Source organism: Micromonospora sp. NPDC049081, from assembly GCF_040648835.1.
GTDB lineage: Bacteria > Actinomycetota > Actinomycetes > Mycobacteriales > Micromonosporaceae > Micromonospora > Micromonospora antibiotica.
This window is the reverse complement of the sequence record NZ_JBEZEK010000008.1, coordinates 230687-274543: the sequence shown is the minus strand read 5'-3', so window position 1 is coordinate 274543 and position 43857 is coordinate 230687. Positions and strand designations below refer to the sequence as shown.

The following is a 43857-nucleotide window of genomic DNA, read 5'->3' as shown; positions in this document are numbered from 1 at the left end:
CGTCAACGCGCTGGGCGCTGCCGGGGTGACGCGGTACTGCGGGCAGGACAGCGGGGCGACCTCGGGCACCGGTTCGCAGCTGCGGTGGCGGCACCAGCGCCCGGTGCACCCGCGCGCACCCGGCGGGCCGGCCGGTCGTCAGCCGCCGAGCAGCACCGACACCGCCTCCACGGTGGCCGGATGGGCGAGCAGCAGCGTCGTCGCCGCCGACTCCGCCGTGGCGTCGACCGGCTGCGACCACTCGCCGTCGCAGCCGAGCAGCCCGGCGACCGCGTCCACCGCCGCCGGATGCCCGGCGAGCAGGGTGTGCACCTGCCCCACCGGCCCGGCCCGACGTGCCGTCCCCGTGGCCGCGGGTGCGGGCGTCGAGGTCAACCAGGGCGGCACCCAGGCGTCCAACTCCGGCAGGGTCCCCGGGAAGGTGCGCGCGGCCTCCCGGACCAGCACCGGCACCAGCTCCGGACCGTGCTCCCGCAGCGTGGTGATCAGGGTGGGCAGCCAGGGCAGCAGGACCGGATCGGGCAACCGGGCGAACGCGGTGGACATCGTCTCCACCACGAACGGCGCGAGCCCCGGCACCGGCTCCAACGCGTGCACGAAACCGGACAGGTACCTCGGGAACGCCGGCACCACCAGCGGGTTGTCCAACAGTTGCCGGCAGCGCTCCCGCAGCTCGGCCAGCGGCAACAGGCCGAGCTGGTGCCGGGCCGCCCAGAGCAGGGCGACCTTGGCCGGGCTCTCCGGATGCGACTGGGCCACCGCGAGTTCCAGCTGGGACCGGTCGCAGCCCAGGGAGAGCGCCAGGCTCTCCATGCTGAACAGGAAGCCCAGCATCGCCCCGACCTGCCGGACCCCGGTCTCCTCGTCGACGAACGCGGTCGGCAACAGGGTGCAGTAGTGCGCGTACCCGGTCGTCACGAACGCCTCGCACCAGGCCGGCAGGTCGGGTGCGGTGGCCCGGTGGTGGGCCAGCAACCGGCGGATGCGCCGCAGCACGTCCGGCGCGTCGTCCACCGTGCGCTCGGTGGACAGCAGCTCCACCGCGCGGGTGCCCAACTCGTCGACCAGCCGGGGACTGTCCAACAACCGGATGGCGTCCTCGACGGCCGCGAGCGCGCCCGCAGCGGTCGCGTCGGGGCCCCGGACCGCCCGCCGCAGGCGCTGCTCCAGCACCTGCTCGACGGTCACCCCCTCGTAGCCCAGCTCGATCAGCGCCCGCTGGTGGCGGCCCAGCGACAGGTCCCAGCTCTCCTGGATCGACCGATGCCCCAACCGGCGCTCACCCATGATCGGGCGGACGGCGTCGGCGGGGAGCAGGTGCCGCAGCATCCACAGCAGATCCGAGCAGCCGGAAAGCGCCGGGGTGGCGTGCAGGTCCAGCAGGGCCCGCTGGACGGTGCGCTTCTCCAGGTCCAGGCCGAGGGGTTGCAGCCGGTCGAGCACGTCGCGGGCCAGCGGTGGCAGGGCGTCGTAACCGACCTGCCCGATCCGGTCCCCGCCGAGCAGGATCTCGCACAACCGCCGCACGTCCCGCCGACCCGGCACGACGTCCTTCTCGATGCAGGTCACCGCCGCGTCGGCGAAATCGTACGGGGTGGGTCGGGCCCGGTTACGCAACCCGGCCAGCAGGATCGAGGTCTCGAACACCGCGATCGCGTCGGCCGTGCTGGCCAGGTACCCGTTGCGGCGGGCCAACCGGACGATGTCCACGCACCACCCGCGCAGCTCCGCCTCGTCCAGCCCGTCGAGCGCCGGTGGCGCGGCGAGGAAGCCGGTGAGCCGGTCGGCGACCGGACCGGCCGGCGTGGCGACCGGCGGGGTGGCCTTACGTTTGCCCCGGCCGCCCTTGACGCCCCGCTGACCGTCGAGCCGGTACGGGGCCAGGCCCGACCGGCCGACCGCCCGCGTCCAGTTGGCGGCGGCGATCGACACCGACCCCGGTGCCAGCCCGAACTGCGCCTCGATGGCCGAGTGGCTCGACGGGATCAACCCGTACCGCCAGCGGGTGCCGGTGCGGGGGGTGATCGGGAAGTCCGGGGCGGAGGAGTCCAGGCCGAACTGCTCGACCCGGCTGGCGGCGTGGAACGCGCCGCACACGTAGAGACAGTCCCCCGGGTCGGCCCCGGACGCGGCGAGGTGCTCCCGCATCCGGGTCCACATGTAGCGCTCCCGGTCCTCGTCCCGGTCGGTACGGTCCGACCCGGCCGGCCGCAGCCGGCGGAACAGGCTGCCGATCAGCACCATCACCTGCCGGTAGGTGTCGTGGTCGGCGTCGGCGAGGGGACGCTCGACGTACTGGTCCCACCACTCCGACCAGTGCCGCACCTTGCCGTGGTGCAGCAGGTACGCCTCCAGCTCGGCGAACCGGGGCCGCAGGTCGCCGATCTCCACGCCGACCGCGTCGCCGTGCAGGGCCGCCTGCTCCCCGGCCTCGCCGCCGGCCGCCTCCGGTGCGGTGTCGGCCGGCGCGTCGGTGGCCGCCGGGGCGTCGCCGCGCGGTGACCACTGGAAGACGTGGTCGGTGGAGCGGTCCACCAGCACCAGTTCCACCCCGGGTGTCTCCAACGCGTACGCGATCGCCTGGTACTCGGCGGACGCCTCGGTGACCGGGGCGACGACGCTCAGCGGCCCCCACTCGGCGGGGAAGCCGGCCAGCTCGGAGGCGAACGCCTGCACCGCCACCGGCAGCCGACAGTTGCGCAGCTCGCCCAGGAGCGGCTGGAGATCCTCGCACAGCTCCAGGTAGATCACCTTGGGCTGCTTGTGCCGCAGCCGACGTACCATCGCCAGCGCCGAGGCCGGCGAGTGGTGACAGACCGGGAAGATCTCCAACCGCTCGCCCAGCGCCCGGTCGACGTCGTCGACGATGCCGGCGAGGATGCCGGCCAGCGCGTCGGCGGAACCGGCGAACGTGGCCGCCGCGTCGGTGAGCTGCTCCCGCAACGCCCCGAACGGCCCGGCGGTCACCCCGCCGGTACCGGCGGTCGCGGTCACCCCGCCGGTGCCGGCGACGGCGGTCGCGGGCGGTGCGGCGGTGCCGGCGTCGGCGGTGGTCACGACAGCGAGGCGATCGCCTGGCGACCGCCGTCGAGGAAGCCGGCCCAGCCCTCGCCGTCCTTCTTGGCCCGGGGCTCCACCACGCCGTGCAGGTACTTGTTGAGGATCGCCAGGTCCTCCGGGCTGCGTCGGGCCAACGACCCCACCAGCGAGGAGGCCAGCGTCTCCACCCGCAGGGACCGGTCGCCGAAGAACTGGCTGTGCAGGATGGCATCCTCCAGCACGCCGATCTGCTCGGCGGTGGACAACGCCGACTCCAGCTTCTCGTCGTCGCTGGTCGCCGCGGCGGCGGCGGCCCGCAGGTCGGCGAAGCTCTGCAGCAGGATGTCCAGCAGGGTGGGCGGCACGTCCAGTTCGATGCGGTGCCGGCGCAGCAGCTCCTCGGTGCGGAACCGGACGATCTCCGCCTCGCTGCGCTTGTTGGTGACCACCGGGATGCGGACGAAGTTGAACCGGCGCTTCAACGCCGACGACAGGTCGTTGACGCCCCGGTCCCGGCTGTTCGCGGTGGCGATGATCGAGAAACCGGGCTGGGCGAAGACGATGTTGTCGTCGTTCAGCTCGGGGATGGAGACGTACTTCTCCGACAGGATGGAGATCAACGCGTCCTGCACGTCGCTGGTGGAGCGGGTCAGCTCCTCGAAGCGGCCCACCACGCCCTGCTCCATCGCCGTCATGATCGGCGACGGGATCATCGACTCCCGGGACTGCCCCTTGGCGATGACCATCGAGACGTTCCACGAGTACTTGATGTGGTCCTCGGTGGTGCCGGCGGTGCCCTGCACCACCAGCGTCGAGTTGCGGCAGATCGCGGCGGACAGCAGCTCGGCGAGCCAGCTCTTGCCGGTGCCGGGGTCGCCGATGAGCAGCAGGCCCCGGTCCGACGCCAGGGTAACGATGCTGCGTTCGACGAAGCTGCGGTCACCGAACCACTTCTGCGGGATCTCCCGCTCCAGACCGTCGGCCCGTTCCGAGCCGAGGACGAACAGCCGCACCATGCGCGGGCTCAACCGCCACGAGAACGGCTTCGGGCCGGTGTCGACCGACTCCAGGTAGTCGAGTTCGTCGGCGTACTTGACCTCGGCGGGGGCACGCAACATCTCGGACATGAGGGGTGATTCTCCTAGGTGAGGAAGCTCTTGAGCTCGAAGACGAGTTTGCGGATGTGACCGGAGAGCACCGGGGTGCCCAGGTCCTTGAGGCGCTGCCGGAACCACGGGTTGACGCTCTGCTGGCCGGAGCTGCTGACCGAGCCGACCGGGATGAACCGCACCCCGGAACGGTGCACCGCCTCGATGCCGTCGAACAGCGGCTGGGAGCGGTCGAACTCGTAGAAGTCCGAGATCCACACCATGACCGTGTTGCGCGGCTCGACGATCTTCGGGCGGGCCATCGCCATCGCCACCGGCCCGTCGTTGCCGCCGCCGAGTTTGGTGCGCAGCAGCACCTCGAACGGGTCGTGCACCCACGGGGTCAGGTCCAATGCCCGGGTGTCGTACGCGATCAGGTGCACGTCCACCTTGGGCAGCCCGGCGAAGATCGAGGCCAGGATGGTGCAGTTGACCATCGAGTCGACCATCGACCCGGACTGGTCCACCACCACGATCAGCCGCGACGGGGTGGTCTTGCGGGCGGTCTGCCGGTAATAGAGCCGGTCGACGTAGAGGCGCTCGTCCTCCGGGCTCCAGTTGGTGAGGTTCTGCCAGATGGTGCGGTCGAGGTCGAGGTTGCGGTAGACCCGCTTCGGCGGCACCGACCGGTCGATCGTGCCGACGCTGGTCTGCTCGACCTGGGTACGCAGCACCTCGGCGACCTCGTCGACGTACCGCCGGATCAGCGACTTGGCGTTGGCCAGCGCCACCCCGGACAGGTTGGACTTGTCCCGCAGCAGTTGCTCGATCAGCGACATGCTGGGGGTGAGCTGGGCGGCCAGCTTCGGGTCGGCCAGCACCTCCCGCAGGTGCATCCGGCGGACCAGGTCGCCCTCCAGCCCGGCGAGGGTGCCGCCCAGTCCGGTGCCGCCCTGCCGACGTAGTTCCCCCGGCGGGCAGCCGAGCGCCTGCTCGAACCAGCCGGCGTCGGCCTGCCACCGGGCCAACTGGCCGGCGCTGACCGGCCCGGACCCGGTGCCGAAGACGTTGAGCAGCAGCTTCGACACCAGCGCCGCCCGGCGTACCTCGGCCTCGCCGGGCCGGTGCGGGCCGCCGTCGCCGGCCGCCGGGTGACCGCCGTCGGTCGTGGCGTCCCCCTCGGCGGTGACACCGGCCGCCTCCGTCGTCGCCCCGTCGGGCTCCGTCGCCCCGTCGGCCGGCGGGCCCTCGCCGTCGCCACCGGTGGCACGGCCGTCGGCGTCGTCGGCGCTCGCGGCGGGCTCGGCAACGAGCAGGCCGCGCAGTTCATCGGCGAGCACGGGGAAGCGCTGCAGGACGGTGTCCACCGACACTGTCGGGTCCAGCAGCGCGGCGGGCAGACCGAGGTCGTCGACCACGGCCACGCTCGCCGACTCCAGCGTGGGCTGCTCGTCGGGGTCGAAGAGCCGACCCAGCAGCCGCCAGTAGAGCACCTGTCGACGGTTGGCGGCGGCGAGGTCGCCCGGCTGCACGGCGTCACCCGCCGGTACGGTGTCGCTCATCGCTGTGGGCTCGGTCATCGCTGTGGGCTCGGTCATCGGCGCAGCAACCGTCCCGCGCGTTCGCGCAGTACGGCCACGGCGTCGCCCGCCCGGGACTCGGCCTTGGCCACCTTGGGATCGGTCACCCCGTCGGCCCAGTCGCCGTTGTGCGCCTCGACCGGCCGGCGTTTGACGGTGGCCTGCACCGCCAGCGGCTGTAGCAGCCACCGGCCGTCGTCCCAGCGGATCAGGCCCAGGCAGGTCGACGACGCGGCGACCAGTGCGGGAGTGAGCGGCCCGCCGGCCGGCAGCCGGTCGAGGGCGACCGCGAGGCGGTGCCCGTCGAGGTCGATCGCTGCTGCGTCGTCGTGCACGGTGTAGCCCTCCAGCAGCACCGGCTCGGCGATCGCCACCGGGTGCCGGTCCAGCGGCGGGAGCGCCGTCGCCGTCGCCGCGCCCAGCAGGACCCGGGCGGTGGCGAACGGGTCGGCGGGCTCGCCCACCTGCGCCTGCCCGTCGACCCAGTGCAGGTCGCCGTCCTGCGCCGGCAGGTCGGTCACGGTCAGCGCCCGGCGCTGCGCGATCGCGGTGAGCAGCGCCGGGTACGCCGACAGCAGCCGCCACACCGCCGGCCCACCGATCGTGGCGACCTTGGCCGCGCCCACCGTCACCCGGGCCAGCCGGGGCGGCGTGCCGTCGTCCGGTTCGAGGATCGCGTGCAGTTGCGCCTGGACGGCGGTCTCGTGCTCGTGGACGTCGACCCCGAACGGCAGCAGCCGACCGGTGACCCGTCCGATGGCGGGCACCGGGGCGGGCCCGTCCTGGGCGAGCAGCACGGCCCGGGACCACAGGTCCGCCCAGCGGCGTACCGGCACCTGCGCCATGGTCGCCACCGGCAGCCCGGCCCGCAGCTCGGCGGCGAACCCGTCGAGCAGCACCGCCAGCCGGCGCGACTGCGGTTCGGCCAGCGCCGCCTCGACAGGCGTGCCGACGGCGGAGAGCAACTCGTGGTCGATGCCCCGCCAGCCGGCCAGGGCGGTCTCGTGCAGCCAGGACCGGGCTGCGGCGCGGGCGGGGGAGGGGTCACCCGCTGCGCCGGTCGGGGTCCACGGGGCCCGGTGCCGCCCCAGGGCGGTGTCGAGCTGGTCGAGCAGGGCGTCGTGGGCCGCGCCGAGCAGGGCCGACCGCGCCCCGGCCAGCGCGGCCAGGTGTTCCTGCCCGACCGACCCGGCGGTCACCTTGCCGACCGCCTCGGCCACCCGTTCGCCCAGCGGGGTGCCCGCCACCGCGTCGGCCAGGGCGGTCAACGCGGCGGCGTCCTGCTCGCCGACCCGGGCGAAGCCCCGCAGCAGGGCGTCGTCGAATCCGGCGACCACGTCGTCGGCGTCGGTCAGCCCGGTGGGGGTGCCGTCGCGCAGCTGCGCCAGTTGCGTGCCGAGCATCAGCGACCCGCCCCGGTGGACGGGAACCAGTGCAGCTCGGGCAGCACGGTCGTGCTGGCCGGGAGCTCCAGGTAGGCCAGGTGGCGCAGGAAGCGGCTGAACACCACCGCGGCCGAGGTCGGCTCGTGCCGGGCGTCGAGCCGGGACAGCAGCTCGACGCCGGTCTGCGTGCCCTCACCCGCGTCGACCCGCAGGTAGCGGGCCACCCGGTCGACGCCGTACTGGAGCACGGCCTCGTCGGCGAGGGACTCCAGGTGCTTGCAGGGTGCGCCGCGCAGCCCGCCGCAGGGTCGGTTGTTGTTGGTGCTGCAGTGGTAGGCGTGGCTGCCGGCGGTCACCGAGGAGACGTAGACCCGCTCGATGTCGGATCCGCTGGACACCACCCCCTGCAACCGCCCGTCGGCCAGCTCGACGAAGGGCACCTTGGCCAGTTTGCGGGGCCGGGCCGGCGGCACCACCGCCAGCACGCTCCGCCGCCGCGCGGCCCCGTCAGTGTCCGTCACCGCACGTCCTCCCACCCGCCGCAACACGGCGTCGACCATGGTTGATGGCGTGCGCCGGCCGGGCCGGCGTCGCCGTGACCACAAGATCATGGGTCACGGGTACGACAGTTCCCGGGGTTCCGACCACCCGGCGCGAAGCGGCATCCGACCCTCCCGGCCGAGCCCGGGCCGGTGGCCGGCATCCGGGCCGGCCGGCGGCGCCACCGGCGTGCACCCGCGTCGCGCACCCCCATCGCCACGGGCGTATCTGGAATGCTGCTCCCATGCCTGCCTTCCCGCCCACCTTCGCCGACCAGGTGGTCGCCCAGCCGCTCCGGGCCCAGTTCGAGGCGTTCCTCGACGAGCACCGCGGCGCGCTCGACAGGTGCCTGGACGGGTTGACCGAGGAGCAGGCGCGGCGGTCGTTGGTGGCCTCCCCGACCACGCTGCTGGGTCTGGTGAAGCACGCGACATTCGTGGAGAGGGTCTGGTTCGACGAGGCCGTCACGGGCCGGTCGCGCGCCGAACTCGGCATCCCCGCGACGTCGGATGAGTCGTTCGTCCTCGCCGACGACGACACGATCGCCACCGTGCGGCAGGCCCACCGGGCGGCCTGCGCCGCGTCGCGGCGGGCGACGGCCACGCTGGGTCTGGACGACATCCTGTCCGGGCACCGGCGGGGCCCGTTCCCCCTGCGGTGGGTGTACCTGCACGTGCTGCGGGAGTTGGCCCAGCACTGCGGGCACGCGGACATCCTGCGCGAGCAGCTCCTCGACGGCTAGCCCACGGGGTCGGTCCGCCCTCGGGCACCCGCGCCGACCGGAGCGGGATGCGACGCCACCTGACCGTGGGACGGTGCTAGCGGTCCCGGTTGCGGGGGTGCCGCTTGGCCGCGCGCTCGTTGCCGTGCTTGTAGTTGCCGGTGAGGCGGGCCATCAGCTCCTGCGGATCGTCGCTGTCCACGTCGACCAGGAACCGGGCTGCGGCGGCGCCGCGGAGCACCGAGGCGGGGCGGCCGTGGTGCAGCACTTCCACGTCCCCGTTCTTGCGGAGACGGTAGGTGAATCCCTCAGGGGTGCCGGACATCGCCCCATCGTCCTCGCGGACCGGGTCCGTACGCGACCGGATTAGTCGTTCCGACGAGTCGTGGTGCCGCTCGCCGGTCCACCTGCCACCGGGGTCGACGGCCGGACCCGGTGCGGCTCCCCGAAACTCCGGCGTGGCGCTAGACCTCCAGTCGCAGCCCGGCCCACCGGCCGCGCCACCCCTTGGCCGTCACGCGCTCGCGTACCTTCGCGTGGCCTGCGGGGTGGTCGAAGGCCGGTGAGGGGCGGACCACCATGCCGACCAGGTCGGCCACGCCGTGGCAGCACACCAGGTGGACCGAGTCACCCCGCAGGGTGACCGCGACGCAGGTGGCCGTCTCGGGCCAGCGCGAAATCGCGTCCAGAGTGCCGAGGTAGGGACCGTCGCCGGTGCGCAGGTGCATCCGTGCCTGGTTGCGGATCTCCCACGGCACCCCGGGCAGGAGCGTCGCGGCCCGGGCCTCGGCGCGGGCGTCCGCGCGGGGGTCCCGCTCCTGCGGGTCGAAGTAGGCGACGTCCACGTCGCGCGGCGGCAGGGCCGGCAGCTCGCTGATCGCGTCCCAGACCCGGTTGCGGACGAAGCCGGCACCGATCCACCAGTCCGGCAGGCCGAGGCCGGCCGTGGCCCGGAGGACTCTCATCGCCTCCGGGTCGGACTCGATGAGCCCCACCACGTCCTGTGCGCATGACCATCCCGGGGAGCCTAGGGCAGCGCCCACCCGGCCGGGGTCACCGCGGGTCATCGCCGAAGGCCGCCGCGAGCGCCGTCGTGATCAGGTCGGCCAGGTCGGTGCGCCCGTCGTCCTGTGCCCACCGCACCAACGCGGTGTGCATGACGGCCAGGCAGGCACTGGCCGCCGCCGTGGCGCGGAAGGCCGCATCGGGATCGGTGGCCTCGTCCCCGAGCCCGTCCACGATGGCCTGTTGCAGCAGGTGATGGTTGTCCAGGTGTCGGGCGCGCAGGGCGGGCGTCGAGATCATCAGCCGGAGGCGGGCCAGCAGGAACCGGTCGTCACCGGCGGTGAGCGTACGTGCCGACTCGACGAGCGCGGTGCCGATGCGGCGTACGAGGGGCTGCCCGGCCGGTGTCGCGGCGATGCGTTCGGCGACCAGTGGCCCGTTCTGGTCGGCCAGCACGAGATCCTCCTTGGTCGGGAAGTGCCGGTAGACCGTCATCGGCGACACCCCCGCCGCCGCGGCGACGTCGTTCACCGTCGTGCCGTCGTAGCCGTGCCGGACGAACAACCGCACCGCGTGCGCCTGGATCATGCGCTGCGTCTCGGCCCGTCGCTGGTCCCGCAGGGTGGAGTGCCGCTCATTCACGTGGTAGACACTACCGCAGCGATAGTGACTACCAAGTGGGGAGTGGCTCACACATGAGTGACCTGAGCGGCAGGACGGCGCTGGTGACCGGGGCGTCGCGGGGCATCGGACAGGCGATCGCGGTCCGGCTGGCCGCGCGGGGAGCGGCCGTCATCGCGCACTTCGGCACGGACGAGGGCGGCGCGAGGGCGACGGTCGACCAGATCGGGCGGGCCGGCGGCACGGCGTACGCCGTCGGCGCGGAGCTGGGTGTGGACGGAGATGTCGAGACGCTGTTCGCCGGGGTGGAGGCGGGCCTGGCCGGGCGACCACTGGACATCGTGGTCAACAACGCCGCAGCGCCACCCGCCGGCCCGCTCGGCGTCACCACCCGGGCCGCCTTCGACCGGCTGTTCGCGGTGAACGTCCGCGCGCCGTACTTCATCATCGAACGGGCGTTGCCACTGCTGCGTGACGGCGGTCGGATCATCACGATCTCGTCCGTGGCGACCCGGATGGCCAACCCCGGGCAGACGTCGTTCGCCATGACCAAGGGGGCGGTGGAGACGATGACCCTGGCCCTGGCCAACCAGCTCGGGGCCCGGGGCGTCACGGTGAACGCGGTCGCGCCGGGTGCCACCCGGACCGCGACCAACGCACCGGCCTTCGCCGCCCCGGGCCTGACCGAGCTGATCACCTCGATGACGGCCCTCGACCGGTTGGGTGCGCCCGGTGACGTGGCCGACGTGGTCGCGTTCCTCGCCTCCGACGCCGCGCGCTGGGTCACCGGGCAGGTCATCGACGCCAGCGGCGGCCTCTTCCTGGGCCCGCGCGTCTGACCACCGCGCGGTCCCGGTGCGCCCGCATCCCCGACCCACCGCGCGACCACGATGCGCCCGCGTTCCTGACCACGGTGGCGGTCGCGGCATTGCCCGTGTGCCTCACCACCGTGCGGTCGGGGCCCGCCCGCCAGCCGGTTCAGGCCGGGACGGGATGGTCCGCCTCGAACCGCTCCCGGGTGAGGAACGCCAGTTGGGCCCGCTTGTCGGGCATGTCGATCTCGTCGGCGAAAGTGAACCCCTCCCGTTGCAGCCGCAGCAGCGCGAACCGGTTGCGCACGTCGGGCTCGACCACGATCCGCAGTAGGCCCGGGTCGCGGAACAGGAACCGGGCCAGCGCCGGGCCGATCGCGGTGGTGAGCCCGCGCGGCGGTCGGCGTCCCGGGGCGAGCAGCAGGTGCATCCCGATGTCGCCGGGGCGGACCCGGTAGCGCTCCCCGACCGGGTCGGCCTCCGGCTGGTAGGTCTGGAACAGCCCCACCGGCGTGCCGTCCAACCCGATCAGGTACGCGTGGTGGGTGCTCAGGCCGTCGACGTACGTGTAGACCTCGCGTACCTCCTCGACGGTGTACGACCCCATCCCCCAGAACGTCGCGCGGGGCTCGGTCACCCAGCCGTGCAGCAGCGTGGCGTGGGCGGCCGGGTCGACCACGGTGAGGCTCAACTCACCGAAGCCGGGAATCTGCTCCTGGTAGGTCACGGGGTCCTCGTCTCGGGGTGCGGGGGTGAGGGTGAGGGTGTGCCAGTCGGTGCCGACGGGGATCAGCCCACCGGTGGCCCACAGCGGCAACTGGTCGGCGAAGTGCGGGTCGTCGGGGCGGCCCGAGACACCGAAGGGGACGATCCAGCGGCTCGCCGCCCGGTCGGTGAGGTCCCACACGTACCGGGCGACCGGCCCGCGCCAGCACGCGTCGGAGACCCCCGGCACGCTGGAGGTGGACAGCACGCAGTTGGTGTCGCCACCGAGCGCGGTGCCGTCACGCATCGCGACCACCCGGTCGGCGACCACCTCGGACACCCCGAGGTGCAGCGGGTGCAGCAGGTGCCGCCGCCCCCAGGGGCCGGGTGGGTCGCCGGCCGCGACCTCCTCCAGCGCGGCGACGACGAGCGGTTCGACCGCCCCGCCGAGGCGGGGCAGCCCGGCGACGACCCCTTCCACGGCGTGCCCGATCCGGGCCAGCGGGTCGGTCCACGGGGCGAAGAGCGGGTCGTAGCCGCCGGGGGAGTGCAACGGGGCCAGGGCGGGGTGCGCGGACAGGTGCCGGACCAGCGCGGCCCGCCAGGCGGCGAACGCCCCGGCGTCGGTGCTGTCGGCGGCCATCCGACCGTCCCAGCCGGTAAGCCGGTCGCGCAGCCGTCGGGCCGGCCCACTGAGTGGCCCCGGGTCGAGCCGGGCGAGCAGGCCCCGCAGCACCGTCGACCCGAGCAGCGTGTCGGTGTGGACGGTGGGCGCGGCGACGCCGTCGGCGAGCAGTTCGCGGATCCGGTGGGCCCGGTGCGGCGGGGCGAAGTCGACGCCGAGGTGGGCGGTGTCGTCGCGGCGGTCGTTGGCGCAGACCGTCGGCCCGCCGACCTCGACGGGCTTGGCCGTGGCGTGGTCGCCGCGCCACCGGTAGCGGGGCTCCCAGCCGGGCACCGGTTCCCGTCGGCACCGGTCGTCGCGCTGCGGCACCAGGCCGGCGACGAGTTGGAGCACCGTGCCGTGCCGGTCGGCGACGAGCACGCTGTTGACCGGTTCGACCCAGCCACGCAGTGCGTCGGCGACGTCGTCGGCGGTGCGGGCCCGCAGCAGCGGCAGCAGCGCGTCGAAGCCGAGGCTCTCCGTCACCCGGGCCGGGGTGCGCAGGCTGAGCGCCTCCCCGGTGTGCCGGTCGTGGTCGACCACCGGCCCGCGCGGGGTCTCGATCACCTCGACGGTCTCGGTCGCGCCGCCGCGTACCTCGATCCGCTCGACGTGCCGGTGGGCCGGCACCCAGCCGTCGGCGTCGCGGACCACCACCCGGTCGCCGTCGCGGCGCAGCTGTTCGCGGTAGAGGTCCTGGTAGTCGGCCATCGCGTTGGTGACCGCCCAGGCGACGTCACCGGCGTGGCCGAAGTGCGGCAGCCCCGGCACGCCGGGGAAGGCCAGCCCGACCACGTCGAACTCGGGGCAGGCCAGCCGGATCTGCTGGTAGATGCCGGGCAGTTCGAGCAGCCGGTGCGGATCACCGGCGATGACCGGCCCGCGACCGGTCGTCGGGTCGGCGGGCAGCGCCCAGGCGTTGCTGCCGGAGCCGCCGGGCCCCTCGATGGCGAACAGCTCGCGGGCGTGCGGGCCGAGGGTGGCGGCGACGTGGGCGTGCCACAGCTTCTGCGGGAAGGTGCCGAACAGGATGTGCTGGACCAGGAAGACGCCCAGCGGCGTCCAGGGTCGCCACCGGCCGGGGGTACCGCCGGTGGCGGCGAACTCCGGGGCCGCCGCCGCGCCGGCCGGCAACGCGTCGTTGACCCCGTCGGCGTACGCGGTGACCCAGCGCCGGGTGGCCGGGGTGAGCCGGTCGAAGCAGCGTCGGGCGGTGTCGTCGAGGCGGGCCCGCCGGGCGAACCGGTCCCAGTCGAGTTCGGTGGGGCCGACGTGGGCGGCGAGTCGGCCCTCGGCCCGCCAGCGTTCGACCTCGAGCTGCCAGGCCCGGTCGGTGGCGGCCACCCGGCCCTGCCATCGGGCCAGCTCGTCGGCGGTGTCGGCCCACAGGTGCGGTACGCCCCACCGGTCGCGGTGCACGCCGCTGGTCGGACGGTCGCCCGGCGGCTTGCCGGTCCCACTCTCCACAGGACTCCTCGTTTAAGTTACCCTCGCCTAACTTAGGCGGACCTTACCTGGAGGGCGTGTGAAACGGAACTGGGAGGCCCTGGTGCTCAAGGCCATGGGCGGCCGGGACTTCCGGCTGACCGTGCGGGGCACCGAGTCGGTCGGCGGGCACTACCAGCGTCTGCTGATGGACGACGGCGGTCTGCTGGCGGCGGGCAAGGTGCACCCCACCATGTGGATCCGGCTCTGGTTCGACGACGCCGGCCGGGCGCACCAGCGGGCGTACACGCTGGTCGACCCGGAGCCCGAGGCCGGCCGGTTCACCCTGGAGTTCGCCCTGCACGACGGGTGCGCGGCCCGGTGGGCGAGCACCGCGCAGGTCGGTGACACCATCGTCGCCACCCTCCAGGGCAGCGCCTTCGCCCTGCCCGACCCGGCACCCGCCCACCTCTACCTGGTCGGTGACGCCGCTTCGCTGCCGGCGGTGAACAGCCTGCTCGACGCCGCGCCCGACACCCCCGCCACGATCTGGTTGGAGTACGCCCACGACGGGGAGCGGGCGCTGGCCCTGCGTACCCGTGAACAGCACCGGGTCACCTGGGTGCCGCGCGGCGACGACGGGCAGCAACTCGTCGACACCGTCCGCGACGCGCTCCCGGCCGCGCCGGACGCCCACTACTGGGTGGCCTGCGAGGCGGCCACCACCCGTGCCCTCACCAAGCACGTGCGGCGCACCCTCGGGGTGGGCAAGCAGCAGCTGACCTCGCTGGGCTACTGGAGCGCCCGGTGAAGGGACGGCTCGGCACGCTCACCGCGCTCTACGTCACGCAGTACCTCGGCATCGGGTTCATCACCGTCGGACTGACCGCCATCCTGCGCGACGGCGGCACCTCGCTGGACACCCTGGCGTTGCTGCAGTTCGTCGGCCTGGTCTGGCCGTTGAAGTTCCTCTGGGCCCCGCTGCTCGACAGGTACGGTTCCCGCCGGCACGGGCACTACCGGTCCTGGCTGCTGCCGTTGCAGGCGGGTCTGGTGCTGAGCCTGCTGGCGCTGCTGCCGTTCGCCGATCCGACCCGGCAGCTCGGCCCGGTGGTGGCGATCTGCGCGGCCTACGTCTTCCTCTCCGCCACCCAGGACATCGCCGTCGACGCGGTCGCCGTCCGGGTGCTGTCCGAGGGGACCCGGGGGGCCGGCAACGGCATCCAGGTCGCCGCGAGTTACCTGGGCAACCTGCTCGGCGGGGGCGCGTGCGTGCTGGTCTACGACCGGTACGGCTGGGTGCCGGCGATCGGGCTGCTGGCCGCGCTGACCGCCGTCGGGCTGGTGGTGGTGTGGCGGCTGCGGGAACCGGAGCGGGTCGCCCGGGTGGCCGGTGCCGGGCAGGCGTACCGGGCGTTGCTGTCGGTGTTCGGGCAGCCCGGCTGCCGCTGGTGGACCTTCGGCGTGGTGCCGCTGGTCTACACCGGAGCCGGCGCGGCCTATGCCCTGGTCACCCCGGCGCTGGTCGACGCGGGCTGGTCGCTGGCCCGCATCGGCGTGGTCACCGGCGTGGTGATCAGCGCCCCGGCGATCGTGGCGGGCCTGCTCGCCGGGGTCGGTGTCGACCGGTTCGGCCGGGGTCGGCTGCTCGTCGTCGGGGGGGCGGCCCTCGCGGTCTCCACGGCGCTGCTGCTGCCCCTGATGAACGGGCGGGCCCCGCTGGGGACGACGGTCGCCGCGCTGTGCTGCTTCATGGCGGCGTACACCGTGGCCAACGTGGTGCTCTACGTGGTCAACATGGACTACTCGCGGCCGGAGACCGGGGGGACCGACTTCACCGTCCTGTCGTCGTTCGGGTTGGTCTGTTCGTTCGTCGCGGCCTCGATCGGCCTCGCCGCGGCCGACCGGGTCGGCTATCCCGCCGTGGCGGTCGCCTCGGTCGTGCTGGTCGCCCTCGGCGTGGTGGTGGGGTTGGGTCACCAGCGTCGGTTCCGGGTCGCGCCGACCCGGACGGCCGAGCCGGCGGCGCAGTCGGTCGGGGTGCCCGGCTGACCCTCCACCCGGCTGCCCCCCGTCGCCTGCCGGCCGCTCCGCCCTCCGCCCTCCGGCGGGTGTCGGCGTTGACAAGAGGTTAGGTTAGGGTAGCCTAACTCGCGAGATCAACTGGGCCGCCGGGACGACCTGCCCCCGCCCCACCGTCCCTGCCAGTGCGCCCGTCACCGACCGTCGAGGACTGCCCATGAGCCTGCCCGGATCCACCGTCGAGGCCCCCGTGACCGGGACGCACCCCCTCCCGCCCCGCGCCCACCTGCTCAACGCCGGCACCGTCGCGGACTACCGACGGGCCGTCACCCAGGGCATCGAACGGGTGGCCGCCCGGGTGACCGAGGTGGACCGACCCGCCACCGGCGTCACCCCCGACGAGTTGGCCCCCCGGATCGCCGGCATCGACCTGGACCGGCCGCTCGGCGACACCACCGCCGCCCTCGACGAACTGCACGACGTCTACCTGCGTGACGCCGTCTACTTCCACCACCCCCGCTACCTGGCCCACCTCAACTGCCCGGTGGTCATCCCCGCCCTGCTCGGCGAGGCGGTGCTCAGCGCGGTCAACTCGTCCCTGGACACCTGGGACCAGAGCGCCGGCGGCACCCTGATCGAACGCCGGCTGATCGACTGGACCGCCGAGCGGATCGGCCTCGGCCCGGCCGCCGACGGCGTCTTCACCAGCGGCGGCACCCAGTCCAACCTGCACGCGTTGCTGCTCGCCCGGGAGGAGGCGTACACCCGGATCGTCGGCGGCGGCACCGACCGGCCCAGCCGGCCCGAGGTGCTGTCCCGGCTGCGGATCATCACCTCCACCGCCGGGCACTTCAGTGTCCAGAAGGCCGCCAAGCTGCTCGGGCTCGGCGCCGACGCGGTGCTCACCGTCGCCACCGACGCCGGCCGACGGATGCGCACCGACGAACTCGCCGAGACCCTCGACCGGTGCCGCCGCGACGGCCAGACCGTGCTGGCCGTGGTCGCCACCGCCGGCACCACCGACTTCGGCACCATCGACCCGCTGGACCGGATCGCCGAGATCTGCACCGCCGCCGGGGTCTGGCTGCACGTCGACGCCGCGTACGGCTGCGGGCTGCTGGTCTCGCCCACCCGGCGGCACCTGCTCGCCGGCATCGAACGGGCCGACTCGGTCACCGTGGACTACCACAAGTCGTTCTTCCAGCCGGTCAGCTCCAGCGCCCTGCTCGTGCGCGACCGGCGGGTGCTGCGCCACGCCACCTGGCACGCCGACTACCTCAACCCGGCCCGGATGGCCGAGCGGCGCATCCCCAACCAGGTCGACAAGAGCCTGCAGACCACCCGCCGCTTCGACGCCCTCAAGCTCTGGCTCACCCTGCGCATCATGGGCGCGGACGCGGTCGGCGCGCTCTTCGACGAGGTGGTCGACCTCGCCGCCGCCGCCTGGCGGCTGCTCGCCGACGACCCCCGCTTCGAGGTGGTCACCCGCTCACAACTGAGCACTGTGGTGTTCCGCTACCTGCCGCCGGGCGCCGGCCGCGACGTCGTCGACGACGCCAACCTGTACGCCCGCGAGGCGCTGGCCGCCTCCGGCACGGCCCTCGTCGCCGGCACCAAGGTCGACGGCGCCCACCACCTCAAAATCACCCTGCTCAACCCCGAGACCACCCTCGACGACATCGCCCACGTGCTCGACCTGATCGCCGAACACGCCGGCTGGTACGCCCGCACCCGGGCCACCGCCGAGCTGTCCAGCCCCGTCGGCTGACCACCCGCCCTGGAGAAAACCCCTGTGTCGACCCACGACTTCATCGCCATCGGGCTGGGCCCGTACAACCTCGGGCTGGCCTGCCTGACCGCGCCGCTCGACGACCTCGACGGCCTGTTCCTCGAAGCCCGCGACGAGTTCGACTGGCACCCCGGCATGCTGCTGGACGCCACCCGGTTGCAGACGCCGTTCATCGCCGACCTGGTCACCCTGGCCGACCCGACCTCGCCGTACTCCTTCCTCAACTACCTGAAGGAATCCGGGCGGCTCTACCCGTTCTACATCCGGGAGAGTTTCTTCCCGCTGCGCCACGAGTACAACGACTACTGCCGGTGGGCCGCCGCGAAACTGCCCTCGGTGCGTTTCGGTCACCGGGTCACCTCGGTGGAGTACAACCCCGCCGACGACCGGTACGTGGTGCACGCCGTGGTCGACGGCGAACGGGTCACCCACCGGGCCCGGCACCTGGTGCTCGGCACCGGCACCCCGCCGCACGTCCCGGACGCCTGCCGGGGCCTCGGCGGCGACGTCATCCACAACTCCCGCTACCGGGAACACCGGGCGGCGTTGCGTACCAAGCGCAGCATCACCGTCGTCGGCAGCGGGCAGAGCGCCGCCGAGATCTACCACGACCTGCTCACCGACCTCGGCACCCACGGCTACCAGCTCAACTGGGTCACCCGGTCGCCGCGCTTCTTCCCCCTCGAATACACCAAGCTCACCCTGGAGATGACCTCCCCGGACTACGTGGACTACTTCCACGCCCTGCCCGAGGAGACCCGCTACCGGCTGGAGGGCACCCAGAAGAACCTGTTCAAGGGGATCAACGCCGACCTGATCAACGACATCTTCGACCTGCTCTACGCCCACCGGGTGCACGGGCCGGTGCCGACCCGGCTGCTGACCAACACCGAACTCACCAGCGCCCGGTACGACGAGACCACCGGGACCTACACCCTCGGGCTGCGCAACATCGAACAGGAGCACGACCTGACCCTCGACACCGAGGGGCTGGTGCTGGCCACCGGCTACCACTACCGGCTGCCGGAGTTCCTCGCCCCGATCCACGACCGGCTGCGCTGGGACTCCCACGGTCGGTTCGACGTGGCCCGTAACTACAGCATCGACCACACCGGCCGGAGGGTGTTCCTCCAGAACGCCGGCACCCACACCCACAGCATCACCTCACCCGACCTGGGCATGGGCCCGTACCGCAACTCCTGGATCATCCGGGAGCTGACCGGGCGCGAGCACTACCCGATCGAGGAGCGGATCGCCTTCCAGGAGTTCGGCGTCCCGGCGGGCGGCGCCTCGTGACCCCCGTCGTCCACCACCGGCACGACCCTGCGCTCGGTGGGTTCGCGTTGCGCACCCTCGACCCGGAGGGCGACGCCGCGCTGCTGCACGGTTGGGTGACCCACCCGAAATCGGCGTTCTGGCTGATGCAGGACGCCGACGTCGACCGGGTCGCCCGGGAGTACCGGGGCATCGCCGACCACCCGCACCACGACGCGTACCTCGGGCTGTGGCGCGGCGAACCGGCGTTCCTCGCCGAACGCTACGACCCGGCCCGGGTCGAACTGGTCGGCCTCCATCCCGCGCAGCCCGGCGACGTCGGCATGCACTTCCTCTGCGCCCCCACCGACCGGCCGGTGCACGGCTTCACCCGGGCCGTCATCACCACCGTCCTGGACTGGCTCTTCGCCGACCCGGCCACCCGACGGGTCGTCGTCGAACCCGACGTGCGCAACACCGCCGTGCACGCCCTCAACGCCGCCGTCGGGTTCACCGTCGTCGGTCCGATCCGCAAACCGGAGAAGGACGCCCTGCTCAGCGTCTGCACCCGCGACCAGTTCCTGGCCGCCACCCGAGGAGACCTGCCCGCGTGAACCCCGCCGCCGCCGTGGCCCACCTGACCCCCGCCACCTGGGCCCGCGCCAACCGGCTGCTGGTCGCCAAGGCGCTTGCCGAGTTCACCCACGAACGCCTGATCGAGCCCGCCGCCACCGGGGACGGCCGGTGGGCCGTCCGCACCGACGACGGCACGGTCGAGTACCGCTTCACCGCCCGCCGCTTCGCCCTCGACCACTGGCAGGTCGACCCGGACAGCATCACCCGGCGACGCGGCGACGAGGACCTGCCGCCCGACGCCGTCGACCTCTGCCTCGAACTGCGCGGCGCGCTCGGCCTCACCGACCAGGTGCTCCCCGTCTACCTGGAGGAGATCACCTCCACCCTGGCCGGCACCGCGTTCAAGCTGGACCGGCCGGCGGTGGGCGCGGCCGAACTGGCCCGCGCCGACTTCCAGGCCATCGAGACCGGGATGACCGAGGGCCACCCGTGCTTCGTGGCCAACAACGGCCGGATCGGCTTCGGCGTGCACGAATACCACGCGTACGCCCCGGAGACCGGCCGGCCGGTGCGGTTGGTCTGGGTCGCCGCGCACCGCGACCACGCCACCTTCAGCAGCGCCGCCGACCTCGACTACCCGACCCTGCTGCGCACCGAACTCGGCCCGGACACCCTGGCCCGGTTCACCACCACCCTGACCGACGCCGGCCTCGACCCCGACGACTACCTGCTCATCCCGGTGCACCCGTGGCAGTGGTGGAACCGGCTCGCCGTCACCTTCGCCGGTGAGGTCGCCCGGCAGCGCCTGGTCTGCCTCGGCGAGGGCCCCGACGAGTACCTGCCGCAGCAGTCCATCCGCACCTTCTTCAACGTCACCGACCCGCACCGGCACTACGTCAAGACCGCCCTGTCCGTGCTGAACATGGGCTTCCTGCGGGGCCTGTCGGCCGCCTACATGGAGGCCACCCCGGCGATCAACGACTGGCTCGTCGACCTGGTCACCGGTGACCCGGTGCTCGCCGGCACCGGACTGACGGTCATCCGGGAACGGGCCGCCGTCGGCTACCGCCACCCGCAGTACGAGGCGGCCACCGACCGCTACTCGCCGTACCGCAAGATGCTGGCGGCGCTGTGGCGGGAGAGCCCGGTGCCCGGCCTGGCCCCCGGCCGGCGGCTGTCCACCATGGCCGCCCTGCTGCACACCGACCGCGACGGAGGGTCGCTGGCCGCCGCCCTGATCGCCGAGTCCGGCCTGCCCCCACGGGAGTGGCTGCGTCGCTACCTCGACGCCTACCTGGTGCCGCTGCTGCACAGCTTCTACGCCCACCGGCTGGCCTTCATGCCGCACGGCGAGAACGTGATCCTGGTGCTGCACGACGGCGCGGTCGAGCGGGTGATCTTCAAGGACATCGCCGAGGAGATCGTGGTGATGGACCCCGACGTCGACCTGCCACCGCTGGTGCAGCGGGTCCGTGCCGCCATCCCCGACGACGAGCAGCTGCTGACCATCTTCACCGACGTCTTCGACTGCTTCTTCCGCCACCTCAACGCCGTGCTGGCCGGGGCCGGGGTGCTCGACGAGGACGACTTCTGGCGCACCGTCGCCGACTGCGTGACCGACTACGCCGCCCGGGTGCCGCACCTGGCCGACCGGCTGCGCCGGCACGACCTGTTCGCCCCGGAGTTCACCCTGTCCTGCCTCAACCGGCTGCAACTGCGCAACAACCAGCAGATGGTCGACCTGGCCGACCCGTCGGCGGCCCTCCAGTTCGCCGGCACCCTGAGCAACCCGCTCGCCCGGCACGCCCCGCCCCGATGAGCACCGCGCTGTCCGCCGCGCGGCCCGGCCCGGCGACCCCGTTGCGATCCCGATGGCTGATCCTGGCGGTGCTCTGCCTCGCCCAGTTGACCGTGGTGCTCGACAACACGGTGCTCACCGTGGCGGTGCCGGTGCTCACCACCGAACTGGACGCCAGCACCACCGACATCCAGTGGATGATCAACGCGTACGCGCTGGTGCAGTGCGGGCTGCTGCTCACCGCCGGCAGCGCCGCCGACCGCTACGGCCGCCGCCGGATGCTCGTCGCCGGCCTGGTGCTGTTCGGCGTCGGCTCGCTGGCCGCCGGGCTGGCCCGCTCCGGCGACCAGCTGATCGCCGCCCGCGCCGGCATGGGCGTCGGCGGGGCGCTGCTGGTCACCGCCACCCTCGCCGTCGCCATGCAGGTCTTCGACGGGGCCGAACGCTCCCGGGCGATCGGCCTCTGGGCGGCCACCAGCGCCCTCGGGTACGCCGCCGGACCGCCCATCGGGGGCATCATCCTCGCCCACCTGCCGTGGGGGGCGATCTTTCTGGTCAACGTGCCCATCGTGCTGCTGTGCCTGGTGGCCGGCCTCGCGCTGGTGCCGGAGTCCCGTGACCCGGTGGGTGGGCGGCCCGACGTCGGTGGGGTGCTGCTGTCCACCGCCGGCCTCACCGGCGTGGTCTGGGCGATCATCGACGGTCCCGAGCGTGGCTGGACGGCACCGGCGGTGCTCGTCGCGGCCGGCGGCGGCGTGCTGCTGCTGGCCGCGTTCGTCTGGTGGGAACGGCGGATCACCGCACCCATGCTGGACATGCACTTCTTCACCGACCGCCGGTTCGTCGGCGCGGTCACCGGGGTCGTCCTGATCACCTTCGGGTCCACCGGCGCGCTGTTCCTGCTCACCCAGGACCTCCAGTTCGTCCGCGGCTACCCGGCCTGGGAGGCGGGGCTGCGGATGGTGCCGTTCGCGCTGTCCATCGTGCTGCTCAACCTCGGTGGGGTCGCCACCCGGCTGATCCGCCGGCTCGGGGTGCCCGGGGCCATCGCGCTGGGCATGGTGCTGCTCTCCGCCGGCCTCACCCTGGTCACCCACGTCCGCTCCGACGGCTACGCGGTGCTGCTGACCGGGCTGCTGGTGATGGGTTTCGGCTGCGCCCTGGCCAACCCGGCCATCGTCGAGGCGGTGATGAGCGCCATCCCGCCGTCGAAGGCCGGCGTCGGCGCGGGGATCGACGGCACCATGGCCGAGGTGGGCGGCAGCCTCGGCATCGCCGTGCTCGGGGCGGTGCTCAACGCCCGGTTCGCCGCGTTGGTGCCGGTCGCGGTGGCCGGCGTCGGGTCGTACCCGGCCGCGCTGGCCGCCGCCGCAGGCGACACCGAACGCGCGCAGGTGACCGACGCCTTCTCGTCGGCGCTGGTCACCGGGCAGACCGCCGGGGCGGTGGCGGTGCTGGCCGGAGGGCTGCTCGCCGCCGGGCTGCTGCGCCGCGCCGAACGCACCCGCTGAGCGTGTCCGCCGTCGGGCGCACCCGCCGAGCACGCCTGCCGGGTGCCGGCAGCTCAGCGGGCCGCCCGGCTGCCGGTTTCCGCCCCGCTCAGCGGGCCGCCCCGCTGCCTACCGGCCAGGCGGCCGGGATTCGTTCCAGCAGCCCACCGGCGAACACGTCGCGCAACCCGAGCGGCTTGAGGTGGACGTACCCGATGTGGCAGTCGCAGAGCGCGGCGTCGCAGGCCCGGGGCTTCAGGGCGGCCCGCCACGACCCGTCGTAGAGGTTGCCGATCGGCGTGGGCCGGAAGTGGCAGCGGCGCACCGTGCCGTCACCCGCGACGGAGATCGCCGTCTCCCCGGCGTGGCAGGGCCGGTCGAGCGACCGATGCGGACGGACGCTCCAGCCGAACAGCGGGTCCAGCGCCGTCCAGGCCGCCTCCTGGTCGGCGGGGTAGTGGTGCCCGTCGGCCGCGTTGACCCACAGGTACACCTCCGGGGGCAGGGCGGCCCGTAGCGCCCGCGCCTCGGCCAGGTGCTCGGGCAGGCCGACCACCCCCACCGAGTAGCGCACGCCCAGCGCGGACAGCCGGGCGCAGCGGGCGAGGAACCGGTCCCGGGCGACCTGCCCCGGGTGGTACGTCGTCCACAGCGCCGCCGTGGCCCGGTCGGCGTCGGCCAGCCAGTCCACCCGGGCGGCCAGGTTGGTCTGGATGACCACCCGGTCGACGTGCGGCAGGTGCGACAGCGCCACCATGGCCTCGCGGTACCAGCTGCGGGTCAGCCCCTCGCCCCACGGGGTGAACAGCACCGACAGCCGCCGGTCGGTGGTGGCCGCCACCCAGCCGGTGAACCGGTCCAGCGCCGCCCGGTCGGCGCGCAGCAGCTCCGGCGGGTCGACCCGCTTGGCGAACGGGCAGTACGGGCAGTCGTAGTTGCAGCTCGCCAACGGCCCCCGATAGAGCACCGCCAGCTCCGCCCCGACGTCGGCGGCCCCGGCCCCGGAACACCCCGGCTGCGCCGCCCGGGGCGTGACAGGGTGCACCGGCTGCGCCGCCCGGGGCGTGACAGGGTGCAGCGGCAGCGCCGTCCGGGGCGTGACGGGGTGCAGCGGCAGCGCTGGCGGCCGGCCGGTCACCGGGGCACGTACCCGGTCATCGCCTGCTGGACCCGGGCGGAGGTCAGCCACGGGCCGACCGCGTCGGAGCGGGCCAACCCGGCCGGGGTGAGCCGCAGCCCGTCGGCGCTGGCCCACCCCCGGGCGACCAGGTGCCCCAGCTCGGGGAAGTCCTGACCCGGCGGCCGGCCGAACCGGGCGGTGTAGGCCGCCGCGTCGACCCCCTCGGCGCGCAGCAGCGACTTGAGCAGCCACCGGCGGCGCTGCTCGGCGCCGTCGAGGGCGAAGCCGAACTCGGCGTGGCGGAAGTCGTCGGCGGGGCGGGCCAGGTAGTCGTCCAACACCAACCGGACCTGCGACACGGAGACCGCGTAGTCGAACGAGTAGTGCAGCGCGGTGGTGTAGGAGCGCGCCCCGCACCCGAGGCCCACCATGCCGTCGTCCTGGCAGCAGTAGTCCGGCCCGTCCGGGGCGGGCACGTCGGCGCGGCGGAACTGCCGCATCGACTCCTGTCGGTAGCCGGCCGCGCCGAGGACCTGCACCGCCTGCTCGTAGAGGGCCAGCCGGTGGGTGTCCCAGTCGGCCCGGCCGTGCGCCCGCCGACCCAGCCCGGTCAACGGCCGCACGTACAGCGGGTAGAGGTACAGCTCCTCCGGCCGCCAGGCCAGCGCCGCGTCCAGGCTCTCCTGCCAGGTCGCCGCCGTCTGCCCGTCGATGCCGTAGATCAGGTCGATGTTGAGCACGGGGACCGCCGCGGCCCGGATCGCGCCGAGCGCCGTCTCCACCTCCGCGCGCCGCTGCGGTCGGCCGGCGGCCCGCGCCTCGACGTCGAGGAAGCTCTGCACGCCGATGCTCACCCGGTGCACCCCGTGCGCCGCCAGCACCGCCAGCCGCTCCGGCGTCGCGGTGGCCGGCGAGGTCTCCACCCCCAGCGGTACGCCCGGCAGCCGCGCCCCGGAGGTGCCGGTGACGATGTCGAACAGGTCGGTCAGCTCGTCGGCGGTCAGGTAGGTGGGGGTGCCCCCGCCGAACGCCACCCGGGCGTACCCGGCGTCGTCGCCGAGCGCGTCGGCGACCCGTTCCGCCTGCCGGCGCAGTTGCCGCAGGTAGGCCGTCACCTGCTCCTGCGGGGCGTTGGCCCGGGTGAACAGGTTGCAGAAGCCGCAGCGCATCTCGCAGAACGGCAGGTGCACATAGAGGAACAACGCGTCGCGGGCCTCGGCCCGCCACACGTCGGCCAGCAGCGGCCGGGGCCGCAACGCCCGGTAGGAGGTCTTGTGCGGGTACGCGTAGAGGTACTGCTGGTACGGCGAGCCGTCGAGGCCCGTGTCGGTGCTGGTCACCATTCCCCCGGTCGCAGAGTGAAGTGGGCGTACGGCACGGTCCACACCACGTCGTGGCCGACCCGGTGGCCGGTGTGCCCGTCCTCGCCGTACGCCGTGCCGTGGTCGGAGCAGATGATCGTGAACACCGGCCGCCCCCGCCCGGTGAGCAGGGCGAATAGCCGGTCGACCCGGGAGTCGACGTACTCCAGGGCGGCGGCGTGACTGTCCCGGCTGTCGTGCGCCGCGCCGGGCAGGTGGTGCCGGTTGGGTTGGTGCAGGGCGGCGACGTTGAGGAAGGTGAACACCGGCCGGTCGGCGGGCTGGCCGGGCAGCACCTCGGCCAGCCGGTCGAGCTGCGCGTCCAGGCAGGTGGGGGAGGTGACCCCGAACGCCGGCTCCCAGTGCGCCTCGGCGAACAGGCCCGGCAGCACCGACCCGAGCGGGCTGCGCCGGTTGAAGAAGCCCACCCCGCCCAGGCAGAGCGTGTGGTAACCCGCCCCGGCCAGCGCGGTCGGCAGGTCGGGGGCGTCGAAGACCCAGGTGTCGGCCCCGGCGGTCTCGCTGCCCGGGAACGCCGCCGCGTACAGCCGCTCGTGCCGACCCGGCCCCACCGGGGTGGGCAGGAAGCCGGCGAAGAAGGCGTGGTGCGCGGCGTAGGTGAAGCTGGCGGGGGAGTGCCGCCGCTCCCACCGCCCGCCCGGCAACACCCGGGCCAGCCGGGGTGTCCGACCGGCTTCGGCCAGCTCGTCGGCCACGTCGAAACGCAGTGTGTCCAGGGTGACCAGGCAGATGTCGTGACTGCCGATCAGCGTGCGCATCCGACCTCCTGCTGCCGCGTCGTCGCCGGCCCGCCGGCCGTCGGGCGGGCCGACCAGGTCGCCGTGCCGGCCACCGCGTCGCGCCCCGTCGCTGCCGTGCCGTCTCCGGGCGGGCGGGCCGGCGCTGTCGCCCGCCACCGGTCCCACCGGCCGCTGGTCAGCGCGTGCACCTGCTCGGCGTAGGTGTCCCGGCCGTCGGCCAGCACGCCGGGCAGCAGGTCGCCGAACGCGTTGACCTCGGCGACCGCGTGCCGGCGCCAGCCCACCAGGAACATCAGGTCGACCCCGACATGCAGTGACCGGGGGAAACACGCCGCCGCCCGCTCGCAGGTCCGCATCGCCGCCGCCCAGGACTCCGTGCCGGCCGCGGCCCGCAGCGCGGCCAGGTCGCCGCGCGCGTTGCCCAGGTGCAGGTTGGTCAGCGGGCCCCGGGCGGCCCGGACCACCGCGTGGGTGGCCTGGCCGGCGACCACCACCACCCGCAGGTCGACCACCCGGTCGGCCAGCCCGGCCTTGGGTAGCCACTGCTCCACGTGCAGGCCTTCCGGGGCGAGCCGGTCGACCAGTGCCGCGATGGTCGCCTCGTCGTCGTAGCGGCGCAGCCGCAGCGAGTTGAACAGCCCGTCCGGGGTGATCTCGATCGGGGTGACCGCCTGCACCCGGCGCGGGCCGACGGCGAGCGCGAGCACCCCGGCCGCCGACGAGCCGTGCGCCGGCTTGACGAACACCCGGTGCCAGCCGGCCGCCGTCATCGCCGCCCGCAACTGCGGGTAGCCGCCGACCGGCGGGAGCGCCGACGGCACCGGCACCCCGGCGGCCGACAGCAGCGCGTGGCAGCGGCGCTTGTCGCACAGCACCGCCACGTCGTCGGGGTGGTTGAGCAGCGTCGCGCCCCCGGCTGCCACGCGGCCCATTCCGGCCACCAGCCCGGCGTACGTGTCGGCGAGGCCGATCAGCTCCCCGTGCCGGGCGGGGGTGGCCGCGCCGCGCAGCAGCCGGTCCACCTCCGCGTCCTCGCCGGGGGAGTCGACCCGGACCAGGGCGTCGGCGTCCGGCGGGGCCGCCCCGGTGAGCACCCGCGCCCAGGGCAGCACCGCCGGGTCGGGCAACCCCGCCTCGCGTACGGCCCGCCGGAACAGCGCGACCCGCCGGTTGTCGGGGTTGCCCACCACGGTCAGTCGCATGTCACTCCGACACCGCCGTGTAGCGGTAGGTCTCCCCGTCGTCCTCGTCGGCTTCCTGCGGTTCGGAGACGTCCACCTCGATGCCGGGCAACGCGGCGACCACCCGGTTGGCGGCGTCCTCCGACAGGTAGTGGTGGTGCAGGTCGAGCGCGGACAGGTGGGTGAGGGGCTGCCCGGCGAGCAGTGCGGCGAGCCCGTCGTCGGACAGCGTGCCCAGCGACAGGTCGAGCCGCTCCAACCGGGGCACCACGGCGGCGGTGGCGAGCGCGGCGGCCAACTCGTCGGTGATCACGGAGTTGCGCAGCCCGAGCCGGCGCAGCGCCGGGAAGAGCTTGCCGGCCAGCAACGCGTCCAGGTCGGCCACGGTGGTGTCCCCGCCGTAGTCGTCGGTGCCCAGCCACAGGTCCAGGTGGTGCAGTGCGGGCAGCTGCGAGCCGAGCACCGCGGCGACGAACTCCCGGGGCAGCCCGCCGCTCTGTACGGACAGCGTCCGCAGCCGGTCGTGGCGCACCGGGGAGAAGCTGAAGTCCTCGCCGCCGCGTACCCGCAGCACCTCCAGCTGCGGGTACGCGGTCAGCAACGGGCTGACGTCGCCGACCCGCATCCAGGAGACCTCGCACTCCTCGGTGACCATGTCGCCGAGGAACAGGGCCCGCAGCCGGGGCAGCCGGGGGGCCGCCGCGCAGAGCTGGGCGATCGGGGCGTGGTGGAACGCCGCGTATCCCCAGGCCCCGACGACCATCGCCTCGGCCTGGTCACCGACCTGCTCGACGAACCTGTCGAACCGGTCCCGGAACTGTTCCGACAGGGTGTCCTGCCGGGTGTTGCCGTCGAAGTGCCAGTCGGCGACCCGCCAGCAGACCGGGCCGTCCACGGTGGGCAGCGGACCGTCGGCGGGGAACTCGACCACCGGCCGGCCGGCGAACGTCTGCGCGTGGGAACCGAACGTCATCGCCGCTCACTCCCCGACCGCGGTGAACCGGTAGACGGTGCCGTGGTACTCGTCGGGCGTCTGCGGGTCGTCCAGGTCGACCTGGACACCGGGCAGCGCGTCGGTCAGCCGCTGTGCGACCTCGGGGGAGAGGAAGTGGTGGTGCAGGTCGAGGCGGCGCAGGTGGGTCAGCGGCTGCCCGGCCAGCAGCGCCTCGGCGCCGGGGTCGGTGAGCACGCCCATCGACAGGTCGAGCACCTCCAGCCGGGCCACCACCGGGGCGGTGGCCACCGCCCGCGCGACGTGGTCGGCGAACTCGGCGTTGCAGACCGCCAGGTGCCGCAGCGCGGGCAGCCGGTCGCCGGCCAGGATCGCGGCCAGGTCGTCGACGCCGGTGTCGCCGCCGTAGTCCTGCCGGCCGAGCCACAGGTCGAGCCGGTGCAGGGCGGGCAGGTCGCTGTCGCCCACCGCCCGGGTCACCTCGGCCGGCAGGCCGCCGGTCTGGAAGCCCAGTTCCCGCAGCCCGGTGTGGCGTACCGGTTGCAGGGTCAGCTCGTTGGCCCCGCGTACCCACAGCGTCTCCAGCTGCGGGTAGGCGGTGAGCAGCGGGGTGAGGTCACCGTGGGTGAGCCAGGAGATCTCGCACTGCTCGCTGACCAGGTCGGCCAGGAACACCGCGCGCAGGGCGGTCCAGTCCTTCGCGGCGTCGGCCAGCAGGTCGACCGGCAGGGCCCGCTCGTACGCCGAGCCCCACTCGCCGATCACCAGGGCGTGGACCGCCTCGCCGGGCACCTCCGCCCGCAGCGCCGCGACCAGGCCGGCGAACTCCTCCGGCTCGGCCTCGAAGTCCTCGACCTCCAGCCGCCAGGCGACGGCCGACGGGTCGTCGGGCAGGGTCATCCCCGGTGTGAAGGGGACCACCGGCATTCCGGCGAACGACGACATGTGCGAACGGATCACGCCTACCTCCGGCTCGACTGGTGTGACAGCGGCGCGACCGTAACAGGACCGACCGACAGGATGATCAGCCGCCGGGTGACCGGACCCGTCCGCGCCAACCGGTGGTGTCCGGCCGGTGACGCTTTACAGCGGAAGCCGGGTATGCGAGGCTCGTGTGAGCGCTCCCACGGCGGTCCGTGTTCGGATACCCCGGGGAGTTCGCTCGTGAGAAATCGCACCCGGCGGGCGGCGTCGATCGTCGCCACCGCCGTCACCACCACCCTCGTCGCCGGTGTCGTCACCGCCGTCTCGGCGCAGGCCGCCGCCGGCTGTCAGGTCACCTACCAGGTCGGCGCCCAGTGGACCGGTGGCTTCACCGCCGCCATCTCGATCAAAAACCTGGGTGACCCCGTCAACGGCTGGCGGCTCGGCTGGACCTTCCCCGCCGGGCAGACCATCACCAGCGCGTGGGGCTTCACCGCCAGCCCGGCCAGCGGCGCCGTCGTCGCCACCAACCTCGACTACAACGCCGCCATCGGCACCGGTGGCGTGGTGGACGTCGGGTTCAACGGCACCTGGACCGGCAGCAACCCCGACCCCGCCGGCTTCACGCTCAACGGCACGGCCTGCACCGGGACGACCACCCCCACCACCGCCGCGCCGACCACCCCGCCTCCGCCGACCACCCCGCCCCCCACCACCCCGCCCCCGACGACGCCGCCCCCCACCACCCCGCCTCCGCCGACCACCCCACCGCCGACCAGCGGGACGCCGACGGTCGCCTCGGACGGCACCGGCAGGTACCGCACGGTGCAGGCCGCCATCGACGCGGTGCCGGCGAACAGTTCCAGCCGGACCACGATCACCATCAAGCCCGGCACCTACCGCGAGGTCGTCCGGGTGGCCTCGAACAAGACCAACGTCACCCTGCGGGGCCTCGGCTCGGCGCCGTCGAACGTGGTGCTCGTCTACAACAACTCCGCCGGCACCCGTAAGCCGGACGGCACCACCTACGGCACCTTCAACAGCGCGAGCATGTTCGTCGACGGGGCGAACTTCGTCGCCGAGAACCTGACCATCGCCAACGACTTCGTGGAGAACTCCTCGGGCGTCGACCAGCAGGCGGTGGCGCTGCACCTGAACGCCGACCGGGCGGTGCTGCGCAACGTCCGGCTCCTCGGTGACCAGGACACCTTCCTGGTCAACGACAAGACCCGCGCGTACGTGGTCGGCTCCTACGTGGAGGGCACCGTCGACTTCATCTTCGGCGGCGGCACGATCGTCGTCGACAGCAGCTCGATCTACGAGAAGCGGTCGACCGGTGGACCGATCACCGCCGCCCGGACGCCGGCCAGCAAGACGTACGGGATGCTGATCTACCGGTCGACGATCACCGGGGCGACGAACAACACCACCCAGCTCGGCCGCCCGTGGGGGCCGGACGCCCAGGTCCTCTACCGCGAGTCGACGCTCAGCGCGACCCTGAAGACCGCCCAGCCCTGGACCGACATGTCCGGCAACGTGTGGCAGAACGCGCGGTTCCGCGAGTACCGCAACACCGGGCCCGGTGCCGGCACCAACGGCAACCGTCCCCAGCTCAGTGACGCCCAGGCGGCCACCTACACGCCGCAGCGCTACCTGGCCGGCAGCGACGGCTGGAACCCGATGTGAGCGTCCGGCCGACGGCGGACGAGCCGCACCCGAGGTGACCCCGGTCCCCGCGTCGGTTCCGACGCGGGGACCGGGACGGTCCGCAGCACGGGCCGGGCCGGTCAGTCGACTGACCGGCCCGGCCCGTGCTGCGTGGCCGCGCAGGTGCCCTCGCGCTCCTCGATGAGGGCGCGACGCAGTCGTTGCCGCTCGCGGCGGCTGACCAGGAACTCGGTGACCGCGGTGGCCAGGCAGGCCAGGGCCAGCCAGGCCAGCGCCCGCAGGGCGGGGATGCCGGCGGTGGCCGGCAGCAGGGCGAGCAGCGTCGCGGCGGCGACCAGTCGGGGCCAGATCAGGTTCCGGCAGGTGCGGCTGAGGCGCCACTGGAACGCCGCATGGGCGAGCAGGAAGGTGACCACGCCGCCGTACAGCGCGTAGCGGCCGGTGTGGTCCAGGGGCTGGCCGCCCGTGTAGGTGCCGGCCTCCCCGACGAGGGTGGGCATGTGCTTGAACCCCAGGGCCAGCAGCATGATGCCGGCGATCATCGGCAGGTGCAGGAAGGAGTAGCAGTCGCGGGCGAGCGCGGTCCGTTCGGCCGGCGGGGCGGCGCGCAGGGCATGCTCACCGACCAGCGTCGACAGGTCGATGTAGATCCACTCCAGGGCGCCCGCCACCACCACCGCGAGGGCGGAGGCGGCCAGCAGGCCGACCGAGTTGGTCAGCTGGGAGCCGGCGATGCCGACCGCGATCAGCACCTCCCCGAGGGCGGCGATGACGATCAGGTTGTGCCGTTCGGTCCAGTGCCGGGCGGAGAAGATCATGCGCGGCGGCCGTGGCAGGGCCTGGCCGACGACGTAGTCGACGATGCCGGCCAGCACCCACAGCAGCACCTGCGCGGCGATTATCCGGTCGGTGGGCAGCGCGGTGCGCGGCAGCAGCGCCGCGCCGGTCAGCAGGCCGGCGGCCAGGACCGGGGGCACGGTGAGCGCCAGGACGTCGCGGGCCCGCAGCTGCGGCGACGAGTACAGGCGCAGGCCCAGGTAGCAGCAGCGTACGGCGAGATAGCAGCCCACGAACCACAGCGGCGTGTCGATCCCGCCGGGTGAGTCCTGGAACGCCTCCCGGGTGGTGACGGCGAGCACGAACATCACCGGGGTGGTGGCCAGCAGGGTGAGCCGGGCGATGCCGTAGTTGGCGCGTACCCGGTTGCCGAGCCAGGCGAACAGCGACCAGGACCACCACAGCAGGCTCAGCACGAGCAGTCCGTGCAGCACCGCCAGGTGGTTGTCCTCGGCGATCATCAGCGTGGTGACCTGGAGGAACGCGAAGACGAACACCAGGTCGAAGAAGACCTCGGCGGTGCTCACCCGGGTGGCTTCGGTGACCGGCCGCAGGCCCCGGCGCAACCGTGTGGTCATCGGCGCCACGCCGTCCCGGACCGGTGGGTGGACGGACGGGTCACGACGCCCCCTCGTGACGGTACGGAGGAGGTCGGCTTCCCGGCGCGACGCCGGGCAAACCCCCCCGACGCGGGTGATGGCGACGCAGGGTGAGCCCGCCGCGCCCAAGGGTGCAATGTTTTGCGGATCATTGCCGGCAGATGTCGAAAACTTTGCCGCAAGGTCTTGCAAAACCTTTCATCGATGCCGCATCGTCTTCTCCACCGGACGGCCGTCCCACCGCCCAGCGCCTCTTCGACCCCCGGAAGTAGGTCCACTCCCGATGTCCGCACCCCGCGTTTCCCGGGGAACCCGTCTGCGACGGGGCCTCCTCGCCCTCGCTGTCACCGCCTCCTCCCTCGCCGCGCTGAGCGCGCTGCCGGCCACCGCCCCCGCGACCGCCGCCGTAGCCCTCAACGACAGCGAGGTCACCGCCAACCTCTGGGAATGGAACTGGCGCTCCGTCGCCGCCGCGTGCACCGACCACCTCGGTCCGGCCGGCTACGGCGCGGTGCAGGTCGCCCCGCCGCAGGAGTCGGTCAGCCTGCCGAGCAGCGCCGACGGCGTCCACCCCTGGTACGAGGTGTACCAGCCGGTCTCCTACCGGCTGGAGAGCCGCTTCGGCACCCGGCAGCAGTTCGCCGACATGGTCACCACCTGCCACAACGCCGGCGTGCGGGTGTACGTCGACGCGGTGGTCAACCACATGGCCGGCGCCAACAACCCCGAGTCGGTCGTCGGGTACGCCGGCACCGACTTCTCCGGCCCCGGCTACAGCTTCCCGGCCGTGCCCTACGGCACCGGCGACTTCCACCGCCCGGGTGACAACTGCCCGACCTCCGGTGCGATCAACGACTGGAACAACGAGGCCCAGGTGACCAGCTGCGAGCTGCTGTCCCTGACCGACCTCTACACCGAGAAGGACAGCGTCCGTACCAAGGTCGCCGGCTTCCTCAACGACCTGGTCGGCCTCGGGGTCGACGGGTTCCGGGTGGACGCGGTCAAGCACGTCAAGAAGGACGACTTCGCCGCGATCCTCGGCAAGGTGCGCAACACCACCGCCGAGAACAAGCGCCCGTACGTCGCCCAGGAGATCTTCGACGGGGCCAGCAACGACGCCCTCAAGGCCCGCGCCTTCACCGGCAACGGCGACGTGCTCGACTTCGGGTACGCCAAGGGCCTGAAGTCGGCGTTCCAGGGCTCGATCGCCAACCTGGCCAACGTCGGCAGCTGGAACCTCGACGCGCCGAGCGCCAACGTGTTCGCCATGGTCACCAACCACGACCTGGAGCGCGACGGGGTGGTGCTGTCCTACCGCGACGGCAGCGACTACGTCCTGGCCAACTACTTCGCGCTGGCCTACCCGCACGGCAAGCCGTCGGTCTACGACAGCTTCACCTGGTCCAACCGCAACCAGTCGCCGCCCGCCGACGGCAACGGCTACGTCACCGACACCGTCTGCGGCAACAGCTGGAACTGCCTGACCCGGTCCACCGGGATCAAGGGCATGGTCGGCTGGGCGAACACCGCGAAGTCGGTCAAGACCGTCTCCGACTTCACCGTGGTCAACAGCAACGTCATCGGCTTCCACCGGGGCGACCGGGCCTGGATCGGGATCAACGACTCCGGTTCCGCCAGCACCGCCACCTTCACCACCGGCCTGGCCGACGGGTCGTACTGCGACGTGATCTCCGGGGCGCGCGGCGGGTCCGGCTGCACCGGCACGACGGTGACCGTCAGCGGTGGCCGGGCCACCGTGCAGATCCCCGCCAACGGCGCGGTGGCGCTGCACGTCAACGCGAAGAGCGGCCCGGCGACCACGCCCACCGCCACCCCGACGCCCACGGCCAGCGCCACGCCGACGCCGACCGCGCCGGCCGGCACGGTCGCCACCACCTTCACCGTCACCGCGTCCCTCGCCGGTGGGCAGGACGCCTACGTCGTCGGCAGTGTGCCGGCGTTGGGTTCGTGGGCCCCGGCCGCCGCGGTCAAGCTGACCGCGCTGGGCGGGGGGACCTACCGGGCGGTGGTCAACCTGCCGGCGGCCACGGCGGTGGAGTTCAAGTTCCTCAAGAAGACCACGGCCGGCGTGGTGACCTGGGAGTCGGGGAGCAACCGGACGTTGACCACGCCGGGCAGTGGCACCGCGTCGGTCACCGACACCTTCCGGGGCGACCCGGCCGGCACGCAGGGGGCGTCGTTCACGGTCAACGCCACCACCTCGTACGGGCAGAACGTCTTCGTGGTGGGCAGTGTCGCGGCGCTGGGCTCGTGGAACCCGGCGAACGCGGTGGCGCTCTCCTCGGCGGCGTACCCGCTGTGGCGGGCCACGGTCGCCCTGCCGGCGAACACGACGTTCGAGTACAAGTACCTGAAGAAGAACCCCGACGGCACGGTGACCTGGGAGTCCGGGGGCAACCGCAGCGCCACCGTCGGGTCGACCGGCTCGTGGAGCGCCAACGACACCTGGCGGTGACGTCGGGCGGGTGCGGCGGCCGGTCCCCTTCCCGGGGGTCGGCCGCCGCGCCGTCGGTGCCGGGGCACCGGCGCGGCGTCGATGGCGGTGGGGGCGGGCATCTCAGTTTGACGAATGTCGATGCGTGCTCGTATCGTCCGGGAAAGCGCTTTCTTGTCGCCGCCACCCTGTCCGCCCACCGTCGGAGGTACGCCTCATGCGACCGTCCCGCCAGCGTCGGCTGGCCCTGCTGCTCGCCGCGGTGCTCGTCCCCGTGGTCGCCCTCCTGGTCGGACCGGTCACCACCGCCTCCGCCGCCACCGTGTTCAGCGACGACTTCACCGACGGCGACACCGCCGGCTGGTCGAAGTCGGGTGGCACCTGGACGGTCGTCACCGACGGCTCCCCGGCCGTCCGCCAGTCCAACGCCGGCAGCGAGAACGCCCGGCTCTTCGCCGGCAGCAGCGGCTGGACCGACTACCTCGTCCAGGCCAGGGTGAAACCGCTCAGCCTCGGCACCGGCGGCCAGGTCGGCCTGCTGGCCCGCGCGTCCGGGGCGACGCGCTACTACCGGCTGGCGCTGCTGCCCGGCAACCAGGTGCAGTTGCAGGCGGTCAACGGCGGCGCGGTCACCGTGCTGGCCGGCATCGTCCACCCCGTGACCACCGGCACCTGGCACACCCTCGTCGTCGAGGTCGTCGGCAGCACCGTGCGGGGCCGGGTCGACGGGGTCTTCGTCGGCGAGGTCACCAGCTCGCTGATCGGAGCCGGCCGGATCGGGTTGCAGACCGCTTACGCGTCGGCGTCCTTCGACGACGTCCTGGTCCGGGACAACGACGTCCCGCCGACCACCCCGCCGGCCCCCACCCACACCCCGCCGCCGAGCCCGACCACACCCCCGCCGCCCTCGACCCCGCCGCCCGGGACCGTCGTGCTGGTGGTCGCCACCGACGGTGACGACGCCAACCCCGGCACGCTGGCCCGGCCGTTGCGCACCATCCAGCGCGCGCACGACCTGGCCGAGCCCGGCACCACCATCGCGGTACGCGGCGGCACCTACGCGCCGACCAGCACCATCAAGATCCTCAAGGACGGTACGTCGTACCAACCGATCACCCTGACGAACTACCAGGGTGAGAAGGTGGTCATCGACGGTGAGAACATGCCGTACACGCCGGGCGCGGTGGGTTCCAGCATCCCCCGGGCCGACCGGGGCGCGCTGCACGTCGAGGCCGACTGGTGGCGGTTCGTCGGCCTGGAGATCGTCCACGGCCCGTACGGCATCTTCGGCGTCGACACCAACTACGGCAGGTACGAGCGCCTGGTCACCCGGGACAACTACGAGTCCGGGCTGCACCTGCAGGGCGCGTCCAGCGGCAACCGGATCATCAACCTGGACAGTTACGGCAACCGGGACCCCCGCAAGAACGGCGAGAGCGCCGACGGGCTGGCGATCAAGGAGGGTTCGGGCCTCGACAACCGGGTGAGCGGTGCGCGGCTGTGGCGCAACTCCGACGACGGGTTCGATGCCTGGCTGTTCCAGTCGCCGATCCTGATCGAGGACAGCGTCGCCTACGACAACGGCTACAACTACTGGAATCTGCCCGACTACGCAGGAGACGGCAACGGCTTCAAGCACGGCGGCGGCAACGACCCGCGCCCCGCCGTCGACCACGTCACCCGCAACAGCATGGCCTGGGGCAACTCGGCGGGCGGCTTCATCGACAACGGTAACCCCGGCACGCTGTTGTTCGACCGCAACACCGCGTGGCGCAACGGTAAGGCCGGTTTCGACGTGTCCCGTTCCACCTCCCAACTGCACCGTAACCTGGCGGTCGGCAACACCCCCGACGTGTCGCCCGGCTCCTCGACCGGGACCGACAACTCCTGGAACCTCGGCGGCACCTGGCCACTGGTCAGCACCGACCCGTCGACCATCACCGGCCCCCGGGCCGCCGACGGGTCCATCCCGCCGTCGAACTTCCTGCGCCCGGCCAACGGTGCCGACGTGGGTGCCCGGCTCTGAGCCACTCGCCGGGTCGTGCTCCCGCCCGCACCGGCGGGAGCACGACCGACCCATCCGGGCGGACCGGCCCGCCGGCCCCGACCGGTGTGGTCGGGGCCGGCCGGGCGGCGCGGCGTCGCCCGACGGGGACTCAGCGGCCCTGGAGGGCGCGGACGTTGTCGCCGAACGTCCAGCCCTTGGACCCGTCCCAGTTCACCGACCAGGTCATCAGCCCCTTCAGGCCACCCCGGTAGGTGTTCCACGCCTGCGCCACCGAGGCCGGCGCGAGGTAGCCGCCACCGGCGCCGGGCTGCGCGGGCAGGCCGGGGACCTGCTTGTCGTACGGGACGCGGATGGTGGTGCCCTGGATGACCAGGCCGGCGTTGAGGCAGTCGGTCTGGGCGGTGAAGCCCGCCACCGCCCCGGCCGGGTACGAGTCACCGGCGCAGCCGTACATGCTGCCGTTGTAGTACTGCATGTTGAGCCACCAGAGCCGCCCGTTGTCGACGTACCGCTTGATGACCGGCAGGTACGCGCCCCAGATGGAGCCGTAGGTGACGCTGCCGCCGGTGACGTACGCGGTCTCCGGTGCCATGGTCAGGCCGAAGCCGGCCGGCATCTGGGCCAGCACGCCGTCGATGATGCGGATCAGGTTGGCCTGCGAGGTGGACGGCCGGGTGATGTCGCCGCTGCCGGTCAGCCCGGTCTCGATGTCGATGTCGATGCCGTCGAAGTGGTACCGCTTGAGGATCGGCACGACGGTGGCGACGAACCGGTCGGCGACGGCGGCCGAGCCGAGGTCGATGCCGGCGGTGGCGCCGCCGATCGACAGCAGCACGGTCAGCCCGGCGGCCTTGGCCTGGCACATCTCGGTCGGGGTGGGCACCCGGACGGTGGCGTCCATGCCGTCCTCCCAGAGCACGGTGCCGTCGGCGCGGATCACCGGGAAGGCGGCGGTGACCACGTTGTAGCCGTGCCCGGTGATCCGGGGGTCGGTGATCGGGATCCAGCCCAGCGGCGGGTGGACACCGTTGGCCGCGCCGTCCCAGTTCTCCCAGTAGCCCTGGAGCACCTTGCCGGTCGGCCGGGGCTTCAGCGCACAGCCCGTGCCGTCGGGCGGCGGTGTCGTCGTGCCGGGGGTGGCGGTGGGCGTGGGTGTCGGAGGACGGGTGGGCGTGACGCTCGGCGTGGGTGTCGGGGTGGGCGGGCGGGTGGGCGTGGCGGTGGGTGTCGGCGACGCGGTGGGGGAGGGGGTGCCGGTGCAGACGCCCAGGTCACGCCAGAGCGCCGGGACGGCGGCCGGGTTCCAGCCGGCACCGGCCGGCGGGGTGTGGGTCACCAGCGACTCGTAGAGGCGGCCGAGGTAGCTGACCCGGGTGCCGGCCGGGTAGGTGACGCCCTCGGACCAGGCCGGTGCGGAGCAGGCCGCCATGGTGGCGGCGTTGCCCGTTGCCGTGGTCGGCGCGGCGAAGCCGTTCGCGGTGGGCAGTGCGGCGGCGAGCACCACCACCCCGGCCAGGATGGCCGTCGTCCCCGGTCGAAGTCGCATGGCATACCTCCTCGTCGATGGCGGGGAGGCTAGCAGTTAACTTTGTTAAATGTAAATGCCTGCGCGTAGGTGCGCCGCCCGGCAGGGGTGGGGTCGGGCGGCGCACCCGGTCGGCGTTGCGGTCGTAGCCGACCACCTCCTGACCGGCGGCCCTACGGGACCGGGCGGGCGGTGCCGTCGGGCAGCGGGGCGGGGCGCGGGGAGGGGCCGCCGTCAGGGGACCGGGTTCCAGCCGTCCGTGCCGGCCAGGTACCGCTGCGGGGTGTAGGTCGACGCCTGCGCGTCGGTCAACTGTGGCCGGTCGACGGTGACCGTCGACCCGGGACCGTCGTTGCGGTACTCGAAGAACCGGGCGTCACGCCAGGAGAAGCCGGACATGTCGCTCCACGGGGAGTCCTTCACGTGCGCACCGAGCACGCTGTCGCGGAACACCACCTGCCCGATCGCGTTGACGTCCCCGCTCGGGTGCCACGGCCGGCCCAGGTGCACGCTCTGCGCCGCCGCCGAGTCGGTGGTCAGCGTGCAGTCGGTGAAGAGCAGCCCGTACGGGTTGCCGATCATGGTGGACGGTGCGGTGACGTACCCGTTGTTGCTCGTCGAGCCCCGGCTGAGCGATCGGATCTCGCAGCGGTCGAAGACCCCGGTGCCCCGGCCGAAGACGAAGTCGACGTCACCCTCGACGTAGCAGTCCCGGAAGTACGCCCGGCCGACCGCGTCGACGGAGGCGCTGTTGTGGTAGAGCGTGTCCTGGTTGCCGAGGAACCGCACGTCGTCGAAGACCAGCCGGTCGGCCCGGGTCAGCACGGCCACCGCCTGCTCGGCGCTGTAGTCGTGCGCCGCCTCGTCGAAGTCGTTGGCGAAGGTCAGGTGCCGGGCGGTGAAGTCGTTGCCGTCGATGGTCACCGAGGCGCTGCCCGACGTGCCGTACGTGCCGCCACCCGGTTTGGGGGTGCCCGAGGCGTTGTCATAGACGATCACCACGTCCCGGGCGTCCCCGGTCGACCCGACGAACGACACGTACGGCTTGGCCGCCGGGACCGTCACCGTCTCCCGGTAGGTGCCCGGCCGGATGGTGATGGTGTACCGGCTCGCGTTGCCCACCGGCACCGCGTCCACCGCCGCCTGCACGCTGGTGAAGTCCCCGCTGCCGTCCCGGGCGACCACCGAGGACCCCTCGGCCGGCCCGGTGGGCGTGGGCGTCGGGCCGGTGGGCGGCGGGGTGTCCGACGGGGTGGTGGTGGGGGTGCCGCCGGGGGTCGGCGTCGTGCCGGTCGGGGTGGTCGTGGGGCTCGGTGGCGCACTGGTCGGGGCGGGTTCGCCCCGGGTCACCAGCACGTCGTCGAAGCGGGCGGTGGCGTTGCCGGTCTGCACGCCGATCCGGCCGGTCGAGGTCAGGGTGCCGGTGCCGGAGCCGACCGGGACGCCGTCGACCCAGCCGCTTACCACCGTCCCGGCGACCTCGATCCGCAGGGTGTGCCAGCCGCCCGCCGTCACCGGGTGGGACACCGTGGCCAGCGGGGTGACCCGGCCGCTGCGTACCGCCTCCAGCCGGACCTGATCGCCGGCCGACAGGGCGAGCCGGTAGTAGCTGGTCGCGCCGCTGGCGCGGGCCAGCAGCGCGACCATGCCGTTGCCGGGCAGGGCCAGCGGCTTCACCCGGGCCTGCACGACCTGGTCGGACCACGACGCGCTGCCGGCGAACAGCCGGGCGTCGCCGGTGTCGGCCCTGGCCTGCTGCAACGCCGGGCTGTCGTCGGCGGCCACCGACCAGGTGCCGCCGGACCTCGACCAGCCGGCGAGGTCGCCGTCGGTGAAGTCGTCGCCGAACAGGGTGGCGGCGTGGGCGACCTGCGCACCGCCGAGCGGGGTGAGGCAGAGCAGCGCGGTGGCGAGCGCCGCGACGGCGACGGCGAGCGGGCGGCGGTTTCTGCGCATGGCGGATGAACCTCCGGGGACGGGGTGGAGGCGGGCAACGGTGCGTGAAAGCGCTTTCCTGCCGCACCGTAACCCCGCCCACACACGACTGTCAATGCGCTCGGGGCCGGGGGAGAGGTGCTGTCCAGGGCCCGCACGCTCCTGCTGGGAGGTCTTCCTCAGCCCGCGCCGAGGGTGGCGGCGAGGCGGACGAGGCTCGCCGGGGCGGCGGGCTCCCGGGCGACCCGGGCGAGCACGTCCCGGCCCGCCGGCCGGTGGCGGATCTCGGCGGGGGCGATCCGGTCCGCGTCGACCAGGACCCGGCCGGCGCTGACCGGGTCCGCACCCTGGAGGTAGGCGCGGGCCGCGTCGACCAGGTGCGCGGCGCGGTGCTCGACGGGTAGCCACCGCCAGCCGTCGCACCGGGTGACCTCCTTGTGCCGGGTCACCGCGCCGTGGGTGTCGCCCAGTTCGATAGCGGCGGCGGCTCGCGCCACCGCCACCGCGGTCGGCCCGAAGCCGGTCCGGTGGTGGTCCTGCCCGTCGCCGACGGGGGCGGCCAGGGCGGCGGCCTCGTCGAGCAGGTCGACCGCCGCCGCGTCGTCCCCGTGGCTGGCGGCAGCCATGGCCGCCTGGAGGAGCAGCGTGCCGCACAGCGACAGCTCCGCAGGTGCGCCGCCCTCGATCTCCGGCGGGGCGATCCGGTACGCGGCAGCCAACATGGCCGACTTCGCGACCCGGGCCTGATCGGAGGCGCGCAGCACCTGGCCGAGCTGCACCGCTGCGGCGGCGACCAGGGCCGGGTCACCGGCGGCGGCGCTCATCGCCCGGTCCACCGCCAGCCAGGCCAGGTCCGGTACGGCCAGTTTGACAAGCAGCGATGCGGTGATCCGGTATGTCTCCACAAGTGCCGCCCGACCCGCCGGATCCGCCGCGTGGCTGCGCTCGACGTCGGCCAGCAGCTCAGGCAGCAGAGCTGCCAGGTCGGGGTACCGGGCATGCTGGAAGGTCGTCCAGGCGTGGGCGACCTGCCTTGCCGCCTGGCCGACGGGCGGCACCGGCCGCCCGCCCGTCGGTCGGGCCAGGGGAATGTCGTACCGGGACAGGGCCACCCGGATCCGCGCGACGTCCGCCGCCCGCCCGGTCACCTCGGCCGGCTGTACGTCCCGACCGAGCAGCACCGCCGGATCGATCCGCAGCACGGCGGCGATCTCCTGGAGCGTCGACATCTTGTCCAGGGTGCGGACACCCCGCTCCACCTTGTCCACCCAGCTCTTCGACTTGCCCAGCCGGTCGGCGAACACCTGCTGCGACAGGTTGCGCCGCCCCCGCCAGTACGCCACCCGCCGACCCACCGGCAACACCTCGCTACTGTCCACGCCGCCACCGCCGGTCGGGCACCGCCCGGGTAGTCTCCTCGGCCGGTATCCGTTCGGCCTCGGCCTGCGCGAGAAGCCGCTGCTTCGCCGCCTCGTGTTCGGCCGCCTGGATCTGCTCGCCCCGACTCGCCGCCGGCTCGTCACCCTGGTCCCGCATCCCCACCTCCGCTGGCAGGGGCGTGGCGGCATGTCCGTGGAGGGACATCCCGCCGCGCCCGACGTTGGTGACCGACATCGACGAGTAGGTCACCGGACCACAGGTTGGCGTGACCAAGGGTAATCAAACAGGTGCGAATAGTACGATCTGATGGCGGCGTGTCACTGACTCGGACGGGATGTACCAGTCAGCGTGCACAACCCATCAGGTCGGCCAGCTCCGCCAACTCGTCCGTCATCGCTCGACGGCGACCGGTGGCGATCGATTCCACGATGTCCCGTGCGTACCGCTGCTGCCGTAGCCAGGTGGGTGCGGTGTCCCGCAACTGCGTCAGCACCGCCGTCGCCTTCCCGTACCGCCGCAGGTGGGCATAGGCCCAGGCCAGGTCGAGCCGGTGCCGCCGCCAGGCCGAGGTGCTGATGGTGGGCGCGGGCGGCACCAGCGCCGACAGTTCCAGCACCCGGCCCGCGTCTCCCGCCACGGCCGCCGCCTCCGCCCGCTGCATCTGCACCTTGGCGGTGTCGAAGCCTCCCACCAGCATCAGGTGATCCGATGCCGGCACCCGGTCACCGATCCGAGTTGCGGCGGCAGCGGCGACGCCGATCAGGTCCGCCGCCTCCTCCGGCCGGTTGTCCCTGGCCTGTGCGGCGGCGGCGCTCAGTAGCAGCCATCCCCAGCCGGCCAGTTCGGCCGGTGCGGCTCGGGACAGTCGCGGCTCGACCTCGTCGGCGGTCGCCACCGCCAACTCGGCCGACTCGCTGATACGCCCCTGGCGCATCAGCAGCCAGCACATCGTCCGGATGACGGTGGCCGCCACCACCCGGTCCCCGGACCGCTGCGCGGCGTCGAGCGCTCCCGACAACGCCGTCTGCGCCAGGTCGTCGGCCCGCAACTGGATCAGGAGTCCACCCGCCACGTGCTGGGTGCGGGCCAGCAGGTCGTACGCGGCATCCTGTCGCTCGTTGCCCGCAAGACCGACGGCGGCACGCACGTTCACCAGCAACGGCGGTACCACCCGCAGCGCGACCGCGTAGTCACCGGCGTTGTAGACCCGATCGGCGGCGTGCAGGTTCCGTCGTAGCGTGTCGAGGTCGGGCGGTTCGTCCGTCGGTAGCACGAGGGGAGCGCCGTCGATCCCCCGTACCGGGGCCACCACGCGGCGGATCTCCGCCAGCGACAACTGCCGGTGACCCGGTTCGCCCCGCGCGGCGGCCTGTGACGCGTCACCCAGCAGCGCGGACGTCGACACCTCCAGGGCGCGGGCGAGCGCATGCAGTGTGTCGAGGCGGGCCGTCCCCCGGCTGCCCTGCTCCAGCTTCCTGATCACCTCAACGCTGACGCCCGACCGCTCGGCAAGCTGCTCCTGGGTCAGCCTCGACATACGACGGATCTCCGCGAGCCGCTCACCCACCGTCGGTACGGTCATACCCTCTCCCGCCCACGCCACGGGCAGCCACCAGCCGCGTGCGGCGGCTGCCACTTCGGACGGTACACCCAGCGTTGAGCGCAGGAAGTGTCCGGTCGAATACCCTCCGAATTGGCCCGACGGGTATGGCGACCTGGTGGTCAGTCCTCGGTCTGGGGGCCGAGCAGGCGGATCTCCTCGATGTCCAACGTCGCCTGCACCTCCCGCAGCACGCTGTCGTCGATCTCGTTGTTGTCGCGCAACCGGGTCACCTCGCGGCGCTTGTGTTCCAGCACCCCCAGCCGCAGCCGGGTGTCCAACTCCTGGGCCCGGTCGGCCTCCGGCCCACCACCGGTCTCCGTCACCAGGTCCAGGTGCCGCTGGTAGTCGGCGCGCAACCGGTCCACGGCCGCCGCGTCGACGGCGAGGTCGGCGGCGACGTCCGGCAGTGCCGCCAACGCCACCTCGGTGGTCCGGCGGCGGGCGTGCCGGACCTCGTCGCCGCGCGCCTCGTCGCCGCGCAGGCCGGCCCAGCGGGCCACCGCCGGCAGAGTGGTGCCCTGCACCAGCATGATCGACACGATCGCCACGGCGGTGCAGAAAATGATCAGATCCCGTTCCGGCACCGGCGTGTGCGTGGTGGCCGTGGTCACCGGCACCGCGAGGGCGGCGGCCAGCGACACCGCCCCCCGGAACCCCGCCCAGCCGGCCGCCACCCGCACCCGCCGGCTCACCGTGGCGCCCCGGCCCACCACCGGCAGGCCGTAGGAGAACAGCTGCAACCACACCAGCCGGACCACCACCACCATCAGGGTGACCGAGGCGGCGATGGTCACCGACCGCACGAGGGACGTGCTGGTCACGTGGTTCACCGCCCGGGGGATCTGCATGCCGAGCAGCACGAACAACGCCCCGTTGATCAGGAAGGTGGACAGGTCCCAGAAGGCGTACGCCAACACCCGGGACCGGGCCCGGATGATCCTCGGGCTGGCGTACGACAGCAGCAGCCCGGCGACCACGACGGCGAGCACCCCGCTGGCGTGCACCACCTCGGCGAGCAGGAACGCGGCGAACGG

The 43857-nt window shown here is 73.3% G+C and carries 33 protein-coding genes and 3 pseudogenes (1 of these 36 running past the window's edge); 12 read left to right on the top strand and 24 right to left on the bottom strand.

Annotated features, from left to right (window positions below; all coding sequences use genetic code 11):
* Nucleotides 1-138 precede the first annotated feature (138 nt).
* The 6 genes and pseudogenes from AB0B63_RS15300 to AB0B63_RS15275 all read right to left on the bottom strand — a co-directional run bounded on the left by AB0B63_RS15300 (nucleotide 139) and on the right by AB0B63_RS15275 (nucleotide 7577).
* Nucleotides 139-2967: a hypothetical protein gene (locus tag AB0B63_RS15300; RefSeq protein WP_357018726.1), complete on the bottom strand. Its 2829-nt coding sequence runs from the start codon at nucleotides 2965-2967 to the stop codon at nucleotides 139-141.
* An 86-nt stretch (nucleotides 2968-3053) separates the two neighbouring features.
* Complete coding sequence (locus AB0B63_RS15295; RefSeq protein WP_208566036.1) at nucleotides 3054-4166, bottom strand: AAA family ATPase; 1113 nt, start codon at nucleotides 4164-4166, stop codon at nucleotides 3054-3056.
* A gap of 14 nt (nucleotides 4167-4180) precedes the next feature.
* Nucleotides 4181-5248, bottom strand: a pseudogene (locus AB0B63_RS15290) (VWA domain-containing protein); the annotation flags it as partial.
* A gap of 189 nt (nucleotides 5249-5437) precedes the next feature.
* Nucleotides 5438-5689: pseudogene (locus AB0B63_RS15285) on the bottom strand (VWA containing CoxE family protein); the annotation flags it as partial.
* A gap of 32 nt (nucleotides 5690-5721) precedes the next feature.
* Nucleotides 5722-7110 (bottom strand): hypothetical protein, encoded by a 1389-nt coding sequence (locus AB0B63_RS15280; protein WP_357018708.1) that lies wholly within the window; start codon nucleotides 7108-7110, stop codon nucleotides 5722-5724.
* Entirely contained in the window at nucleotides 7110-7577 is a 468-nt protein-coding gene (locus AB0B63_RS15275) for a hypothetical protein (protein ID WP_208566460.1), read from the bottom strand. Before AB0B63_RS15275 ends, AB0B63_RS15280 begins: the two co-directional genes overlap by 1 nt.
* A gap of 299 nt (nucleotides 7578-7876) precedes the next feature.
* Here AB0B63_RS15275 and AB0B63_RS15270 point away from each other — a divergent pair, with 299 nt between their 5' ends.
* Entirely contained in the window at nucleotides 7877-8374 is a 498-nt protein-coding gene (locus AB0B63_RS15270; protein WP_208566034.1) for a DinB family protein, read from the top strand.
* Nucleotides 8375-8450: 76 nt separating this feature from the next.
* Here the strand turns inward: AB0B63_RS15270 and AB0B63_RS15265 are convergent, their stop codons facing one another.
* From AB0B63_RS15265 to AB0B63_RS15255, 3 genes are all read right to left on the bottom strand, one after another.
* Nucleotides 8451-8678 (bottom strand): hypothetical protein, encoded by a 228-nt coding sequence (locus AB0B63_RS15265; protein WP_208566033.1) that lies wholly within the window; start codon nucleotides 8676-8678, stop codon nucleotides 8451-8453.
* Nucleotides 8679-8817: 139 nt separating this feature from the next.
* Nucleotides 8818-9318, bottom strand: coding sequence for a nucleotidyltransferase family protein (locus AB0B63_RS15260; protein WP_244251844.1), 501 nt, complete (start codon nucleotides 9316-9318; stop codon nucleotides 8818-8820).
* 88 nt (nucleotides 9319-9406) lie between these two features.
* Nucleotides 9407-10000 (bottom strand): helix-turn-helix domain-containing protein, encoded by a 594-nt coding sequence (locus tag AB0B63_RS15255; protein WP_357018703.1) that lies wholly within the window; start codon nucleotides 9998-10000, stop codon nucleotides 9407-9409.
* 53 nt (nucleotides 10001-10053) lie between these two features.
* On the opposite strand from AB0B63_RS15255, the gene AB0B63_RS15250 reads away from it, so the two are divergent.
* Nucleotides 10054-10818, top strand: coding sequence for an SDR family oxidoreductase (locus AB0B63_RS15250; protein ID WP_357018700.1), 765 nt, complete (start codon nucleotides 10054-10056; stop codon nucleotides 10816-10818).
* Between the two features lie 139 nt (nucleotides 10819-10957).
* On the opposite strand, the gene AB0B63_RS15245 is transcribed toward AB0B63_RS15250, so the two are convergent.
* Both AB0B63_RS15245 and AB0B63_RS15240 read right to left on the bottom strand, forming a co-directional pair.
* On the bottom strand, nucleotides 10958-11518 hold the full coding sequence (locus AB0B63_RS15245; RefSeq protein ID WP_308291093.1) for a GNAT family N-acetyltransferase: 561 nt from the start codon (nucleotides 11516-11518) through the stop codon (nucleotides 10958-10960).
* A 30-nt stretch (nucleotides 11519-11548) separates the two neighbouring features.
* A pseudogene (locus AB0B63_RS15240) lies at nucleotides 11549-13579 on the bottom strand (penicillin acylase family protein); the annotation flags it as partial.
* A 106-nt stretch (nucleotides 13580-13685) separates the two neighbouring features.
* On the opposite strand from AB0B63_RS15240, the gene AB0B63_RS15235 reads away from it, so the two are divergent.
* The 7 genes from AB0B63_RS15235 (at nucleotide 13686) to AB0B63_RS15205 (ending at nucleotide 22535) form a co-directional block, all read left to right on the top strand.
* Nucleotides 13686-14396 carry a siderophore-interacting protein gene (locus AB0B63_RS15235; RefSeq protein WP_208566027.1) on the top strand — a complete coding sequence of 237 codons (711 nt, stop codon included), beginning with the start codon at nucleotides 13686-13688 and terminating at the stop codon, nucleotides 14394-14396.
* Nucleotides 14393-15637: an MFS transporter gene (locus AB0B63_RS15230; protein WP_208566026.1), complete on the top strand. Its 1245-nt coding sequence runs from the start codon at nucleotides 14393-14395 to the stop codon at nucleotides 15635-15637. Before AB0B63_RS15235 ends, AB0B63_RS15230 begins: the two co-directional genes overlap by 4 nt.
* A 187-nt stretch (nucleotides 15638-15824) precedes the next feature.
* Entirely contained in the window at nucleotides 15825-17375 is a 1551-nt protein-coding gene (locus AB0B63_RS15225) for an aspartate aminotransferase family protein (RefSeq protein ID WP_357018694.1), read from the top strand.
* Between the two features lie 24 nt (nucleotides 17376-17399).
* Nucleotides 17400-18692: a SidA/IucD/PvdA family monooxygenase gene (locus AB0B63_RS15220; protein WP_357018691.1), complete on the top strand. Its 1293-nt coding sequence runs from the start codon at nucleotides 17400-17402 to the stop codon at nucleotides 18690-18692.
* Nucleotides 18689-19264: a GNAT family N-acetyltransferase gene (locus AB0B63_RS15215; protein ID WP_357018688.1), complete on the top strand. Its 576-nt coding sequence runs from the start codon at nucleotides 18689-18691 to the stop codon at nucleotides 19262-19264. Before AB0B63_RS15220 ends, AB0B63_RS15215 begins: the two co-directional genes overlap by 4 nt.
* Nucleotides 19261-21045 (top strand): IucA/IucC family siderophore biosynthesis protein, encoded by a 1785-nt coding sequence (locus AB0B63_RS15210; RefSeq protein ID WP_357018685.1) that lies wholly within the window; start codon nucleotides 19261-19263, stop codon nucleotides 21043-21045. The genes AB0B63_RS15215 and AB0B63_RS15210 overlap by 4 nt, the downstream gene beginning before the upstream one ends.
* On the top strand, nucleotides 21042-22535 hold the full coding sequence (locus tag AB0B63_RS15205) for an MFS transporter (protein WP_357018682.1): 1494 nt from the start codon (nucleotides 21042-21044) through the stop codon (nucleotides 22533-22535). Before AB0B63_RS15210 ends, AB0B63_RS15205 begins: the two co-directional genes overlap by 4 nt.
* 88 nt (nucleotides 22536-22623) lie before the next feature.
* Here AB0B63_RS15205 and AB0B63_RS15200 read toward each other — a convergent pair whose 3' ends face one another.
* The 6 genes from AB0B63_RS15200 to AB0B63_RS15175 are packed head-to-tail and all read right to left on the bottom strand — an operon-like array spanning nucleotide 22624 to nucleotide 28849.
* A complete protein-coding gene (locus AB0B63_RS15200) occupies nucleotides 22624-23652 on the bottom strand; it encodes an STM4011 family radical SAM protein (protein ID WP_357018679.1) in 1029 nt (342 codons plus the stop codon).
* Nucleotides 23649-24974 (bottom strand): STM4012 family radical SAM protein, encoded by a 1326-nt coding sequence (locus tag AB0B63_RS15195; protein WP_357018676.1) that lies wholly within the window; start codon nucleotides 24972-24974, stop codon nucleotides 23649-23651. Before AB0B63_RS15195 ends, AB0B63_RS15200 begins: the two co-directional genes overlap by 4 nt.
* Nucleotides 24971-25774: an STM4013/SEN3800 family hydrolase gene (locus tag AB0B63_RS15190; protein WP_357018673.1), complete on the bottom strand. Its 804-nt coding sequence runs from the start codon at nucleotides 25772-25774 to the stop codon at nucleotides 24971-24973. Before AB0B63_RS15190 ends, AB0B63_RS15195 begins: the two co-directional genes overlap by 4 nt.
* Complete coding sequence (locus AB0B63_RS15185; protein ID WP_357018669.1) at nucleotides 25762-26958, bottom strand: STM4014 family protein; 1197 nt, start codon at nucleotides 26956-26958, stop codon at nucleotides 25762-25764. Before AB0B63_RS15185 ends, AB0B63_RS15190 begins: the two co-directional genes overlap by 13 nt.
* Before the next feature lies 1 nt (nucleotide 26959).
* Nucleotides 26960-27910, bottom strand: a complete 951-nt coding sequence (locus AB0B63_RS15180) for an STM4015 family protein (protein ID WP_357018667.1) — start codon at nucleotides 27908-27910, stop codon at nucleotides 26960-26962.
* 6 nt (nucleotides 27911-27916) lie between these two features.
* Nucleotides 27917-28849: an STM4015 family protein gene (locus tag AB0B63_RS15175; RefSeq protein ID WP_357018664.1), complete on the bottom strand. Its 933-nt coding sequence runs from the start codon at nucleotides 28847-28849 to the stop codon at nucleotides 27917-27919.
* Between the two features lie 204 nt (nucleotides 28850-29053).
* Here AB0B63_RS15175 and AB0B63_RS15170 point away from each other — a divergent pair, with 204 nt between their 5' ends.
* On the top strand, nucleotides 29054-30499 hold the full coding sequence (locus AB0B63_RS15170; protein WP_357018661.1) for a pectinesterase family protein: 1446 nt from the start codon (nucleotides 29054-29056) through the stop codon (nucleotides 30497-30499).
* 101 nt (nucleotides 30500-30600) lie between these two features.
* Here the strand turns inward: AB0B63_RS15170 and AB0B63_RS15165 are convergent, their stop codons facing one another.
* Nucleotides 30601-31896, bottom strand: a complete 1296-nt coding sequence (locus AB0B63_RS15165) for a low temperature requirement protein A (protein WP_357018657.1) — start codon at nucleotides 31894-31896, stop codon at nucleotides 30601-30603.
* 304 nt (nucleotides 31897-32200) lie between these two features.
* Here AB0B63_RS15165 and AB0B63_RS15160 point away from each other — a divergent pair, with 304 nt between their 5' ends.
* Together AB0B63_RS15160 and AB0B63_RS15155 are read left to right on the top strand one after the other, a co-directional pair.
* Nucleotides 32201-34393, top strand: coding sequence for a carbohydrate-binding module family 20 domain-containing protein (locus AB0B63_RS15160; protein ID WP_357018655.1), 2193 nt, complete (start codon nucleotides 32201-32203; stop codon nucleotides 34391-34393).
* 196 nt (nucleotides 34394-34589) lie between these two features.
* Nucleotides 34590-36398 carry a right-handed parallel beta-helix repeat-containing protein gene (locus AB0B63_RS15155; protein WP_357018652.1) on the top strand — a complete coding sequence of 603 codons (1809 nt, stop codon included), beginning with the start codon at nucleotides 34590-34592 and terminating at the stop codon, nucleotides 36396-36398.
* A gap of 130 nt (nucleotides 36399-36528) precedes the next feature.
* Here the strand turns inward: AB0B63_RS15155 and AB0B63_RS15150 are convergent, their stop codons facing one another.
* The 6 genes from AB0B63_RS15150 to AB0B63_RS15125 form a co-directional block, all read right to left on the bottom strand.
* Nucleotides 36529-37926, bottom strand: coding sequence for a glycosyl hydrolase family 18 protein (locus tag AB0B63_RS15150; RefSeq protein WP_357018648.1), 1398 nt, complete (start codon nucleotides 37924-37926; stop codon nucleotides 36529-36531).
* A 213-nt stretch (nucleotides 37927-38139) separates the two neighbouring features.
* Nucleotides 38140-39861, bottom strand: a complete 1722-nt coding sequence (locus tag AB0B63_RS15145) for a pectinesterase family protein (RefSeq protein WP_357018644.1) — start codon at nucleotides 39859-39861, stop codon at nucleotides 38140-38142.
* Nucleotides 39862-40019: 158 nt separating this feature from the next.
* Nucleotides 40020-41219, bottom strand: a complete 1200-nt coding sequence (locus AB0B63_RS15140; RefSeq protein ID WP_307799043.1) for a helix-turn-helix domain-containing protein — start codon at nucleotides 41217-41219, stop codon at nucleotides 40020-40022.
* Entirely contained in the window at nucleotides 41209-41376 is a 168-nt protein-coding gene (locus AB0B63_RS15135) for a hypothetical protein (protein ID WP_244251842.1), read from the bottom strand. Before AB0B63_RS15135 ends, AB0B63_RS15140 begins: the two co-directional genes overlap by 11 nt.
* A gap of 187 nt (nucleotides 41377-41563) precedes the next feature.
* Nucleotides 41564-42802: a helix-turn-helix transcriptional regulator gene (locus AB0B63_RS15130; RefSeq protein ID WP_357018639.1), complete on the bottom strand. Its 1239-nt coding sequence runs from the start codon at nucleotides 42800-42802 to the stop codon at nucleotides 41564-41566.
* Nucleotides 42803-42942: 140 nt separating this feature from the next.
* Nucleotides 42943-43857 carry the 3' portion of a Na+/H+ antiporter gene (locus AB0B63_RS15125; protein ID WP_357018636.1) on the bottom strand. The gene runs 651 nt beyond the window's last position, so 915 of the gene's 1566 nt are visible here — the last part of the coding sequence; its start codon lies beyond the right edge, outside the window — the gene reads right to left on this strand; it ends in the stop codon at nucleotides 42943-42945.

What these genes read in the sequence shown, in the direction of transcription:
- AB0B63_RS15250 (WP_357018700.1), top strand. Translation starts at nt 10,054, where the DNA reads ATGAGTGACCTGAGCGGCAGGACGGCGCTGGTGACCGGGGCGTCGCGG.
- AB0B63_RS15295 (WP_208566036.1), bottom strand. Translation starts at nt 4,166, where the DNA reads ATGTCCGAGATGTTGCGTGCCCCCGCCGAGGTCAAGTACGCCGACGAA.
- AB0B63_RS15185 (WP_357018669.1), bottom strand. Translation starts at nt 26,958, where the DNA reads ATGCGACTGACCGTGGTGGGCAACCCCGACAACCGGCGGGTCGCGCTG.
- AB0B63_RS15165 (WP_357018657.1), bottom strand. Translation starts at nt 31,896, where the DNA reads ATGACCACACGGTTGCGCCGGGGCCTGCGGCCGGTCACCGAAGCCACC.
- AB0B63_RS15265 (WP_208566033.1), bottom strand. Translation starts at nt 8,678, where the DNA reads ATGTCCGGCACCCCTGAGGGATTCACCTACCGTCTCCGCAAGAACGGG.
- AB0B63_RS15260 (WP_244251844.1), bottom strand. Translation starts at nt 9,318, where the DNA reads ATGAGAGTCCTCCGGGCCACGGCCGGCCTCGGCCTGCCGGACTGGTGG.
- AB0B63_RS15280 (WP_357018708.1), bottom strand. Translation starts at nt 7,110, where the DNA reads ATGCTCGGCACGCAACTGGCGCAGCTGCGCGACGGCACCCCCACCGGG.
- AB0B63_RS15225 (WP_357018694.1), top strand. Translation starts at nt 15,825, where the DNA reads ATGAGCCTGCCCGGATCCACCGTCGAGGCCCCCGTGACCGGGACGCAC.
- AB0B63_RS15205 (WP_357018682.1), top strand. Translation starts at nt 21,042, where the DNA reads ATGAGCACCGCGCTGTCCGCCGCGCGGCCCGGCCCGGCGACCCCGTTG.
- AB0B63_RS15135 (WP_244251842.1), bottom strand. Translation starts at nt 41,376, where the DNA reads ATGCGGGACCAGGGTGACGAGCCGGCGGCGAGTCGGGGCGAGCAGATC.
- AB0B63_RS15160 (WP_357018655.1), top strand. Translation starts at nt 32,201, where the DNA reads ATGTCCGCACCCCGCGTTTCCCGGGGAACCCGTCTGCGACGGGGCCTC.
- AB0B63_RS15180 (WP_357018667.1), bottom strand. Translation starts at nt 27,910, where the DNA reads ATGACGTTCGGTTCCCACGCGCAGACGTTCGCCGGCCGGCCGGTGGTC.
- AB0B63_RS15150 (WP_357018648.1), bottom strand. Translation starts at nt 37,926, where the DNA reads ATGCGACTTCGACCGGGGACGACGGCCATCCTGGCCGGGGTGGTGGTG.
- AB0B63_RS15130 (WP_357018639.1), bottom strand. Translation starts at nt 42,802, where the DNA reads ATGACCGTACCGACGGTGGGTGAGCGGCTCGCGGAGATCCGTCGTATG.
- AB0B63_RS15145 (WP_357018644.1), bottom strand. Translation starts at nt 39,861, where the DNA reads ATGCGCAGAAACCGCCGCCCGCTCGCCGTCGCCGTCGCGGCGCTCGCC.
- AB0B63_RS15155 (WP_357018652.1), top strand. Translation starts at nt 34,590, where the DNA reads ATGCGACCGTCCCGCCAGCGTCGGCTGGCCCTGCTGCTCGCCGCGGTG.
- AB0B63_RS15190 (WP_357018673.1), bottom strand. Translation starts at nt 25,774, where the DNA reads ATGCGCACGCTGATCGGCAGTCACGACATCTGCCTGGTCACCCTGGAC.
- AB0B63_RS15270 (WP_208566034.1), top strand. Translation starts at nt 7,877, where the DNA reads ATGCCTGCCTTCCCGCCCACCTTCGCCGACCAGGTGGTCGCCCAGCCG.